Origin of the sequence: Anaerococcus hydrogenalis (assembly GCF_002871895.1) — a bacterium.
In the GTDB taxonomy this organism is placed as follows: Bacteria; Bacillota; Clostridia; order Tissierellales; family Peptoniphilaceae; genus Anaerococcus; species Anaerococcus hydrogenalis.
On the sequence record NZ_PNHP01000002.1, the window covers coordinates 173,015 to 230,685 of the forward strand.

The window sequence follows — 57,671 nt, forward strand, 5'->3', positions numbered from 1 at the left end:
CACCCTTACAACAAACGGTATGCTATTAGATGATGAAAAAATAGAATATTTAAATAAAAATATGAAAAATGTTGTTCTTTCTCTTGATGGAAGAAAAGAAAAACACGATGAATTTAGGAAAACTCATGATGGAAGAGGATCATTTGATAAGATTGTTCCAAAATTCCAAAAATTAGTAAAGGCTCGTGGTGACAAAGAATATTATATGAGAGGAACCTTTACAGCCAATAACTTAGACTTTACTGAAGATATAAAAACATATTTAGATTTAGGCTTCAAAAGAACATCTCTTGAGCCAGTTGTTGGCAATAATGAAGAAGATTATGCCCTAAGAGAAGAACATCTAGATAGGATTTACCAAGAATATGAAAAACTTGCAGATATGATGATTGATGCCATCGATAAGGATGATAAATTTATTTTTTACCATTACATGATTGACCTAAACAACGGTCCTTGTGTTTATAAAAGAATTTCAGGTTGTGGATCAGGATCAGAATATATGGCAGTAACTCCAACAGGAGATTTATATCCTTGCCATCAATTCGTAGGAAATGATGATTTTAAAATAGGAAATGTTTTTGAAGGAATCAAAAAACCTGAAATAATTAAAAATTTCAAAAAAAATAATTTATATAGTCAAGAAAAATGTAAGGATTGCTGGGCACAAATGTATTGCTCAGGAGGATGTGCAGCAAATAATTACAATGCTGGTGGAGATATAAATAAAATTTATGATTATGGATGTAAGGTCTTTAAAAAAAGAATAGAGATGGCTCTAGCTGTAAAAATTCACGAATTTTTAAAAGAAAGCGAAAAAGAAGAAGCATAAAAATAAGGTGCATATGCACCTTACAGGCTGTTGTCAAAGTATATAAACCCTCATGCTAAGAATATCATACGAAAAAAAATGATTTGATTTCAAATTTGAAAATTCGTCAAAAATCGCACTGTTCGAGCGCTAGCGAGTTTGCGATTTTAGAATTTCAAATTTAGAAATCAACAATTTTTGAAATCAGATATTCGTGCTTGAGGGTTTGTCTACGTTCTATAAGGTGCAATCGCACCTTATTTTTTTACCCTATGACTTGAAGCAAGGGCTAATATTTCAATATTTTTTGGATTTGCCTTTTCAATAGTTCTTATAATTTCCTTTATAGTGTTTGAACTTGTAATAATATCATCAAAAATTAAAATATTTTTCCCGGTCAAATCCCCATGGAAAACAAAAGAATTTCTCAAATTTTTGGCCCTTTCCTCCCTTGATAATTGGTGTTGGGCCTTGGTATTTTTAATTTTTTTAAAATTTTTAAGATAAGTCATATGGGTATTTTTTATAAAAAAATCGCAAATAAGCCTAACATGGTCAAAACCCCTATTATTAACTACAGATTTTGATGAAGGGGTTGTAAGAATATAATCGAAATTATCCATAGATTTTTCTTTAATAAAAGAAAAGACCATCTGACCAAAAACTTTATAAAGGGAAGTGTTCCTATTAAACTTATAATCCCCAATAAGACTTGCCATAAAAGGATTATAAAAATATAAAACCCTTGCCCTATGACCTAAAATTTCAAATTCATTATCAACATAATCTAATTTATTCAAACAAGACTGGCATAAGGAAAAATTTTCCTTAACTTCCTCCTTACAAAATAAACACAAATCATCATCCAAAAATAAAAAATCCCATATCATTTTAAGGCCTCTGATAATTCTTTAATCCAAAAGCTCAAATTAGTTAGCCTTTGGGAAGTCTTATTATTTCTTACCATTTGTTTTAAAATTCTTTTTTCACCAATTAAAATCACCAATTTTTTGGCCCTAGTTATGGCAGTATATAATAAATTTCTATTTAAAAGCATAAATGAAGTTGGCATCATAGGAATTACAACACAATCAAATTCAGATCCTTGAGACTTATGAATAGTAATAGCATAAGATAAGTCCAAATCTTTAATATCTTCTTTTTTATATGAAACAATATTTCCATCATAAAATTCTATTTTTAAAGATTCCCTTTCTTCATCAAGTTCAATGATTCTACCAATATCTCCATTATATACCCCATCATCAAAATTACTTGGATCTAAACTTTCAAGGTCATAATTATTTCTAACCTGCATCACCTTATCTTTTAATTTAAAAATTCTATTATTAATTTTAAAAGATTTAGGGTTTTTGTTTAAATTTTCTTGTAAAATATTATTTAAATTAAGGACACCCCAAGAAGATTTTTTGCTTGGAGCAAGAATTTGAATGTCATTTATAGGATCAAGCTTATAATAATTTGGCAGCCTATTTTTAATTAAATCTAAAATATCTTTTTGAAAATTATTAGCATTTGAATCAATAAAGAAAAAATCCTTATTTTTTTGATTTAAAATTGGATACAAACCATCATTTATCCTGTGAGCATTAACTACAATATTACTTTCTTGGGCCTGCCTAAATATTTTGTTTAATCTAACCGATTTAATGTCGGTATCCAAAATATCTTTCAAAACATTACCAGGTCCAACACTTGGAAGTTGGTTATGGTCTCCTACCAAAATAAGGGCCGTATTTGATGATAGGGCCTTTAATAATTTATCCATCAATTTAATATCAACCATTGAAACTTCATCAACTATTACATAATCACATTCTAGTGGATTTTCTTCATTATATTCTGGAATTGGACTTTCAGGTTTTATACCGATTAATCTATGTATGGTTAAGGCAGAATTTTCTGTAGATTCTTGCATCCTTTTTGCAGCCCTACCAGTTGGTGCTGCTAAATTGAATTTTAAATTATTATCATCCAAAATATTACAAATAGCCTTTATTATAGTAGTTTTTCCGGTTCCGGGTCCACCAGTAATTACCAAAAGCATATTATTAAAAGCTTCATTAATAGCAACTTGCTGCTGTTTAGAAAAAACATCCAGGTCTTCATTAATCTCTAGATCAAAAATATATTTTTCATTTTTTAACCTTGAAAGATTAATAGCTGTAGATTTTTCCGCCTTATAAATATCCTTATCATATACAAATTCTTCATTTCCAATTTTCATAATTTGGATTTTTGAATTTATTAAATCTTCATTTATTTGATCTTTAATTTTATTTCTATCAACTTTTATCAAGGAAAAAGTCTTATCAATTAAATCATCAAGTCTAATAGTACAAGAGCCTGTCATTTCTGCATCATTTTTTAAAACATAGGAAATGGCAGCAGAAATCCTAAATTTAGAATCACTTTTCATCTGCATATTAATAGCTATATTATCAGCCATAATGAAACCAATTCCGGAAATATCTTCAGACAATTTGTAAGGATTTGTTTTTACAATAGAAATTGTATTATCTCCATAAGCCTTGTAAATTTTATTTGCAAGATTAAAAGAAATATTTAATCCTTGAAGATATAGTAAAGCTTCCCTACTATCTCTAGCATCAAGAGTAGATTCTTTAATTTTTTCAAGTTTTTTCTTTCCTATGCCAGGAATTGTCAATAGTTTTTCACTTTGGTTGAAAACTACATCGATAGAATCATCCTTAAATTTTTCATAAATTAATTGGGCTGTTTTTTTACCAATTGATTCAATATTTCCACTTGATAAATACGAAATTATAGCTTTTTTACCAGAAGGTTTCTTTAAACTGGCACTTTCTACCTGAATTTGTTCTCCATACTTATCATGATAAATTAATTCTCCCTCAACAATAATTTGATCATTTTCATTAAGAAAAGGCATAATACCAGTACAAGTTATAGGAGAATCGGAAGTTTCTAAGGATAAAACTGTGTATCCATTTTCTTCATTTCTATAAATTATACTTTTTATTATGCCTTCAAATTTCATTATTTATTTACCTGTTTTCTTTCAATAAGAGCACCAAGTTTTGTAAACTTTTCAATCAAGTCGCTATATCCTCTATCTATATGATAAATATCAGATATTTTTGTCTCACCATCAGCTATAAGACCAGCAAGAATTAAAGCAGCTCCTGCTCTTAAATCTGTCGCCTTAACTTCTGCTCCATGAAGTTTATCAACACCAACAATTACAGCCCTATTTCCTTCTGTAATTATTGCAGCTCCCATTTTTTTAAGCTCATCTACATGCATAAACCTATTTTCAAATACAGTTTCTACAACAGATGATTCACCTTTACAAACTGTCATCAAAGCCATAAATTGTGATTGAGCATCTGTTGGAAAACCTGGATATGGTAGAGTTTTAATATTTGTTGGTTTTAATTTTTTTGAAGCCTTAACTCTAATTATATCTTCATCTTCAACTTCATCAATTTCAACACCTATTTCAATTAATTTTGCTATAATCGGTCTAATATGCGATCCCAAAACATTTTTTACTGTTATATCTCCACCAGTAATTGCAGCTGCAAGCATATATGTTGCAGCCTCAATCCTATCTGGGACTATAGTATGTCTTGTCCCTCTTAATTTTTCAACACCTTTTATAATAATATTAGATGTTCCAGCCCCTGTGATTTTTGCACCCATTTTGGATAAAAATGATGCTAAATCTACAATCTCTGGTTCCTTAGCAGCATTTTCTATTACGGTTTCACCTTCTGCAAGTGTAGCTGCCATCATAATATTTTCAGTTGCTCCAACTGACGGAAAATCTAAATATATTACCTCACCTTTTAAACCATCTTTTGCTTTTGAAGATATTTCTTCATGGTTCATTGTTGTCTTTGCACCTAAAGCCTCAAAACCTTTTAAGTGTAAATCTATTGGCCTTTTTCCAATATTACATCCACCTGGAGCCTTAGTTACAGCATGACCAAATTTTGATAAGAGTGGTCCCATCACTATAAAAGAAGCTCTCATTTTATCCATTAACTCAAATGGTGTTTCAAACTTATTAACATTTGAAGAATCAATTTTAAGAGTAGTTTCTGTAAGATAGTCAACCTTGGCATTTAAACTTCTTAAAATTTCTACCATTACTTCTATATCTTTTAATTTTGGAACCTCATCTAAGATTACTTCTTCACTTGCAAGAAGACTTGCTGCAAGAATTGGAAGAGCAGAGTTTTTTGCTCCAGAAATATAAACTTCACCATGTAAAGGTCCATTTTTTCTAACTACTAAAATTTCTTCATTATTCATAATTTCCCCTTACTTGGTTCCAAATAATCTATCTCCGGCATCTCCTAGTCCTGGTACTATATAGCAATCATCATTTAATTTTTCATCAAGTTGAGCTATATAAATATCTACATCTGGGTGTTCTTCTTGTACTTTTTTAATTCCTTCAGGTGCTGCTATAATATTTAATAATTTTAAAGATGTACATCCTTTTTCTTTTAATCTTTGAATAGCATCACAAGCTGATCCTCCTGTTGCAAGCATAGGATCTACTACCAACATATCTCTTTTATTAGAATCTTTAGGAATTTTTAAATAGTATTCTACAGGTTTCATAGTTTCTTCATCCCTGTACATTCCTATATGACCAACTCTTGCTGCTGGGAAAACTTCTATAAGTCCATCAACCATTCCAAGACCTGCTCTTAGAATTGGAATTATACCTAATTTTTTTCCAGAAAGTCTATAGCCAGTTGTTTTACAAATTGGAGTTTCTATTTCATATTCTTCTAAAGTAAAATCTTTACTAGCTTCGTATGCTAAAAGAATTGTGATTTCTCTAATTATTGATCTAAATTCATTAGAACCTGTATTTTTATCTCTTAAAATTGAAATTTTATGTTTGATCACTGGATGATCTAATACTGTTACTTTACCCATCGTCTCTCCTTTATAAATTATAAATATTTCCTGATGCTGACTTTTTCATCCTATTCATTATACTCTTTCCAAGTCCGATTTCCTCAACACCTTGTGCAAGTATTATATCTACACCTTTTCTATCAAGGTCTCTTAAGGCTTCAAAGAGTACATGACTCATTTCTATTAAATTTTCTTTATCTCCCAAAGAAAGTGTAATATATGATGAAAATTTTTCTGTATACTTGTTAAAAACTAAAATTCCTACTTTTTTACCTTCATTTTTATATTTTAAAGCCAAATCATTTATCTTTTCTACACTTTTTTCACCAACAAAAACTTTCATCTGAGCTTTTGGTGCATAGTGTTTGTATTTTTGTCCTGGGGATCTTGGAACTTTTGTATCATCAACCAAAGAATCATCCAGGCAAACATTAGGAATAAATTTTTTTATATACTCATAAGTATAGTATCCCGGCCTTAAAATACATGGATTTTCTAAGCTCATATCTATTACTGTAGATTCAATCCCGATATCAGAACTTCCCCCGTCAATAATAAGAGGAATCCTTCCATCCATATCATAGAAAACATCCTTTGCATTTGTTGGAGATGGCCTTCCTGAAATATTGGCAGAAGGTGCTGCTATCGGCCTGTTACAAAACTTAATAAATTCTCTTGCAAGCTTATCTTTTGGCCTTCTTACAGCAACTGTATCTCCACCACCAGTTATTATATCTGGAATTTTTGAACTTTTTTTGAGTATAACTGTAAGAGGACCTGGCCAAAGATTTTTTATTAAAAATTTTGTTCTCTCATCAACTTTTTCAACTAATTCATCTAATTTATAATCCTCATCAATATGTAGAATTAAAGGATTATCTTCCGGCCTATTTTTTGCCTTAAAGATTTTTCTAGAAGCCTCAGGATTTAGACCATCAGCCCCCAGTCCATATACAGTTTCTGTTGGAAATGCTACAAGATCTCCGTTTTGTATTATTTTAGCTGCATGCTTTAAGATATTTTCATCAACATTTTCTCTATCTATTTTCAATATCTCTGTTTCCATTTTTCACTGACTTTCTTAATTTTTCAATATTTTTTTTGTTTTCTTCGTTTTCTATCAAACAATAAGTTGGGTCCATGTGTATGGTTATAGAAATATTTAACTCATTTTTAAGTCTAAGTTCAATATTTGTTACAGCCTGATGCATTATACCTACGCTTATATTTGACGGTACTTCAACATCGCAACTTCCTACAAGTTTTCCTCTTCCATATTCATGTATATATAAATCATGGTAGCCATGAACAAAATCTCCATCCAAAATTATCTTTTCAATTTTTTGGTGAAGATCTTTTCCTATTCCTTTTCCAAGAAGCTTATCAATAGTATCTAAAAATAAATCCAAACCTGGTTTAAATACAATAATTGATAAAATCATTCCTAAAAGTGAATCAATATTAAAGTTTATATATTTTTGTAAAATAACTGCAATTATGATTGATATTGTTGAAAGAATATCATTTCTTGCATCAATCATTACTGCAAAATTTAATTTTGAATCGAGTTTTTTGTCTAAATTTTTATTTAGAAAATAAATATAAAACTTAAATCCTAGAGAAAATATCAAAATTATTATACTTAATCTGGAAAGTTTTGGTAAATTTCCCTTATAAAAGCTTTCAATTGAGCTTGTAAAGAGAAAAAATCCCACAAACATTATTAGGATTGAAACCAAAAAACTTGCTATATATTCACTTCTACCATGCCCATAGGGATGTTTTTTATCAGCAGGCTTACTACTTGCCTTAGCTCCAATTAGGGTTATAAGGCTTGTCAAAGCATCTGACATGTTATTAAAGGCATCACCCAAAATTGCTGAAGATGATGCAATTAGGCCTATACTTATTTTAATTAAAAACAAAAATGCATTGATTAAAATCCCTACAAATCCTGAAAGAGAAATCAATTTTAATCTTACACTTTCATTTTCTATAGATTTGTAGTCTTCTACAAATCTTTTTGCAAGAAAATCAAACAATTAGTCTTCTCCCATTGTTTTTAATTTTCTAGTTTGGTCTTCTGTTATCAAAGAATCTATCATTTCTTCAATATTTCCATCTAAAAAATCATCTAATTGATAAATAGTTTTATTTATCCTATGGTCTGTTATTCTTCCTTGTGGATAATTGTAAGTTCTAATTCTTTCTGACCTATCTCCAGTACCTACTTGAGATTTTCTATTATCAGAAATTTCTTTTTGTCTCTTTTCTTCTTCCATCTCATATAATCTTGCCCTTAAAACTCTCATTGCCTTATCTTTATTTTTAATTTGAGATTTTTCATCTTGGCAAGTTACTACAAGTCCTGTTGGAATATGGGTAAGTCTTACGGCAGAATCTGTTGTGTTTACACTTTGTCCACCATTTCCACTTGACCTATATACATCAGTTCTTATATCATTTGGATCGATTTTTATATCAACTTCATCAGCTTCTGGCAAAACGGCAACAGTGGCTGTTGATGTGTGAATTCTTCCACCGGATTCTGTTTCTGGAACTCTTTGTACCCTATGAACCCCAGATTCATATTTTAATTTAGAATAGGCACCTTCACCTCTAACTATAAAGGTAGCTTCTTTCATTCCACCTATTCCCTGACTTGATACATCAATATCTTCTGTCTTATAATTTTGCTTATCAGCATACATGTGATACATTCTGTAAAGATTTCCAGCAAAAAGACCTGCCTCTTCTCCACCAGCTCCAGCTCTAATTTCTACAATTACATCCTTATGATCGTTAGGATCTTGTGGAATAAGAAGAATTTTCAAATCTTCATTATATTTTTCTAGATTTTTTTTATTTTCATCTATCTCAGCTTTTAAAAGATCTATCATTTCCTTATCTTCAGCTTCTTTTAAAAGCTCTGTATTTTCTTCAATCATATCTTCAGCCGCTCTTATCTCATTATATTTTTCGACAATTGGCTTTAATTGATTGTATTCTCTTGAAACTTTTTTAAACTTATCGGTATCAGATAAAACTTCTGGATCTGCTAGTTTTTTTTCTAACTCTTTGAAGTTTTCTCTCATATGTTCTAAATTTTCTAACATATATCCTCCTTAGATACAAGCTATTATAATTCTATCAAAATCATTAAAATCCTTGTAAGCTCTTATATCCTTATATCCTTCTTCTTTTAATAGGTTAATTATAGGATTTTTTTGATCATAACCTATCTCTAAATATATTTTACCATTTTTATTAAGAAATTTTTTTGCATTTAAAATTATTTTTCTATAAAAAAATAGGCCATCATCTCCACCCAAAAGGGCATTTTGTGGTTCATAAGATAATTTTTTATCTAGGTTTTCGAAATCTTCCTTATTTATATAAGGTGGATTTGATACAATAATATCAAATTTCCCTTCTACATTTGAAAAAATATCACTTTCTTTAAATTCAACATTTTTTATAGATAAGTTTTTTTTATTTTCCTTAGAAAGATTAATAGCATCCTTAGAAATATCAATTCCAAGAACCTTTGAGTTTTTCAAATTATAAGAAAGCGCCAAAGAAATAGCCCCTGATCCTGAACCTATATCTAAAATCTTATCTTTTTTTACCTTATCATTGATAATCATATCTACAAGAATTTCTGTTTCATATCTTGGTATTAGAGCTCTTTTATCAACTAATAAATCTAGACCATAAAAATTCCACTTGCCAATTGCATATTGGAGTGGATATCCTTTACTAATCTTATCTTGTATCTTTAAAAGCTTTTCTTCTATATCCTTTTCTAATTTTTCTTCTTTTTTTAGATATAAAAGATTTTTATTTGTATTTAATAAATATGTAAGAGCAATGATCAAATCATCATTTTCTTTTTCTAAAATATCTTTAATTTTCATAAATACATATAAAAAATAAGGTTAGAAACCTAACCTTATTTATTTCTTCCATATTTTTTATTGAACTTCTCTACATTACCACCACGGTCAGAAAATCTTTGTTTTCCTGTATAGAATGGATGGCATTGTGAACATACTTCAACTTTGATTTCTTCTTCTGTTGAACCAACAGTGAATTCATTACCACATGATGTACAAACAACTTTTGCTTGGTGGTATTCTGGATGTAGTTCTTTTTTCATATAAACACCTCTTCTTGTCTCTTTCAATAAGCAATAATGATTATACCATACAGATATTTATCTTTCAAGCAAAACTTTTAAATATTGTTTTAATTCCCAAAACAAGTCCCATTGAATATAAAAATATTGATGGTGGTTTACAAAATAGGATAATTTTTACAAAAGTTTTAAATTCCATATCAGTAAGTCCTGAAAAATAACATAAAAAATCATCAGGAGCAACAGGCAATAAAATTGCCCAAGCAAAAAATTTATTATATTTTTCATGCCTTAACCATTTATGATATTTTTGAAAATTTTCTTTTCCAAATATAGCAAGGACCACTTCTTTACCAAAAAATCTAGAAATAAAAAAAACTATAACAGATCCTAGGCAAATAGAAATATAATTATAAATAAATCCCCACAAAGGTCCAAACATCACAACCCCAAAAGCAGTTGTAAGACCACCAGGAATTACGGGTATAATTATTTGGATTATTTGCAAAATCATAAAAATAATGGGAGACCATACACCGTACTGGTTTAAAAATTTTCTAAGGCTTGATACAGAGGTGAAAATTCCCATTTTGTACCCCTTATAGCCTAAATAAATTGAAATTAATAAAACAAGTACGCTTATTAGGTCTATAATATTTTTTGTTCTAACTTTCATAAAAAATCCTAACTTAAATTAAAATATCTTTTCTTTATTTACATTTTACCTTTAAATTTTGTAGGTTTTATTAATAATATCAACAAATTCTTCGTTAGATTGGCATTTACCCATTAAATTTATGAGCTCTTTAGTAAATTCAGACTTATCTTTCATAGATGAATTTCTAATTTTATAAACTGCATCTATTTCTTTTTCTGATAATAATAAATTATCTTTTCTAGTTGAAGATTTTTCTATATCGATTGCGGGAAAAATCCTTTTTTGTGAAAGATTTCTATCAAGGTGTAATTCCATATTACCTGTTCCCTTAAATTCTTCATAAACCATATCATCCATCCTTGAACCTGTATCTACAAGGGCTGTAGCTATAATTGTAAGTGATCCCCCACCTTCAATGTTTCTTGCTGCTCCAAAAAATTTCTTCGGGCCTACAAGAGCTAAAGGATCAAGACCTCCTGAAAGAGTCCTACCTGATTGTGGAGTCATAATATTATAAGCTCTTGCAAGTCTAGTAATAGAATCTAGTAAAATTACAACATCCTTATTATCTTCAACCAATCTTTTTGCCCTTTCAAGAACCATCTCTTGCATATAAATATGGTTTTGAGGAGCCTTATCAAAAGTTGAAGCTGCAACTTCTGTCCTTGTAAGCTCATTATCCTTATCCCTATATTGGTTTACAAATCTTTTAAAATCTGTAACTTCTTCTGGTCTTTCATCAATTAATAAAACCAAAATTTTTAGATCATCAAAGTTTTTTTCCAAGGCATATTCAATATCTTTAATTAAGGTAGTTTTTCCAGCTTTAGGTTGGGATACTATAAGTCCTCTTTGTCCTCTTCCAATTGGAGCGATTATATCTATAATTTTTTGAGAAATGTTATCCTTACTTGTTTCAAGTTTTAATCTTTGGTTTGGGTAAATTGGAGTGAGTGATTCAAAATTTGACCTATTAAAAGCATCAGCTGCCTTTAGGCCATTAACATCAGATACAAAAATTAAGGGAGAAAATTTATCTTTATCTTTTTTTACTCTTGCGATTCCTTTTATAAAATCGCCTGTTTTTAGTCTAAACATTTTTACTTGTTTAGGAGACACATATATATCATCATTGCTTGATTCGTAAAGCTCTGTTCTTAAAAATCCAAATCCATCTTCATGCAAATCTAAAAGACCTTCACAATTAAATTTTTCGCCTAAGTCAAAATTATCATTTTGATCATATCCTTCATCTGAGTGATTTTTATCATATAAAGATTCTTTTTCATATGTATCCTTAATTATTTCAATCAAATCATTTTTCCTATAAGATGAAACAGATTTTATAGAAAGCTCTTTGCCTATTTCTCTTAACTCATCAAGCTTTAATCCTTCTAATTTATTTATATCTATATCCATATTTTTCCTTTTTATAAAAATATACGGAGCCTTTAGGCTCCGTATTTATTTTTTATTTTGCTGAATTTTCACATTCGAAAAATTCTATTTTTTCTCTTACTTTATCTTTTATAGCTTCAAATCCTGGTTTTAATACTTTTCTAGGGTCAAATCCCTTAGCTTCTTTGTCTTTATTTTCTTCGAAATATTTTCTTGTAGCTTCTGTAAATACTATTTGACATTCAGTATTAATATTGATTTTTGAAACTCCTCTTTCGATAGCTTTTTTAACTTGTTCTTCAGGAATTCCTGTACCACCATGAAGAACTAGAGGAAGTTTTCCAACTGCATCTTTAATTTCTTCAAGTCTTTCAAAGTTAAGTCCTTGCCAATTTTCTGGATATACACCGTGGATATTACCAATTCCTGCTGCTAAGAAATCTACTCCAAGAGAAGCTACTTTTTTGCATTCTTCAGGATCAGCTAACTCTCCTGTAGAAACAACTCCGTCTTCTTCTCCACCGATACCACCAACTTCTGCTTCTACAGATACATTTTTAGCATGGCATAGTTCAACTATTTCTTTAGTTTTTTCAACATTTTCATCAATTGGAAGACTTGAACCATCAAACATTATTGAAGTAAATCCAGCTTCTAGAGCTTTTTTTGCACCTTCATATGAACCATGGTCTAAGTGAAGAGCAACTGGAACTGTGATATTTAAATCTTTATCAAGTCCTTGAACCATTTTTGCTACTACATTAAATCCACCCATATATTTTGCAGCACCTTCAGAAACTCCCAATATTACTGATGAATTTTTTTCTTGGCAAGTTTCAAGGATTGCCTTTGTCCACTCAAGGTTATTTATATTGAAATGACCAATACCATATCCGTTTTCATAAGCTTTGTCTAACATTTCTTTTGCATTAACTAACATATTCGCTCCTTAAATATTTTTTAGTAAATTTATATTAAAATCATTACCGTTTTTTCTATCCTTAGTTATTGAAACTAAAGATGGTATTTGATTAATACCCATTTTTTTTAATAAGTCTCTATTTTTGTCTATATCTATTATAATTTTTCTTATATTTTTGTATGAGTCCTCTTCTTCTTTTAAAAAATCTTCTTTAACCTTAATTGAAAAATTAGACCAATTTGCATGAAATAGAGCTATTATTTTTGAATTATCAACTAATAATTCTCTTATATATTTTGGTGATATTTTATGATCAATTATTTGCATAAATCTTCTTTTATAGATGTAACTATTTTTTCAATAGCCTCGTCTGATGACATTTTCAAATTTTCCATATCAGATCTTTTAGAAAATTCTACTATATCATCGCTAGCATCTTTTCCTACAGTAATTCTATAAGGACAGCCTACAAGATCTCTGTCGTTAAATTTAACTCCAGCTCTTTCTTTTCTGTCATCAAGCATTACTTCTATTCCTTGGTCTAATAAAGATTCATAAATTTTTTCAGCCAATTGTTTTTGATCTTCCTTGTTTTTGTTAACAAGGGTTATCCAAGCCTCAAAAGGTGCAACCTTTGTTGGCCATATAATTCCATTATCATCATAATTTTGCTCAATTATAGCTGAAATAGACCTTGTAATTCCTATTCCATAAGATCCCATTATAAATGGTTTTTGCTTACCATTTTCATCTAAGAAATATGCTTCAAGACTTTCAGAATATTTTGTTCCTAATTGAAAAATATTTCCTACTTCTATACCACGAGCAATTTTAAGCTCTTCTTTTCCATCTAAAGAAAGGTCCCCTTCTTTTGCTGTTAAAAGATCATCGGCAATTTCACCATCAAAATCTCTTTTAAAGTTTGCATTTATAAAGTGATGGTCAGTTTTATTTGCTCCAATTACTAAATTTCTATATCTAGTAATGGACTTATCAACGATTAATCTAACATCTTCTTTTAAATCTTTCGGACCTGTAAATCCTGGTTCTGCTCCAGTAATTTTTCTTATTGTTTCATCATCCATCATTTCGATTTCATGTTCTGGAACTTGCAAATAAGAAATTAATTTTGCCATATTTAATTCCCTATCTCCTGGAACAAGAACAAGAACTGGATTTCCTTGGACTAATAAGTCAACTGCTTTTGCACATTTGTTTTGGTCTATTTTTAGAAAATTGGAAACTTCTTCTATAGTTTTAGTATCCTTAGTTTGGACTAATTCTATTTCTTTTTCCTCTTCATTTTCATCTATATCTAGGAAAAATTTAGCTGATTCATCTGTAGCTGCATAATCAGAATTTTCTGTATAGAAGATTTCTCCTTCTCCAGTTTCGGCAAGAGCCATAAATTCATGACTTGTATTTCCACCCATAGCTCCAGAATCGCCTTCTACGATTTTATAATCAAGTCCTAAGGCATCAAATACTTCTACATATGCATCCCACATTTTTTGGTAAGATTTTTCCAATCCTTCCATATCAACATCAAATGAATAAGCATCTTTCATTATAAAATCTCTTGACCTATTTATTCCAAATCTTGGTCTTTTTTCATCCCTAAATTTAGATACAATTTGGTAGAGATTTAGGGGTAATTGCTTGTATGAATTTAATTCATCTTTTATAAGTGAAGTAAATTGTTCTTCTGCTGTAGGTCCTAGGCAATATTCTCTGTCATGTCTATCTTTTATTTTAAACATTTCTGGTCCAAAATTTTGCCATCTACCAGATTTTTCCCAAATATCTTTGCTTTGTAATACTGATGTTGAAACTTCTATGGAATCATATTTTTCCATTGATTTTCTTACAATATTTTCTATTTTATTTATTACTCTCATGCCAAGTGGTAGGTAGGAGTAAACTCCAGATGAAGTTTTTCTTATAAAAGCTCCCCTTACCAACAATTTATGGCTTTGAGTTTCTGCATCTTGAGGATCATCTCTTAATGTAGGCATATAATATTTCGATAATCTCATTTATCCTCCAATTTTTTATAATTTATCCACCTAAAAATATTATCACAGACAAATTATTTTATCAATTATTCAACAATTGTAACTGTTTGAACTTCATCTCCACAATTTGCATCAAAGTTTATTTCTGATAAGGTATTTGCTTCAAGATTTGCTACAATACAAGGTGTTATTAATGAAGGAACCTTATCTTTTATTTTTTCAATATCTACTGATAAAACTTTATCTCCCTTATTAACCCTATCTCCAACTTTTACGTGAGGAGTAAACCCATCACCTTTTAATTCTACAGTTTCAAGTCCAAAGTGAACCAAAACTTCAATTCCTTCATCTGTTTTTATTCCTATAGCATGATATCCATCTGGTTGAAGGGTAACTTCTCCACTTACTGGTGCAAAAACTTCCCCATCAGATGGGATTACTGCAAAGCCATCTCCTACCATTTTTTCAGCAAAAACTGGATCTGGAACTTCTTCTAATTTTACTACTTTTCCATTAACAGGGCTTGCTATCGAAACTTTTTTCTCATCATTTTTTTTCTTTTTAAAAAAATTAAACATATTTTACTCCTTAATATTTTTCATCGATAAACCTATTCTTTCTCTTTTTTTATCGATTTCAATTACTTTTACCTTTATTATATCAGAATTTGTAACAATCTCATTAGGATCTTTAATAAATTTATCGCTCATATTTGAAATATGGACAAGCCCATCGATTCCAACCCCTATATCTACAAAGCAACCAAATTCTGTAATATTTCTAACAGTACCTTCTAATATATCGCCTTCATTTAAATCATCGATCGATAAAACTTCACTTTTTGTTATTACTTCTGGAAGTTCATCCCTAGGATCACGTCCTGGTTTTTTTAGCTCATCTATTATATCCTCTAATGTTAATACCCCAACATCAAGATCTGTCGCACATTTTTCCAAGTCAATATTTTCTAAATCATAATCGACAAGCTTTTTAGCTATTTTATAACTTTCTGGATGGACAGCAGTATTATCTAAAAAATTTGGGGAATCAGGAAATCTCAAAAATCCAGCTGCCATTTTATAAGTTTTATCTCCAAGACCTTTAACTTTTTTTAAATCTTTTCTTTCTACTATTTCTCCATTTTTAAAATCTTCTTCTATTCTTTTGGCAAGATTTAAATTTAAGCCTGAAACATAGGATAGTAATTTGTAAGAGGCATTATTAATATTTACTCCAACTTCATTTACACTATCTTCAACAACTTTTGAAAGTTCTTCATCCAATTTTTTTTGATTTATGTCATGTTGATATTGACCAACTCCCAAATGTTTTGGATCTATTTTTACAAGCTCTGCCATAGGATCTTGAAGCCTTCTTGCCATTGAGATTGCTCCTCTTATTGTAACATCTAAGTCTGGAAATTCTTCTTCTCCAAGCTTTGATGCTGAATATACTGAAGCACCAGCTTCATTTACAATTGCATAGGAAACTCCATCAACCTCTTTTAATAATTTATTTACTACAGCTTCAGTTTCCCTACTTGCAGTTGCATTTCCTAAGGCAATTATATCAACATGGTATTTTTTTATAAAATTTTTCAAAAGATCTATGGCTTCTCTTTCTTTTGAGTGAGGTTTTACTGGATAAATCACAGCTTGGTCTAAATATTTTCCATGCTTATCAATTACTGCAACCTTACAACCTGTCCTATATCCTGGGTCAAGGCCAATTATATTTTTATCCTTAATTGGTCTTTGCAAAATATATGGTTTTAGGTTTTTTGAAAAAACTTTTATTGACTCTTCTTCTGCTTTTTCAGTTAACTTATTTTTTATTTCAGTTGTTATAGTTGGAATTAAAAGTCTCTTATAAGAATCTTCTATAGCTTTTTTTATCAAGGATTCTGTATAGTCATTATTAGATTTATAAAGATTTTTAATTAAAGTTAGGTTATAATTATCTGTAAATTCTAACTTTACAGTCAAATCGTTATTTTTTTCTGCCCTATTTAATGCCAAAATTTGAAAAGGCTTTAGATTCTTGATCTTTTCATTAAAATCATAATAATTTTCATAGGTTAAATCTTCATCTTCCTTTTTTTCTGCCAAAATTCTTGCCCTAACCAGTCCATCTCTTCTTATAATATTTTTTGCCTCAATATTGTTTGCCACATCTTCCGCCAAAATATCCAAGGACTTATTTATAGCATCATCCTCATCATCAATGCCTTCTTTTATGTATTTTTTAGCAAAGGAAAGTGCCTCTTCTTCACTTTGAGCCTTCATTAATATATCATCCAAAAGTTCCATTAGTCCAAGTTCTTTTGCCTTATCAGCCCTTGTTTTTCTTTTTTTCTTAAAAGGAGCATAGATATCTTCAAGCTCTGTCAAAGTTTTAGCTTGGTCTATTTGCTCTTTTAATTTTTCATCAAGTTTTTCTTGATTTTCTAAAGATGTAAGAATTTCTTCTTTTCTTTTTTGAAAATTTCTAAGTCTTGTTAGTCCGCTTTCTATATCTCTAATTTCTGTATCTTTTAGACCACCAGTTTTTTCTTTTCTATATCTCGCAATAAAAGCAACTGTTGAGCCTTCATCTAATAATTTGATTACCTCATCAATGCTTTTTTCCTTAATAGATAATTCTTCTGAAAGAATTTTTGATATTTCCATTACTACCTCACTAATTTATCTTAAATTACAAAAATATAGGAAATTTCCTATATTTAAAAATCAAAATATTTTTTTACATACAAAAATATTATACTCTTTTTTTAATAAAATTAAAAAGCTCCTTAAATCACATAGATTTAAGGAGTAGAATTAATTTTCTGTTATATAATTTATCTTATATTTTGGGAAATTCATAGAAATTGTCCTACCTTGAAATTTATCCCCAAATTCTCTATCAAGCTCATACAAGTTTGATGGGTCATAAAAAACAACCTTAGAATTTTTTGCTTTTTGTGGAATTAAATCAAGTTGAAACTTATATTTTCCCCTATTTTTTGAATAATCTAATAATAAGTCAATAAACCTTCCATAATCATAGTCGTTGAAATTTTCAAATTCTAAATCAACCTTAAATTCATTATCTTGCCTAATATCTGCAATACACTTATTAGACTTGTAGGATTTCTTCACCCCATCGGATAAATTTGTAAGGGAAATCATAGTTATAAGTTTATTATTTTTATCATTTATTAGGTTTATCAAATCATTTTGGTCCATATTATTCTTAAAATCATCTAGGTTAATATGGTCAAATTTTTCCTTGTTTAATTCATCTTCAATATCATTAAGATTCAACCTTCTTGTTTGAGTCTTATCTAAATCTTCCTCTTTTTCTATATTATTATGACTATCATTTTCTTTTTTCAAAACCTTCCTATCGTTATTTTTGCTTATGTTAGGAGATTTTTTCTTAAAAGGAATATTTAGATCATCAAACCTCATTCTTCCCTTATTTTCCTTCATAGTATCTACCCTTTTGTAGGTATTACACAAGGTTGTAAAAACCATAAATAAAAATGAAAGGCTTGTTAGTAAATTTAAAATATTTTTATAAATCCCATCTCCAGGAGCAAAAATATTTAAAATAAGCATCAATAAAAATGGAAGAGATCCAGTATAAGAAAAGAATTTTTTAATTGGATTGTCCTTGGATTTTTCTTTTTCTACTGGTTTTTTATCCTTAAAAAGTTCCTTTTTCTTTTTATTTTTCATAAGTCTTTTTATATTTTTATAGGCAAAAATAAAAAATCCTATACCATACATAACCCAAATAATAAGTTTCGTAGTTGGAAAATTTGCATAAATATCAAAGGGTATAAGCCTAATTACCATATCAAATATAAAGGTAAAGACTAACAAAAACATTCCTAATTTAAGTAGGACTTTTGATATTAAAAACAAAATAACCAATCCAACTAAGACGGCTACTATAACTAAGGGTATGTTAATTTCATTTAAAATAGCATATATTCTATCATAATTTAAATTATCCATATTACCACCTTTTAGACAATTATACCAAAAATTATCATAAATTAGAAATCTATATTTATTGATTATAAGGATATTTTTCGTATAATAAAATTATAGGCTGGAATAGCTCAATCGGTAGAGCAATTGTATCGTAAACAAAAGGTTGCGGGTTCAAGTCCTGTTTCCAGCTCCAAAATAAAATCGTCAATAGATGGTTTCAAGCTGTTGACAAACTAAAAATTTACCCATTTCGACCGAGTGCAACGAGCGGAGAAATCTCATGAGATCTCTCCATGCGTTCGTTTCACTCACACTAAAACATATTTGCTACGCAAACTTATTCGTGCTTTCGCACTTAGCTTTAGGGATAAATATTCCAAATCAAGGCATATTTATCTAGTCGATATGGGTTATAGCACAATTTTATTTTTGAATTATTAATATATTATTAAACTGACTTTGTCTACGCTCTAAAACCGTCAATAGACGGTTTTTTTTATTTATTAAAAAAGACCAGCAAGGCTGATCTTTTAATGAATTAATCTAATATAATATTTTTTATTTCGTTTCTTCTTTTATTCGCATTTTTTACAATAAATACACCATATAAAACTGCAATTATTGCGCCCAATGCATAGGCAATTTTTAAATCAAGACCAAAACCAATCTTTTTTGCACTTATTATGAAGGTAAATACAATAAATGTGTAAAAAATTCCTGGTATCAAGGTCATCAAATATTTCTTATTATTTATAATCAAGTATGTCGTTGCAACAGCAAGGGCAAATATAGCCACAAATTGATTGGTAAATCCAAAATATCTCCATAAAATATTAAATCCATTAGGATTAGATTTAGCAAAAACAAGAATAATTACTGCAGGTACAAATAAAACAGCTGCAACTATTGCTCTTTTAAAACCTGATCTTTGGTCAATATTTAATTCTTCTGAAACAATTAATCTTAAGGACCTAAAAGCTGTATCACCACTTGTAATTGGAAGTGCTATTACACCAATTATTGCTAAATATCCACCAACTGAACCCATGAAATTTCTAGAAATTTGTCCAACCATTAAGGTACCAGCTGTATCTAGAGCTGATTTTCCTGATGAAAATAAAACTAAGGCACCTGCTGCCCAAACCATGGCTATAAAACCTTCTGTAATCATTGTAGAATAAAAAGTTCCCATAGCTTCTTTTTCTTTAGCGACTGTTCTTGATACAAGAGTTACTTGAGATCCATGAAATCCTGAAAGGATACCACAAGCTACAGTTATAAAAAATGAAGGTATAAATTTTTGACCATCAGGGTGATCATAAAACAATCCATAGCCCTCAAATTGTAAATGAGAAAGCCCTTTCATAAGAATCCCTATAAATACTCCAAGTGATGAAATCAACAAGAAAGCACCAAAGATTGGATAAATTCTTCCAATTAATTTATCAATTGGTAAAACCGTTGAAAGAATATAATAAATAAAAATAATTCCATATATAATCCAGATAATATTTGAATTAGGACTAAGCCCCATAATATCATGTGCAATCAAATCTCCTGGAGTATAAACAAAAACTGTTCCAGTTAGAAGTAATAAAATTGCTATAACAACATTATAAAATCGTTTGACATTTGTTCCTAAATATTTACCAACTAACTTTGGAACCTGACTTCCACCATTTCTCATAGAAATCATTCCTGTTGCATAATCATGAACAGCTCCTGCAAAAACGCATCCTAATGGAATTGCTAAAAAAGCAATCGGCCCAAATAAAATACCTTGGATAGGACCTAGAATTGGCCCAGTTCCAGCAATATTTAATAAATTTATCAACCAATTTTTCTTTTTACTCATAGTAACATAATCAACACCGTCTGCTTTTCTTACAGCTGGGGTTTCTCTATCATCTGGTTGAAATTGACTTTCAACAACTTTTGAATAGAGTATAGCTCCAAAAATAAGGATGGCAAGACCAATAAAAAATAATATCATATATCCTCCTTATTAAAAATTAATTCTCTTAAATTATAAATCAAACTAAAATAAAATTCAAAATCTTTCATATCAAAGAATTTTTTTAAAAAACAAATAAAAAAAGCCAGCATAGCTGACTTAAGAAATTATTTGACCAATCAAATAATCATCAATTCTTTGGGTGATTTTTATATCTTTAATTTCATTTATTTCAACATCATCTTTTGTGTGAACCCTTAAATAATTTGTAGAATATCCTGACTTATATCCATCAAGTTCTGTTTTTGTTTCAAACAAAACTGATAAAGTTTTTCCAATCTGCTTATCCAAAAATTCATGAGAATTTTTCTTTTCTATTACTGAAAGCTCTTTCGACCTTCTTTTTTTAGTATTACCATCGACTTGATCTTTCATACTAGCGGCCTTTGTTCCATCTCTTTTAGAATATTTAAAAAGATGAGTCTTAGAAAATTTAATATCTCTTACAAAATCCTTTGTTTGCTCATGATTTTTTTCACTTTCATTTGGAAAACCTACAATAATATCAGTAGTTAATCCAGCATTTGGGAAATATTCCCTAATCAAGTCAACTTTTTCCTTGAAAATTTTTGTATCATATTTTCTGTTCATTAGTTTTAGTACATCATCTGAACCTGATTGAAGGGATAGATGAAAATGGTCACATGCTTTTTTTGTATCTTTCATTCTTTGTAAAAATTCCCTATCAATATGTCTTGGCTCCATTGATGAAAGTCTAATTCTTTCAATTCCATCAATTTTAGCAATATGTTCAATTACATCTATCAAGGAAATATTTAAATCCAAATCTTTTCCATAACTTGCAACATGAATTCCAGTAAGGACAATTTCTTTAAAGCCATTGTCTCTTAATCTTTTTGCCTCGTCAATAATTGATACCAAATCTCTTGATGCAATATTTCCCCTTGCATAAGGAATCAAACAATAAGAACAATACATATTACAACCATCTTGAATTTTTATATAGGCACGGGTCATATCAGCTTGGTTAGAAATTTCTAAGTCTTCAATAGCCTCACCTATTTTAAATTCTTCCACATCTTTAGTTTTAACATGGTCATTTATAAAGTTTTCACAAAGATCTACAACTTCTTCCTTATTTCTTGATCCTAAAACAATATCAACGCCTTCAATCTCTTTTACTTCATCTCCCTTAACTTGGGAATAACAACCAATAACTGCAATAATTGCATCCTTATTTTCTTTTCTAGCTTTTGATATTGTCTGTCTAGATTTTCTATCGCTCATATTTGTTACGGTACAAGTATTTATAACATAAATATCAGCATTGTCTTCTTTTTTTTCAAAACCTCTTTTTTTGAATAACTCTTCAATGGCTTCAGATTCATATTGGTTAACCTTACAGCCTAGGGTTTTTATATTAAATGTTTTACTCATTAATCAAACAAATCCTTTAATTTTTCAAAAAAGTTCTTATCTTCTTTTACCACATCACCAGAAATTTCTGAAAACTCTTTTAATTTTTCTTTTTGAGCCTTGGATAATTTTGTTGGGGTAATAACTTTTACATAGAAATAAAGATCACCTTGTCTTTTAAACCTATCAGATTTTATTCCTTCATTTTTTATCCTAAATTTAGTCCCAGTTTGGGTTCCTGCTGGTATATGATATTCTTTGGTAGTAGTTAGGGTTGGAATATCTATATTTCCACCAAGGGCTGCTGTTGTAAATGAAATTGGCATTTCATAGTAAATATCAAGTCCATCTCTTTTGAAGATTTCATGTTCTTCAACCTTTAGGATTATATACAAATCTCCATAAGATCCGCCATTTTCTCCAGCATTTCCCTTTCCAACAACTCTCATTACAGAATCATTTTCTACACCAGATGGTATATCGACTTTTATTTTTTCATTTTTGATTTTTTTACCACTTCCATTACAATCTGGACATTTTTCTTCAATTATTTCACCTGTTCCATGGCAGTGGTCACAAGTAGTTTGACGAGAAACTGTACCAAATGGAGTTTGACTTACGTTATTTATAACGCCCGTTCCATTACACTTAGGGCAAGTTTTTATTTTACTTTCATCTTTTGCACCTTTTCCGTGGCAAGTTTCACATTCAACTTCTCTTCTTACTTGAATTTCTTTAGAAATTCCAAAAGCAGATTCTTTGAAAGTTAATTTTACAACTTGTTGGATGTCAGATCCTTTTCTGGCCCTTCTTCTTTGTTGGCTTCTTCCTTGTGAGAAGATATCTCCAAAAATATCTCCAAATATATCATCAAAGCCACCAAAACCACCAGAAAATCCACCAGCACCACCGCCATTTTCAAAGGCTGCAGCTCCATAAGTGTCGTATTGACGTTTTTTTTGTGGATCAGATAAGATTTCGTAAGCTTCTGAAATTTCTTTAAATTTTTCTTGAGCCTCATCGTCATCTGGATTTAAATCTGGGTGATATTTTTTTGCAAGTTTCCTATATTTTCTTTTTAATTCAGAATCAGTGACATTTCTGTCAACTTCTAACAATTCATATGGGTCTTTCATTTATCCTCCAATATAAAAAAAATAAATTATTGCTAATTTATTTGTCCTAATCTTAATTTATAATTTTATACTTTTATCTAAGCCCAAATATTATACCACTTTGATAAAAAAATTAAATTATATTTTAAAATTTAAAATAAAAATAAAGAATAAGAAGCAAGGCCTCCTATTCTTTAAATTTTATTTATTTTTTATTCTTCGTCATCATCTACAACTTCATAGTCAGCATCTACTACATCGTCATCAGATTTTCCAGCATCTTGTCCTTCTTGACCTGCTTGAGCGTTTTTGTACATTGCTTCACTCATTGAGTAGATTTCTTGTTGTAGGGCTTCTGTTTTTGCTTTGATATCTTCAGTATTATCAGCTTTTATGCTAGCTTCAAGATCTTTGATTTTTTCTTCAATCTTATCTTTTTCGCTTCCTTCAACTTTTGCATCTTCTAAAGTTTTTCTTGCTTGGTAAACTAAAGATTCTGCATTGTTTTTAACTTCAATACCTTCTTTTTTCTTTTTGTCATCATCAGCAAATTTTTCAGCTTCTTTTACTTTTTTATCTATTTCTTCTTCTGTTAAGTTTGTTGATGAAGTAATAGTAATTTTTTGTTCTTTTCCACTACCTTGGTCTTTTGCTGATACATTTACAATACCATTTGCATCTATATCAAAGGTAACTTCGATTTGTGGAACTCCACGTCTTGCTGCAGGAATACCTGTTAATTGGAATCTACCAAGTGTAGTATTGTCTGCTGCCATTTCTCTTTCACCTTGTACAACGTGAATGTCAACGTCAGTTTGTCCATCTGCAGCTGTTGTAAAGATTTGAGATTTTTTAGTTGGAATTGTTGTATTTCTTTCAATTAATTTTGTAGCAACTCCACCGAGAGTTTCAATTCCTAAAGAAAGTGGTGTAACGTCAAGAAGTAATAAGTCTTTAACTTCTCCTGTTAAAACTCCACCTTGAATTGCAGCACCAAGTGCAACACATTCGTCTGGGTTTATATCTCTTTGTGGTTCTTTTCCAATTATATTTTTAACTAAGTCTTGAACTGCAGGAATTCTTGATGATCCACCTACAAGTAATACTTTTTCTATATCGCTTGATGATAAAGAAGCATCTTTTAGGGCATCTTCAACAGGTTTTCTTGTAGCTTCTACAAGATCATGAGTTAATTCATCAAATTTTGCTCTTGTAACTGTAATATCTAAGTGAACTGGTTGTCCATCAACAGCTGTAATAAATGGTAGGTTTACATTAGTTGTTTTTGTTGATGATAATTCTTTTTTAGCCTTTTCTGCAGCATCTTTTAATCTTTGCATAGCTGTAAGATCTTTTGTTAAATCAACGCCTGTTTCTTTTTTAAATTCAGCTGCTAAATAATCAACTAATCTATTATCAAAGTCGTCCCCACCTAGTTTATTATTTCCTCTTGTAGATAAAACTTCAAATACCCCATCGCCTACTTCTAGAATTGAAACATCGAATGTACCACCACCAAGGTCATAAACCATAATTTTTGCTTGGTCAGTTTCTTTATCCATTCCATAAGCAAGAGCTGCTGCTGTTGGTTCGTTTATAATTCTTTTTACATTTAAACCTGCAATTTTTCCAGCATCTTTTGTAGCTTGTCTTTGAGCATCTGTAAAGTAAGCAGGGACTGTGATTACTGCATCAGTAACTGTATCATTTAAATATCCTTCTGCATCTGATTTTAATTTTTGTAAAATCATAGCTGAAACTTCTTCTGGTGTGTAAGAATTTCCATCAATTTCACCAGTTTTATAATCAGTTCCCATCTCTCTTTTAATTGATGAGATTGTTCTATCAGGATTTGTTATTGCTTGTCTTTTTGCTGTTTCTCCAACAAGTCTTTCTCCATCTTTTGTGAAAGCTACAACTGATGGTGTTGTTCTATTTCCTTCAGTATTTGGGATTATTGTTGAATCCCCACCTTCCATAACGGCAACTGCTGAGTTTGTTGTTCCTAAGTCAATTCCTATAATTTTTGCCATAATATTCTCCTCCTATTTTGCAACTTTAACCATGCTTGGTCTAATTACTCTATCATTTAGTTTGTATCCTTTTTGATAGGTTTCTATAATATAATTTGATTTAAAATCTTCGTTTTCTTCAGTTTGAAAAGCGTGGTGGAAGTTTGGATCAAATTCTACACCATCAGATTCAATTTCTTCAAGTCCTTCTTTTTCCAAAACTTTCCATAAAGAATCCCTTGTCATTATTATTCCTTGAACAAAAGAATCTTCTTTGTCTTGATCTTTTAGTGCCCTATCAAAATTATCTAAAACTGGTAATAGTTCTTCGATTAAATTTGATGAAGCAAACTTTTTAAAATCAGACCTTGCTTTTTCTTCTCTTTTTTTGAAATTTGTAAAATCTGCCAATAGTCTTTGGTATTTTTCTTTGTATTCACTATCATCATTATTTGATAAATCTTCTTCTACATTACCGTCTTCATCAACTATTTCAGCATCAATTTCTTCTAATTCTTCGTCTATATTTTCTATATTTTCAACATTTTCATCATGCTTTTTTTCATTGTCCACCTTTAACACCTACCTTATTATTTGCTAAGTAAATCTGATATTAGCTTGATGTCAGAAATAACTTCCTTATAATCAATCCTTGTAAGTCCTATTATTCCAATTTGGCCTACAATGTCTTTGTCATAATTAAAATGTGAAGTTATAATTGTGTTATCTTTCAATTCATTTATCTCATTTTCATCACCAATAGTAATTTTTAAATCACTTTCGGAATTTTCAATCAATTCCCAGATTCTTTCCTTACTATCGAATATCTTAATAAACTCTTTAGCCTTTATCGGATCTTCAAATTCTTTGAAATTAAAGATATTGCCTAGTCCCTTTATAATTACTTCTTTTGTTAAATCACTTAAAGAATCATTATTTATTTTTTTCTCCAAAATATCTAACAAATTCTCATATTTCTTAAAACCATTTTTCTTAAGTCTATCAAATATTTTAGAAATATCCTTTAAACTCTCACCTTCTATACTTTCTTTTAATGTTGTAGAAATATTTGCTAGCTCATCATCATTAATTTCATCAACCATGTAAATTCTATCGCTTATTAAGCTTCCATTATCATAAACAACAATAAATAAAAGTACATTAGGATCAATTTTTAAAATTTCTAAATTTATTACCTTAGTGATATTATTTCTAATAGTATAAGAAACGGCTGTAAGATTTGTCATCTTTGCCAGAAGCAGTGTTGCAGTCTCCACAATTTTTGAAACATTACCATATCTTTTATCAAGAATTCTTTCCAAATCTTCATCTTCTCTAATATTTAATGAACTTTCTAATAAATTATCAACATAAAGTCTGTAACCCTTGTCTGATGGGTACCTTCCTCCAGATGTGTGGGCCTTTTCCAAAAGTCCCATTTTTTCAAGAGTGCTCATCTCATTTCTAATTGTTGCAGACGAAATATCTAGTGAATATTCATTAAGTAATGATTTAGAACCAATAGGCTCTCCAAGATTAACGTATGAGTTTATAATGGAAAAGAGTATCATCTTTTTTCTCTCGTTCATTATTTTCACCTCATTTAGCACTCCAATTATCTGACTGCTAATTATAGTATACTAGCTAATTTTCTTTTTGCAAGTTATATTATTTCAATATAAAATTCATTTGATAAATCAAAGCCCTTATGGGTAAATTTTAAGCTTTGATCAATTTCAAAAAATCCTTCTTTATAAAATTTTTCAATCATTTTACTATATTTTTCTAAGAGAGAATGGCCAAAAATATTTTCGAATTCTTCTAAATCAATTCCCTCAACTTCTCTTAATTTAAAAATTATATATTCTTTTTCTCTTTCATCATTTGAGATAAATTCTCTAAACTCTATTGGGAATTTCCCCTCATTAATTAAATTTTCATATTTCACAAAATTTTTCACATTATTATATCTAACATTTGACAAAAATCCTGATGCCCCAAGACCAAAGGCAAGGTATCCTCCTTCTGACCAATATTTTTTATTATGGTAGGATTCAAAGCCTTTTTTTGAAAAATTAGAAATTTCATACCTATTTAGTCCAATATCTTTTAAGTAAACTTCAATATAGGAAAAAATATCTCTTTCCAAATCATCATCCATAAGTTTAAGTTTATCTTTTTTATAAAGACTATAAAAATGAGATCCTTTTTCAAGTATTAAGGAATAGTAGGATAAATGTTCTGGATTTATTTTTTTTATTATCTCCAAATCATTTTTTATAGAATAAAAATTTCCACCAGGAAGGTTTAAAATCATATCCAAAGAAAGATTATCAAAACCTGCCTTTCTAATATTTTCTATATCTTTTATGACAATTTCCTTGTTATGGTCTCTGCCAATTTTCTTTAAAACTTCATCATCAAAGGATTGAACGCCAAGAGAAATCCTATTTATACCTAAACTTTTATATGCCTTTAATTTTTCTAAGCTTAAAGAGTTTGGGTTAGCTTCGATTGTAAATTCTTTAACCTGACTTAGGTCAAATTTATTAAGTATATCTACAAGCTCTTTAATATATTTGAAATCAACGTAGGTTGGGGTTCCACCGCCAATATAAATAGAATCGACTTCAACATCCATATTTTTTTGGTATAAGATTATTTCTTTTTTTAAATTTTCAAAATAAGGCTTTATCCAAGATTCTAAATTTGGAAATGCTGTAAAATCACAATAAAAACATTTTTTCTTACAAAAAGGTATGTGAACATAGATTCCAATTTTTTCCATATTTTCTCCTTAAATTTTTCAAAAAAAAGTTAGGATTTATCTTCACTTCAATTATTAAAAGTATTCAAAGCCTCATGCTAAGAATAGCATACGGAAAAAATTGATTTGATTTCAAATTTAAAAATCCCTTAAAAATCGCACCGTTCGAGTGCAAGCGAGTTTGCGATTTTAGAATTTTTAAATTTAGAAATCTTCAATTTTTGAAATCCGATATTCGTGCTTGAAGCTTTGTTACTAACTGAAGTTAAGATTTATCCTAACTTTTATTCATCATCATATTTCAATACAGCAAGGAAGGCATCTTGTGGAATTTGTACGCTTCCTAATTGTCTCATTCTCTTCTTTCCTTCTTTTTGTTTTTCTAGAAGTTTTTTCTTTCTTGATATATCTCCACCGTAACATTTTGCAATAACGTCTTTTCTCAAAGCCTTTACTGTTTCTCTTGCTATAACTTTTGAATCAATTGTAGCCTGGATTGGAATTGCAAATTGTTGTCTTGGGATTTGGTCTTTTAATTTTTCAACTATTGATCTTCCCCTAGCATAGGCAAAATCTTTGTGAACAATTGTTGATAAGGCATCAACCCTCTCTTCATTAATTTTTATATCAAGTTTGATTAGATTACTTTCTTCGTAATCTACAACTTCATAATCAAGGGATGCATATCCTTTTGATCTTGATTTTAAAGAATCAAAAAAGTTATAAATTACTTCATTTAAAGGAATTTTGTATTTAATTAAAACCCTATTTTCATCAATATAGGACATATCAATAAGCTCTCCACGTCTTGATTGGGCAAGTTCCATTACAGGTCCTATATAATCCTTTGGTGTCATTATTTCAGATATTGTTATAGGTTCTTTTACATAGTCTATTTCTGATGGGGCTGGAAAATCATTTGGATTTTCTAATCTTTTTTCTTCGTGCCCTTTTGTTTTTACCCTATAGATTACTGAAGGTGCAGTTGCTATTATGTCAAGATCATATTCTCTTTCAAGTCTTTCAGTAATAATATCCATGTGTAATAGACCCAAAAATCCACATCTTAGTCCTACTCCCAAAGCTTGTGAATTTTCTTGCTCAAAAACTAAGGCTGCATCATTAACTTGAAGTTTTTCCAAAGAATCCTTTAATTTGTTGTAAGATTCTCCTTCTGCAGGATAAATTCCAGAATATACCATTGGTAAAACTTCCTTATATCCTGATAGAGCAGAATCAGTAGGATTATTTTTTAAAGTTATGGTATCACCAACCCTAGCATTTCTTATATCTTTAATGCTTGCTTCAATAAATCCTACATCTCCACTTTTTAAATCCTTGGTTTCAATCCTATTTTTCATAGTATATCCAACGCCTGTTACTTCGTAAGATTTGCCACTTGCCATCATCAAAATTTCATCTCCTGCCTTTACGCTTCCTTCAAAAATTCTAACATAGCAAATTACTCCCCTATAAGAATCATAATATGAATCAAAAATTAAAGCTTTTAGGGGTTTATCATCATGATCTTCTGGTGCTGGAACATTTTCAATTATATCTTCCAAAACATCGTCAATATTAAGGCCGGTTTTGGCAGAAACTAAGGGAATATTTTCTGTATCCAAACCAATTTGATTTTCTATTTCTTCTTTTGTCTCATCAATTCTTGCACTTGGCAAATCAACCTTATTTAAAACTGGTAAAATTTCCAAATCTTGTTCGAGGGCAAGATAAGTATTTGCCAAAGTTTGTGCCTCAACTCCTTGGGAAGCGTCAACAACTAAAATTGCTCCCTCGCACGCCTTCAAGGATCTTGAAACTTCATAAGTAAAGTCCACATGGCCTGGTGTATCTATTAAGTTTAAATCATAAACTTTTCCGTCATTAGCCTTGTATTTTAACTTTACAGATTTTAATTTTATTGTTATTCCTCTTTCTTGCTCAAGTTCCATGCTATCTAACATTTGATCATTTATTTCACGCTTTGCAACAGACTGAGTTTTTTCTATAAGCCTATCTGCAAGGGTAGATTTACCATGGTCTATGTGGGCAATTATTGAGAAATTTCTTATATTTTCTTTTTTCCTCATTATCTATTTTCCTTATCTACAAATCCTATATCATATATTGGGAAAAATCTTAAAAATGCATGTCCTACAATTTTTTGATCAGAAATTGGTCCAAAATTTCTAGAATCGTTACTAGCATTTGGCAATCTATTATCTCCCATTACAAAATACTCTCCATCTTTTACTTGCCATGAAGAATTTTCATTTGTTGTGAGAGTTTCATCATTGTTTATATAATTTTCTTCATAGACTTCCCCATTTACATAAACATCTCCATCATTTATTTCTATATTGTCTCCAGGCATACCAACTATTCTTTTTATATATAAAGTATCAGCTTGGTCGGGAGCATCTATTATTACTATATCTCCTCTTTCATATCCTTTAAAATGTTTTGAAACCTTATCAACAAATAGCATATCGCCGCTATGTAAAGTATTTAGCATAGAATTTCCTTCTACCTTAGTTGCATCCATCACAAATATTTTTATAAAAAAAGCAATAACTAAGGCTAATAAAATTGTTTTTATCCAATCAAGAAATTCTAAATCATTAGATTTTTCTGTCATATTACACCTCTCTCATTTTTTAATTATAAACGAATATGGCAAAAGTTCCAAATATTTTGATTTTAAAAAAAGATAAAGATTTGTAATAATGTAATTTTTATGGTAAAATAAATCAGTCGATATAAATTGGGGGTGAAAAAATGGCAAACATTAAATCAGCAATAAAAAGAATTGATGTAACAAGAAAACAAACTGCTAGAAATAAATCAGTAAAATCTGAAATAAAAACTTATGTTAAAAAATTTGAACAAGCTATAGAAAATAAAGATAGCGAAAAAGCTAATGAACTTTTCAAAACTGTTGATAAAAAAGTAAAAAAAGCAGCAGCTAAAAACATAATTCACAAAAATCAAGCTAGTAGAACATCATCAAGATTAGCTAAAAAATTAAATTCATTAAATGCTTAATTTTTAATCGGTTCATTCAAAACTTGCGACTTAGACAAGTCGCCAAGATTAGAATGAGTCGATTTTTTTATTTAGAAAATTTTTCAATCAAGATTAACATGTTTAAATTCATATCAAAATCTTGACTTTTTTGTTTTAGATCACACTTATATAAAAATTCTTGAATATCAAATAAGTCATCAAGACTAAAATTTCTTATAAATCCCTTGTCTTTTCTTAATTCAAAGCTTGAAATTCCCAAAGATTTTTGTATAAAGGCATCATTATATGAAGCCTTTGTTAATACTTTTATACCAATCAAATTTCTTATATGTCTTACTATCATGTGAAAAATTTTAAAAATTTCATCCATATCCTTTGCCATATATAAATATGTATTCATTGCAGATTTACTATCCCTGACCGATAAGGCGTCTGTTAGGTTAAAAATATTTAAGTCTAATATTTTATCTAGTTGATCTTGGACATCTTCAATAGAAACTTCAATTTTATCGGAATTTGCAATAATCTTATCAACAGTATTTATAACCTCATAAAGATCAATTTGGGAATTTTTATTTAAATAAGAAAACCTATCTATGATTTCATTTATATAGGATTTTTTAATTTTCTTTTTATTTTTTACAAATCTTTTACCAATAAAAGATACCAATTCATTATTATTTAACCTATCAATTTCAACTATATTTCCATATTCTTTTATAGTTTTATAAAATTTCCCCTTAAAGACATTATCTTCAGCAATTACTATAAGGGTTAAAAATTCCGGAATATTTTTAGCATCATCAATCAAAAGCTTACATATGTCATCATATTCTTTTATAGAATTTTTTGATAAGTCAATATTTCTCCAAATAAGAACCTTTTTATCTTCCATTATAGGATAGGTATCCATGGCAGTTTTAATCTCTTCTAGGCTCTTTTTCCCCTTTATTTCAGTATAATTAAAGTCCGGAAAGGATATCAAATCCTTGGCTTGGTCTATTATTGTCTCTTTCAAATATTCTTCTTTAGAATCAATTAGATAAATTCCGCTTGTATTTTTTTTAAATAAATCAGTCATAAATTCCTTATAATTCATCTAAAAAATCCTCCTTTTACATATTTTTTTACCTTAAATGAATTTTTGTAAAAATCAATTTGGCAATATCCATCCCTTTGACTATTACAAATTTCAATATTTTTTAAATTTTCTAAAACTTCCTTTGAGGGATGGCCATAGGTATTTTTTCTTCCTGCAGAAATTAGGGCAAGTCTTGGACTTGTAATTTCTACAAATTTTTTTGATGTCGAAAATCTTGATCCATGGTGGGAAACTTTTAAAATATCTATATCCCTTGCAATAATTTCTTCCTTATCCCCGGGCAAATCTCCCATATCTAAAATCTTAAAATTATTAATCTCAATTAAAAGAGGCATAGAATTCTCATTTTCCCTTCCATCAAAATTTCTCAAACACCTTACTTTAAAAGTTTTCCCCTCATACACATCTACCTCTTTCATTTCTTTAAAAGAGTGAATTTTTCCTAAGTTTCTATTATACTTATTTGAAATAATTGGGCCAAGCTTAAAATTATTTTTAAGTTTCTCTATACTTCCCATATGGTCTTTGTCCTCATGAGATACAAAAACAGCCTTGATTTTTTTAACTCCCTTGGCCTTTAACAAAGGTATGGCAATTTTTTCACTTGAAGAATAATTTTTAAAGGAAACTTCCCCACAATCAAATAAATATACATCCTTACCATCTTGCAAAATAAAGAAATCCCCTTGACCAATATCGATCATTTGAAAAGAAATTGGCCTATTCTTATCTTTAATTATAGAAAACATTACAATAAAAATTGATAAGACCAAGAAATTTTTTGCCCTTATTTTTTTATTGGTAAATTTTACCATAATAAATAAAAGTATTAGGTAATAAAAACAAATTAAAATAGATTCTTTTGGAAATTCAAGGCTAAAAATTGAAAATGAATTTAAAAAGCTAACTATATTTAAAATAGACCCTATTAAAAAATCTAAAATATAGAAAAATATTCCCAAAAGTCCTCCTAAAAATGGATATAAGATAATTATTCCAAAAATCATATACATAGATATAGTAAAAATAGGAATAACCAAAAAATTTGCAAAAAAACTTAGCAAATTGAAAAATCCATAGTAATAAATTATATGAAAGGCTAAAGTAACTTGTAAAGTCAAGGTAAAAATTAGACTTTTCTTTATGTATGTATATTTTTTTCCTCTAACAAGGCTTGGATAAATTACATAAATTGCAAATCCTGCCAAAAAAGATAGGAAAAACCCAGAGTTGAAAATGGCAAATGGATTAAAAAATAAAATCAATAACATTGAAAGTATAAGATTTTTATACATATCCCTTCCTTTTTTTAACAAAAATGCTAAGTAAGAAAAAGAATACATTAAAAGTACCCTAATTACCGAAAAGGGAAAAGAAATTAAATATCCATAGAACAAACAAAAGCCTAGAGAAATTGGATAGGAATATTTATAAGAAATCCCAGATTTTATAAGCAAAAATAACAATAAAGTAAGGATTAAGTCTATATGGAGTCCAGAAATTGCCAAAATATGTGAAAGACCTAACTTATTCAAAGCTTCCCTATCATCAAATCTTTCAGATAAAATAACAGATTTTATAAACAAAAAAGATTTTTTTGATAAATTTTCCCCAAAACTTTTCTCAATATATATCCTAAAAGACCTCTTAATTTTTAAAAAAACAGAAGATGAATAGCCTAAATTTTTATAAGATTTTATATCAAGTTTTGACTTAATATTTTTAGAAAGTAAAAATTTCCTATAAGAAAATAAATAAGGGTTAGTGTTAGTCTTATGCCAAGAAATTTTACAATTTGCCCTTAGTCTTTGTCCAATTTGGAAATTTTTATGGCTAATAAAAGAAGATTTTTCATTGATTTTTTCCTTTTTATTTGTTGCTTTCACATAATATGTATAAAAATCTTCATTTTTTGCCTTATCAACTACAATAAGGTTTAAATCTAAATCATTATACCTATCAAGTTTATAAGAAGAAAAAGAAAAAACTCCAAGAAAAAGTCCCAAAGAAAAACCTAAACAAAGATACGAAAAGAAAGATTTTCTAATAAAAAGAAAAACTGCCCATACAAATAAGCCTATAATTAAATAAGAAAAATTATAAGCCTCATACAAAGTAAAAATTCCAATCCCTGCCAACAAAGAAATAAGTAAAAAAAACAAATTTTTTCTCATAAGATTCTCCTGAATTTATTATAACATATGATATAATAAATTAGAGGTAATTTTATGAATGATTTGTTATACATTAGTCATCCACAATTAAATAAAATTGATTCCAAAATTATTAAGACCAAAAGTGAAGGAAAAAATACAAAGATAATTTTGGATAGGAGTATTTTTATGCCAACTTCTCCATTTCTTTTAGATGAAAATCCAAGAATTTCAGGAAATGAAGTTAGCCATATTAGATTTATTAATGGAAATTTGATACATACAATAAATAATAAAATAAAATCATCTTCTGTTAAGCTTAGTTTTGATAAGGACATAAGACTTAAAAATATGGATTATAACACAGCTTTTTTTATTTTTAAATCTTTATTTTTAAAATATTATAACAACAAAGACCTTACTTTAAGAATAAAAGACAATTATTCTCAAATTAAGGTTTCAAATTTTTATGAGAATTTTTCAATAGATGATTTTTTAAGATTATTTAATAAATTGATAGATTTGGGATTAAAAATTAATAAAGATAGAGATTTTGTTGAAATCAAAGGTTTTGACAAAGACTTTAATTCTGGAGTCTACCATAATAATACAAAGTATTTACAAGGTATTTTTGTTCTTTCAGTTGAAAAAATAGATGAAACTCTCTTAATTGATTTTATTACAGGTTCTGACTATAAAAATTTTACAAAAAATAATATAAAAGTGATTAGTGAAATTAAAAATATTTCTTTTTCTGAAATTAATACATCGGATAAGCTTAGAAAAATAATTTCAACAATCCAAAAATCGACATATATTTAAAAGGCCCTTGCATTTGCAAGAGCCTTATTTTTATTTTACAAGTAAATTTAATATTTTTCCTGGTACATAGATTACCTTAAATATATTTTTACCGTCTATATATTTTTGAATATTTTGATCATTTTCTGCACTTGTTACTGCATCTTCTTGATCTGCATCCTTTGAAATTTTTATTGTAGCCCTAACTTTTCCATTTACTTGAATAGGAAGTTCTATAGAATCAAATTCAAGTTTGCTTTCATCGTATTCAGGCCATGATGTTTGGTTTAATTGACCTTCAAAACCAATTTCTTCCCACAATTCTTCAGTTAAATGAGGAGAAACTGGATTTAATAAGATTAGATAAGTTTTATAATCTTTTTTAGTGATTTTTCCAATATTTCTCATCTCATTTAATAAACTCATTAGAGCAGCAATTGCCGTATTATATTTTAGTGATTCATAGTCTTCAGAAACTTTTTTAATAGTTTGATTAATTAAAATTTCAATTTCTTTAGTATATTCATCCCCATCTTCTACTAAGTCATAAAGATTAAATACTCTTTCCAAATATTTTCTACAACCCTTAACGCCTTCGTCTGACCAAGGAGCTGTTGACCTAAAATCACCAATAAACATTTCATAAGCTCTAAGGGTATCTGCCCCATAATCTCTTACAATATCGTCAGGATTTACAACATTTCCTCTTGATTTTGACATTTTTTGATGGTCTTCTCCCAAAATCATTCCGTGAGAAGTTCTTTTCTTGTATGGTTCTTTTGTAGGAACTTTTCCTAAATCATACAAAAATTTATGCCAAAATCTTGAATAAAGTAAGTGAAGTGTAGTATGTTCCATTCCCCCATTGTACCAATCAACAGGTGTGTAATAATCTAATTTTTCTTTACTAGCTAAGTCTTCATTATTATTTGGATCAATATATCTTAAATAATACCAAGAAGATCCTGCCCATTGAGGCATGGTGTCAGTTTCTCTTTTTGCAGGCTTTCCACAAATTGGACAAGTAGTATTTACAAATTCATCTATTTTTGAAAGTGGACTTTCCCCATCATCAGTAACTTCATAAGAATCAACATCTGGTAATTTTATTGGTAAATTTTCTTCCTTTTCAGCAACCCATCCATGTTCTTCACAATAAATCATTGGGATTGGTTCACCCCAATATCTTTGTCTAGAAAATACCCAATCACGAAGTTTATAGTTTACCTTAGCTGAACCTAGATTTTTTTCTTCAACAAATTCAATTATTTTCTTTTTAGCATCTGCTACAGTAAGTCCATTTAGAAAATCTGAATTAATCAAAAGTCCCTTATCAATTGAAGTTGTTGGTAAATCTTCATCCCCCGTATCTATTACAGGAATAATTGGCATTTCAAATTTTTGTGCAAATTCAAAGTCTCTTTCATCATGAGCAGGAACTGCCATAATAGCACCTGTTCCGTAAGAAATTAAAACATAATCAGAAATCCAAATTGGAATTTCTTTTCCGTTTACAGGATTTATAGCAGAAATTCCATCAAGTTTTACACCGGTTTTTTCCTTTGTAAGCTCACTTCTTTCAAAGTCAGATTTTTTCTTAGCAAAATCTTGGTATTCTTTAACCTCATCTAAGTTTTTAATCTCATCTTTAAATTCTTCAAGCATTGGATGTTCTGGTGCAATTACCATATAGGTTGCCCCAAAAATTGTATCAGGTCTTGTTGTGTAGACATTTAATTTATAGTCTTTATCTTTTAAAGAAAAATTAATTTCTGCACCGTGACTTCTACCTATCCAATTTTTTTGTTGAGTCTTTATTTTTTCTTCATAATCAACTTCATCTAAATCATCAATAAGCCTATCAGCATATTCTGTAATCTTTAACATCCATTGATTTTTAACCTTGTGAGTTACCTCTGACCCACATCTTTCACATTTTCCATCAACAACTTCTTCATTTGCAAGACCAACTTTACATGATGGACACCAGTTAACTGGCATTTCTTTTTTATAGGCAAGGCCATGTTTGTATAATTGAATGAAAATCCATTGAGTCCATTTGTAATAATTTGTATCTGTAGTGTTTATTTCTTTGGACCAATCAAAAGAAAATCCTATTGATTTCATTTGAGCCTTAAAATTTTTTATATTATCTCTAGTTACTATAGCTGGGTGAATATGATTTTTTATAGCATAATTTTCTGTTGGAAGGCCAAAAGCATCCCATCCCATTGGATAAATTACATTTTCTCCTTCAAGTCTTCTTTTCCTAGCTACTATATCTAAAGCTGTATATGGTCTTGGGTGACCTACATGAAGACCTTGACCAGATGGGTAAGGAAATTCTACCAAAGGATAGAATTTTTTCTTATCTGTATCAAGTTCTGATTTAAAGGTTTCTTCTTCATCCCATATTTTTTGCCATTTTTTTTCAATGGCATTTGGATTATATTCCCTCATATTTTCTCCTTAATTTTTTGATGCAAAAGAATTAACTGTTCTTGGGTAAGGTATAACGTCACGGATATTTTTCATTCCTGTAAGATACATTACAGCCCTTTCAAAGCCAAGTCCATATCCTGAATGAACAACTGTTCCATATTTTCTTAAATCTAGGTAATTTTGATATTCATCAATTTTCAATCCATTATCTTCCATAGATTTTACAAGCTCGTCATATCTTTCTTCCCTTTGACTTCCACCTATAAGCTCACCCACTGCAGGAACAAGCATATCAAAGGCAGCTACAGTTTTTCCGTCATTATTTCTTCTCATATAAAACGCCTTAATATCTTTTGGATAATCTGTTACAAAAACAGGACCATCAACTATTTTTTCTGATAAATATCTTTCATGTTCAGTTTGAAGGTCAATTCCCCATTCTACTGGATATTCAAAATCAACATCAGCATTTTTTAATTTTTCAATTGCATCTGTATAGGTAATTCTTGCAAATTTAGCATTTTTAACCTTTGTAAGTCTTTCGATCAAAGTATCATCTATTCTTTCATTGAAAAATTCAATCTCATCCTTACAATTTTCTAAAACATATTCAATCATATATTTCATCATTTCTTCAGCCACATCCATACATACATTATAATCTGCAAAGGCAAGTTCAGGTTCAAGCATCCAAAATTCTGCAGCATGTCTTGGTGTATTTGATTCTTCAGCCCTAAATGTTGGACCAAAAGTATAGATATTTGAAAGAGCAAGAGCATAATCTTCAGCTTCAAGTTGTCCTGATACAGTTAGATATGATTTTTTTCCAAAGAAATCTTTTGAATAATCAACCTTACCATCCTTATCAAGATTTGGTTTTTCTAAATTTTGAGTTGTAACTTGGAACATTTCCCCAGCACCTTCAGTATCTGAAGCTGTAATTAAAGGTGCATTTAAGTAAATAAATTCTCTTTCTTGGAAGAATTTATGAAGGGCATAAGCAAGTTTTGATCTTAATCTAAAAACAGCCCTATAAGTATTAGTTCTAACTCTTAAATGAGGAATAGTTCTCATATATTCAAGAGATTGTTTTTGTTTTTGTATTGGGAAATTCTCATCACTATGACCCAAAACTTCTACTTTATTTGCTTGAAGCTCATAGGCTTGCTTTGCATTATTAGTTTTAACAAGCTTACCAATAACCTTTAAAGAAGCTGACAAGTGTTCTTTTTGTATGCTTTCAAAGTTTTCCAAGTCTTTTCCTACAACAACTTGTAAATTTTTAAAAATTGTTCCATCATTTAATTCTATAAAACCAACATTTTTTGTAAATCTAGCTTGTCTTATCCAGCCTTGAGCTGTAATTTCTTGGTCAATGTATTTTTCAACATCTTTTTTAATCTCTGATAATTTCATCCTCATTTCCTCTCTTTATTTTTTCTAAATTTTTACTAAGTATTTTTTCATAACCTATATCTTTTGACTCATAAAATTTTTCTTTTACAAATCCATCTGGAAGGTAATCTTGTTTTACATAACCATTATAATCATGTGGGTATAAATAAGTATCTTTTACAAGATTTTTACTCCCCTTATAATGTGTGTCTTTTAGTTTATTAGGAACTTCCAGATCTTTTTCATTTTTCACAAAATCCATAGCCTTATTTATAGCAAGGTAGGTAGAATTATTTTTCTTTGCCAAAGATAGATAAATACAAGTTTGAGCTAAAATAATTCTAGCTTCCGGCATGCCAACAGTATTTATTGCTGTAAAGGTATTAGTAGCAAGGCTTAAAGCATAAGGATCTGCCAGGGAAATATCCTCTGATGCAAAAATAATCATCCTTCTTGCTATAAATTTTATATCCTCTCCACTATTTAACATTTTTGCTAAATAGAAAATTGCAGCATCAGGATCAGACCCTCTCATAGATTTTATAAAGGCAGATATAGTATCATAATGTCTATCCCCATTTCTATCATATATAGAAATCTTTTTTTGGATAGAATTAAGTATACTTTGTCGATCAACTTCTATTATACCTTCTTTATCCTCTTGTGAAAATATAGCAATTTCTAAGGCATTTAATAAAGCCCTACAATCGCCATTCGAAAATTTTACTAAGGTATTTCTTGCATCCTTATCAATTTTTATATTTTTATTTTTTAAAACTTTATCCTTAGTCAAGGCCATATCAATTAATTTATGCAAATCCTCATTAGTATGAGCTTTTAATTCAAAAACATACATTCTTGAAATTAGAGCCTTATTTACCTCAAAATATGGATTTTCTGTTGTAGCCCCTATCAAAATAATAGTAGAATCTTCAACAAAAGGAAGAAGATAATCTTGTTGACTTTTATTAAACCTATGAATCTCGTCTATAAACAAAATTGTTTTTTTATTTTCAAATTTTAGATTATCTTTTGCTATTTCAATTTTTTTCTTTAGATCACTTATTCCACTAGCTACGGCAGAAATTTTTTCAAAAGCCATATTTGTAGATTTTGAAATAATTTTTGCAAGGGTAGTTTTTCCAACTCCTGGCGGGCCATAAAAAATAGATGAATAAATTCTATCTGATTTTATCATCCTTCTAATAATTTTACCCTCTCCCAACAAATGGTCTTGTCCCAAAAAATCTTCAATATTTTCAGGTCTCATCCTATCTGCCAAGGGAGCTGATTTTTCTAATTGTCTTTGTCTATTTAGTTCGAATAAATCCATTTTAAACTTCTTTCAAAAAAAGGACCATTGCATAACGAATAAGTTAATCTTTAAAGTCTAAACAAAAATTATTTAAATTTTTATTTGACTTATATTAAAGTTAGACTTAATTCATATTTGCAAAAGCCCTAAATTATCTAATCATTTTCTAAATTTTTAATTTCTTTATAAAAAGACTCAACATCTTTAAATTCTCTATATACTGATGCAAATCTTACATAAGCAACAGGATCTAATTTTTTTAGATGGTCCATGACAAATTTACCAATACTTGATGATGGTATTTCTTTTTTACCAATATGATTAATAGAAATTTCTATCTCATTTGCAATTTTTTCTATTTGATCCATACTTACTGGTCTTTTTTCACACGATTTTACTATTCCACTGATAAGTTTTGCCCTATCAAAAGATTCTCTTGTGTTATCTTTTTTTACAACCATTAGAGTTTGATCTTCATATCTTTCATAAGTTGAAAATCTCTTATTGCAAGTCTGGCAAAGTCTTCTTCTTCTAATAGCGTGATTATCTTCTGTGGCTCTAGAGTCTATGACTTTTGTATCATTTGAGTCGCAATATGGACATTTCATTTTATTTTAAGAAATCTGGTAAATCTATATCATCAAATGGATTTGAAGATTTTTGACTTCTTTGTGCAGGTCTTTGTCCTGTACTTTGACTTGGTCTTCTAGTCTCAATTGTTTCTCTTCTTTTTTGACTATCTTGGTCAAATCCTGTAGCAATTACAGTAATCTTAATATCATCGCCTAGTGATTCATCGCTACCTACACCAAAAATGATATTTGCATCTGAATCGATGTGATCTCTGATTAATTCTGCTGCTTCATTTGCTTCCATTAGACCAACTTCTGCTGCTGTTACATTTAATAATACAGCATTAGCACCTTCAATAGATGTTTCAAGAAGTGGAGAGTTAACTGCTGCTTTTGCTGCATCTACAGCTCTATTTTCACCACTTGCTCTACCAATTCCCATGTGAGCTATTCCTTGATCAGACATGATTGATTTAACATCAGCAAAGTCAAGGTTAATTACGTTTGGTATAGCTATAAGTTCTGAAATACCACTTACAGCATCCATAAGTACTTGGTCTGCCATTTTGAAGGCCTCTACCATTGATGTTCTTTTTTCAACTATTTGTAATAGTCTATCATTTGGTATGGTGATTAATGTATCAACGCTTTCTTTTAAAGCTTCAATTCCACCTTCTGCAGATGTTTGTCTTTTTCTTCCTTCGAAAGTGAAAGGACGAGTTACAACACCTACTGTAAGTATTCCTTGTTCTTTTGCTTTTCTAGCTACAACAGGGGCTGCTCCAGTACCAGTTCCACCACCCATTCCGGCAGTTATAAATACCATGTCTGCTCCCTTTAGTGATTCATCAATTTCTGATTCACTTTCTTCAGCAGCTTTTTCACCAATTTCAGGATTAGCTCCTGCTCCAAGTCCTCTTGTAAGCTTTGCACCAATTTGTAATTTTATATCGGCATTTGCTTCATTTAAAGTTTGTAGGTCTGTATTTAATGCAATAAATTCTACACCAGAAAGGCCACCCTCTCTCATTCTACTTATTGCATTATTTCCACCTCCACCTACTCCAATAACTTTTATTTTGGCTAAGGCGTTATTTTCTACTTCCATATTGATATTTGCCATCTTCCTCCCCCGTTTCATTAAGAATAATATTTTTTAATTATCTTCATCTTTTTCGTCAAGACTTTTTTCTTCAACTTCCACTACTGGATTCTTTCCTTTATCAAGACTAATAGAATATGCTTTTAGTTTTTTATTATCTATATCTTTTAAAACCGAATCAAGTAATTTCAATTTATACTTATAATTTTTTAAATCTCCGAAATTAATCTGAATATCTTTTATTATTATACCAATATCATTATAGTTTTCCAAGTCTATTTCTTTTATGTCCTTACTATATTTTAGCTTTTGCAATAAAGATATAAATTCTAAAATATTTTTATCATCAGTAAATTTTTTACCTATTTGTGGTTTCTTTTTTGGAAGTTTTATTTTTATTAAACTTTTATTATTTAATTTAATCGTCCTATCTAAAACTTTTCCGTTATTAGTAATAATGTATTTATCTTTTTTATATGTCGTGTACATATATGGATATTCTTCTTTAACTTTAACCACAATTTTATCTGGCATTTCTTTATCTATAGAGATTTTTTTAATTATTTGATCCTTTTTTAATTTTTCTATACTTTCTTTTTCGTCATATAGGACAATATTTTTGCCTACTGGATTATTTAATTTTTTCAGTATCTGATCATCTGATAAAACTTTATTTCCTTCTATAAATACTTGAGATATTTTAAAGTATTCATGGTTGAAAAAATTGTATATTAAAATTCCAAGGCTAAGAATTACTAAAAATATAATAAAAATCGGAGTAAATATTTTTTCTTTTCTTTTTATTTTTCTTCTTTTTCTGTTTTTATTACTCATTTTAATTTTCCATTAAATTTTTTATTAATTTATATATTTCATCAGCAGCGTCTGGATTTTGTAAAGATTTTGCCATTTGACCCATCTTTTTTAGTTTTTCTTTATCATCAATTATATCAACTATGTTTTTATATAAGACTTCACCTGTTAAATCTTTTTCAAGAATCATAGAACTTGCACCTTTGTCAAGATAGGTTCTAGCATTATATTCTTGGTGGTTTTCTGTTGTATAAGCTTTAGGTATTAATATTGAAGCTTTTTCTAAGCTTGAAATCTCGCTAAGGCTCATGGCTCCTGATGAGGATATTACAAGATCGCTTACTCCATAGAAAAGATCTATATTATCTATGTATGAAAATGCTTTAATAAATTCATTTTCTTTTGTATTTTTTAGAAAATCATCATAAAAAATAGATCCTGTTTGATGGAGGAGATAAAATTTACCGTCCATCAAGTTACTCATTTCTTGTACGGCATTATTTAAGGCTTTTGACCCGTTTGATCCTCCAAAAGAGAAAACTACCGGCCTATCTTTTTTTATGCCTAATTTTTCTAAATCTTCTTTTGTATAATTAGTATTAAAATTTCCTCTTACAGGATTACCTGTTATATGGATATTTTTTTGATTTTTTATGTGTTTTTTCGCTTCTTCAAAAGAAATGCATACTAAGTCAACTTTATTGGATAGAAATCTTGTGGTAATTCCTGGGAATGAATTTGACTCGTGAATAAGAGTTTTGATATTTTTCTTGCTTGCTTGATAAAGTATTGGTGCACAAACATAGCCACCAGTTCCAATTACAAGATCAGGTTTGAATTCTTTTATTATTTTTTTAGCCTCTTTAAATCCTTTAAAATTTGTTATTAATGATTTAAAAAGTCTTTTGGAAATTTTTCTAGGAAGACCCATAGCTTCAATTGGTCTAAATTTATAGCCATATTTTTTTACTATTCTTTCTTCTGGCTTTCCTTTTATTCCAACATATAAAATTTCTATATCATTTATTTCTTTTTCTAATTTTTGGCACATTGCAATGGCAGGATATATATGTCCACCTGTGCCTCCTCCAGATACTATTACTCTCATTTAAACTTCCTTTTCTAAAACTCTTTTTTTAAAGTCATCTCCTCTTTGCATGTAATTATTATACATTCCCCAACTTGCACTTGCAGGCGATAATAAAACTGTATCAGAATCTTTCATGATTTCAAAAGACTTGTCAACAGCCATTTGCATATCATCTACAAGGTAATATTCTATTTTATATTTTTTGCATAAATCTTCTAAAATATATTTTGTTTGACCTAATAAAATCATGGCCTTTATTTTTCCATTTTCTTTTTCAAACATTGGTGAGTAATCAATTTTTTTATCATAGCCACCTGCAAGTAAAATTATGTTTTTGTCAAAAGAATCTATGGCCTTTATTGTGCTATCAACGTTGGTTGCTTTTGAGTCGTTATAAAATGAAACATTGTTTACTTTTTTGACAAATTCCAACCTGTGTTCAATTGCCTTAAAGGTTTTTGTATATTTTTTTATTTTTTCTAAGTCTATTCCATATAAGTATAAGCAAAGCATAGCACAGGCTGCATTTGCTAGGTTGTGATTTCCTACTATCTTTAAATCTTTTTTATTTAATAAAAATATATCTTTTTGATCTTTTAAATACAAACTATCATCTTTTAAATATATTCCTCTTTCTACTTTTTCTTTCATAGAAAATTCATATATTTTCGCCTTAAATTTATTTTTATTTTCTAACAATATTTTGTCATCATGGTTAATAACTAAAAAATTATCTTCATCTTGGTTAACTGCAAGTTTTAACTTATCATTGGCGTAATTTTCAAATGATCCATGCCAATCTATATGGTCTGGACTAATATTTAAAATCGCTCCAATATGTGGTTTGAATGTTTTTGTATCATGTAGTTGAAAGGATGAAACTTCTTCAACAAATACAGCATCCTTATTGTACATTTGCCACAAAATCCCCTCACCTATATTTCCTACACTAATTGCCTTTTGCCCTGCTTGATTTAAAACATATGTAATTAGAGATGTAGTTGTGGTTTTACCATTTGTTCCTGTGACTGAAATTATTTTTTTATCTTTAAAAATCCTATATGATAGTTCTATATCTGAAATAATTTGATTATTTTTTTCTAATTTTTGTACAATCTTATCATCAGGCCTAATTCCTGGTGATTTTACTACAAAATCATACTTTTCATTAATTTTTAAATCAGAAATAGGGCTATAATTATAGCCCTCTAATCTTTCGTCTTTATTTTTATTTTTATCATAAGTAAAAACTTCATATCCTAATTTATCTAAAGTTTTTACTGTAGATATTCCTGTTATTCCTAAACCGTAAACTAAAACTTTTTTCATAGTACTGCTAATAAAGTAATCAAAGATAAAATTACTGATACTATTGTAAAACCAGTAACTATTTTTGGTTCTTTGTATCCTTTCAATTCATAATGGTGGTGGATTGGTGTCATTAAAAATATTCTCTTTTTATTTCTAAGTTTGTATGATGCAACCTGGATTATTACACTTAGTGCTTCAGCTACATATACTCCTCCAAGTATTACCAAAAACAAAGTCATCCCCATATTTATAGCAAGAGCAACTACAGCCCCACCTATAGCCATAGATCCTGTATCCCCCATAAATACGCTTGCTGGATTTGAATTAAAAAATAAAAATCCTAAAACTGCTCCAAGCATGATGCTTGCAAATAATTCATCTTCTATATTTTTAGCTAAAATTATAAAAGTAATAAAAACTGGAATTGAAACTTGGGTAGATAAACCATCAAGCCCATCAGTTAAATTTACAGCATTCGATGTTCCTATCATTATAAACATCATTATTGGAATTCCTAAAATAGAAACATTTAATCTAATATCTGTAAATGGAATCCATAATTTTGTGATTGTATCATTTTGAAAGATAAAACATAAAATTGCAATAGCAAATGATAATCCAACTTGAAGGATTATTTTTTGCATAGCAGTTAGTCCCAGAGATCTTTTCAAAACTAGTTTTCTAAAATCATCAATAAAACCAATAGCCCCAAAACCAAATGTTGCTAATAATAATATAAAAGTTTTCATAGAAAAAGGAACAAATATCAATGTTAAAACAAGAGCTGAAATTAAAAATATAATACCACCCATAGTTGGTGTTCCTGCTTTATCATAATGACTTTTTGGTCCTTCTTGTCTAATATTCTGTCCAATATGACTAGACTTTAAAATTGGAATAATAATTTTTCCTAAAATTAAAGTTAGTATTAAACTTATTAAAATAATTAAAATAATATTTTTCATCTCTCCTACCTATCAATATTAAGATAAACAGTGTTGTCCTTGTTTTCATAAATCATGCCAAGATTTTCCATTGCATATCTTTGGATTTCTTTTAAATCAACTGAATCTTCAAGGTCTTTATTCAACCTATCCCTTGTCAATTGATAAGATGTATATTGACTTTGTAAATTATTATACTCGTTTCTCATATTATTCAATTTCATATAATTATGTAAAGAAAAAATCCCCATAAAAATAAAGGATAAAATTAATAAAGCTAAGACATTTCTCTTAAACTTCTTATCCTTCTTTTTAAGCCTATTATAGCTAAACTTAGTGTCGTAAGAAGTTTGATTATGTAAACTTAGCTTTTTTCTTTTATTTAAATTTTTATTAACTTTTCTTTTTTTCAAAGCAGCTGACATTTTAAACCCTTTCGCAAACCCTTAGCTTGGCACTATGAGATCTTCTATTTGTTTTAAGTTCATCTTTAGATGGCAAAATAGGTTTTTTACTTATTATCTTTACCTTTTTTTCGTGATTGCAAACACAAACAGGAAATTCAGGTGGGCATATACATTTTTTGCTCATCTCTTTAAATTTATTTTTAACTATCCTATCTTCTAAAGAATGAAAAGTTATTACACACAACCTTCCTCCCTTATTAAGACGGTCTACTATTTTTTCTAAAGTATTTTCCAAAACTTCAAGCTCTCTGTTAACTTCTATTCTTAAAGCTTGGAATACTCTTTTTTCAGGATGAGCTTCATTAGTAACTACAGATTTCATAACAATATTTCGGAGTTGTAAAGTTGTATTAATTTCGTGCAATTTTCTGTAATCTACTATAGCTTTCGCAATGGTTTTAGAATATCTTTCTTCACCATATTTGGAAAAAATTTCCCAAAGCTCATCCAAAGAGTAATCATTGACAATTTGTTTTGCTGTTAACTCATTATCTTTGTTCATTCTCATATCCAAAGGTCCGTCTTTCATATAAGAAAAACCTCTATCTCCATTGTCAATTTGATATGAACTTACGCCAATGTCCATCAAAGCGCCATCTATCATTTTTAAGCTAGCCTTATCAAGAACATCTGAAATTTTTTCAAAGTTCTCATTAAAAAATAAAACATTTGAGAAATCTTTCAAATTTTCTCTAGCTGCTTTGATAGCATCCTTATCTTGGTCTAAGCCAATTAAAAGACCTTCAGGTGATAAGTTTTTTAAAATTTCCTTAGAATGGCCTCCCTTACCCAAAGTTAGGTCAGCATATATACCATCTTCTTTAATATTTAAATTTTTTATAGTTTCATTTAATAAAACTGATTTGTGAGAAAATTCCATATTACTGATCCATAATTTCTGATAAGTTCACTTCTACATCACCAATATAATCATTCCAATTATCCAAATCCCATATTTCTATGTTGGTATTATTTCCGATTATAATAGCCTCTTTATTTAAATTGGCATACTCGCGCAATTGCTTATTTAATAAAACTCGCCCTTGTTTATCTAAATAAGCTTTGATAGTGGAAGAGAAAAACAATCTTTTCATCGCCCTATTGTTTTTATTTTGGTAGGATAATTCTTCAAATTTTTTGGCACGTTTTTCGAATTCATCAATAGTATATAAAACTAAAGAACGCTCTGGTCCCTTTGTTACATAAAATTCACTACCGAGATCATCTCTAAATTCACTTGGCATCATTATTCTATTTTTAGAATCTAATTTATGAATGAATTCTCCTAAAAACATGACCCACCTTCTACCACATATTTCCACTTCATAATTATTTTATACCAAATCCTTTAAATTGTAAAGGATTATAAAATTATTTTAATGGTCAAATTTATATATTTTAAGAGTATTTTTTATTTTTTTAAAAGTAAGGTGGTTTAATTTCCCAAAATAAAAATTTGCAAAGAAAAAAAACAGCCTAAGCTGTTAATTTTTCTTATATGGTTTTAAATTTATATTTTTGTATTTTACAAATAAAAATATTCCGATTATTAAATATGCAACACTTGTTATTTGTGCCATCCTAAAAGGTCCTATCATCAAAGAATCGGTTCTAAGTCCTTCCACAAAAAATCTTAAAACTCCATAAGCCATAAAATAAACTGATGTTTGTATTCCTTTTTTTGGATTTTTTTTCCTATATATTAGTAAAAATAAAAATATCAAAAAATCTCCAAGTGATTCATACAAAAAAGTTGGGTGAACTTTTACTCCATCAACAATTATAGCCCAAGGTAAATTTGTAGCACTTCCATGGGCTTCTCCATTTACAAAATTACCCCACCTACCAATAGCTTGGCCCAAAGCAAGGGAAGGGACCATAATGTCTAAAATATCAATTAGGGGTAGGTTTTTTTTCTTTGTATAAAAGTATATTGCAATTATCGCAAACAAAATACCACCGTGAATGGCAAGTCCACCTGCCCTAAAATTTAAAATTTGTATTGGATCATTCTTATAAAAATCCCATTCAAATATTACATACCAAATCCTAGCTCCAATTATTGCAAAAGGAAGGGTTACAAAAAGTAAATCATAAATGAAATCTTCAGAAAATCCTCTTTTTACAAATTCTTTTTGTGCAATTTTTGCCCCAATTAAAACTCCTGAAATTATTAATATGGCATACCAATATATATCAATTCCAAATAAGGAAAAAGCAACCCTATCTATATTAAAATTCAACATATTAATCTTCTATGCTATCTGGCACATTCCAATTTGTATAAACTTCTTGAACATCGTCATTATCTTCAAGAGCATCGATTAATTTCATTATTTGTTTGTTATTTGATTCTTGTGCATCAATTAAATTATCAGCAATGTATGAAATGTCTGCCTTTGTAAGTTTATAGTCTGATTTTTTAATTCCATCTACTATGCTTTGAAAATCTTCGACACTTGTTATAATTTGATAAGTATCGCCCTCATCTGTCACATCCTCTGCTCCAAGATCAATCACTTCTAACATTAAATCATCAAAATCAATTCCAGCTTTTTCAATTTCGATTAGTCCTTTTCTGTTAAACATGAACATTACTGATCCATCAGTTCCAAGATTTCCACCATTTTTATCAAAAATATGTCTAATATCTGGAGCTGTTCTATTTTTATTGTCTGTTAGGCAATCAACAATTACAGCTACTCCATCTTTAGCATATCCTTCATAGATAATTCTTTCAAAATTTGCCCCATCCATATCGCCGCTTGCTTTTTTGATTGCTCTTTCGATATTATCATTTGGCATATTTTCAGCCTTAGCCTTATCAATTGCAGCTTTTAGTGCTGGATTATATTCTGGATTATCTCCACCTTCTCTTACAGCAACTGAAATATTTCTACCAAGTTTTGTAAAAATTTTTCCACGTCTTGCATCTTCACTACCCTTTTTATTTTTAATTTTGCTCCATTTATTATGTCCTGACATATTTCCTCCTTTTATTTATCATATAACATGATCTTATCAAGTTTTTCTATTTCTATATTTGATGAGGTCATGTCTATAAGTCTTTTTTTGAAATTTTCAAAATTACTTTCTTCTACATATAAATCTATACTTACATTTTGAAGAAAGTTCTTTTCTATAATAATATAATTTTCTTCATTTAGAAAGTTTTCTATTATTCCAAGTAAATTATAATCAAAAGTTATTTTACTTTCTATAAAAACTTTTCTATAAGTAATTTTTCCTTCCAAACAATCAGAAACGCCTTTTGTATAGGCTCTTACCAAACCGCCCTTGCCAAGTTTTTTTCCACCAAAATATCTTGTAACGACTGCTACAAGATTAAAAAGTTCTTCTTTTTCCAAAACTGAAAGCATAGGAAGACCAGCAGATCCTTGTGGCTCTCCATCATCTGAATATCTTTTTATTTCTGGTTTTTCATTAATAATATAGGCTGAACAATTGTGATTTGCATCCTTATAATTATCTTTTATTTTTTCGATAAAAGCTATGGCATCTTCTTCATTTTCAACATATTTTATGTTTGTTATAAAGACTGATTTTTCTATTTCAAATTCATCTTGTATTTGCCCTTCAATAGTTTTATAATTTGGGCTAATTTTTCTCGATATATCTCTCATATTTATTATAATCTTTCTTTGAAATATCAAATTCTAATATAGAAGAATTTTCATCATAATCTTTTTTATCTATATCGTAATTTGTCATAATATAATCTAAAACTTTCCCATCTTCATAAGGTATTTTCATTATAACTCTTACATAGTCATTTTTTATAACATCGACTATCTTATCTTTTAGTCTTATAATATCAGCTTCGTCTCTTGCTGATATATAAATTTTTTCTTCTTTATTTTTATATCCTAAAAGAATAATTTCATCTTCAATTTTATCAATCTTATTGAAAACATAAAGAATCTTTTTTTCTCCAATATCTATGTCATCAAGGGCCTTATCGATTGTATCCAGCTGAGTTTGTATGTCATAAGATGAGTCTATTACAACTAAAAGCATATCAGAAAATTTAATTTCTTCCAAAGTTGTAAGAAATGAATCATTTAATTCTTTTGATAAATTATCAATAAAACCTACTGTATCCGTTAGGGTGACTTTGGTGTTTGAAAAATCTAGCCTTCTAGTCGAAGTATCTAGGGTTGCAAATAAAAGATCATCAGAATAAACAAACTTATCTTTACCAAATATTTTTAACATATTATTTAAAATAGTAGATTTTCCAGCGTTGGTATATCCTAAAAGTGAGATATTCAAAATCTTTTCTCTAGATTTTCTATTAACTACCTTTGTTTTTTCCAAATCTTTTAATTTTTCTTCAAGACTTCTTATATCACGTACTATTGCTCTTTTATCTGTTTCAAGCATGGTTTCACCTGGTCCTCTTGTACCAATTCCACCTGATTGACGAGAAAGATAAGCAAACCACTTATTTATTCTTGGAAGTTGATATTTTAATTGGGCAAGTTTTATTTTTAATTTAGCCTCTTTTGTATTTGCTCTTTGGGCAAAAATATCCAAAATTAAAGTTGTCCAATCTACAACGTGAAGTTTCATTCTCTCTTCAAGATTTCTTAATTGAGATGCTGAAAGTTCTACATCAAAAACAACTGTATTTACATTTAATTTTTTTGCTATATCTTCAATTTCAGAAACTTTTCCAGATCCAATATAGTAAGCAGGATTTACTTTTGATACAACCTGACTAATTTTCGCAACAGACTTTCCACCTGCAGTATTAATTAAAGATTCAAGTTCAAAATCCTTATTTGGGTTTTCTTTATTTTCAAAAACATTTACTTGTATAACTTCTTGCATAAACATCCTTTCTATAAGAGATTATACATTTTTTTATTATAAATTAAAGATTTATAATAAATACAAATATTTATTAGCTTGATAGATTAAATTTTAAAAAAATGATAAAATAAGAATAAGATTTAAATTTAAGAATTTTTAAAATTTAATATAGATTTAAACAGGAGGTCAAAATGAATAAAAAAATTTCCTCTATAGTTTTGAAAATTTTGCTTATAGCCTTACTCGCTTTTGGAATTATAGGGACTATTTTTGCCGGATTAATTGGAGGCGGAATAGTTGAGGTTATGAAAAAATCTCCAAAAGTTAATCCAGAAAATATAAAATACGAGATGAGCGAAAATTCAACTATAGTTGATAAAAATGGAAAAGAAATTGATTCGATAAGAACTAGTGAGAACAGGGAAATTGTAGATATTGAAAAAGTACCTGATTATTTGAAAAATGCTTTTGTGGCAGCTGAGGATAGAAGATTTTATAAGCACAGCGGAATAGATCCTCTTTCAATAGTCGGTTCTGCCCTACAAAATTTAAAAAGTGGTTCTATTGTAAGAGGTGGATCTACCCTAACTCAACAACTCGCAAGAAATACTTACCTTTCCAATGACCAAACATACGAAAGAAAAATCAAAGAAATATTTTTAGCCTTAGACATAGAAAAATCATTAAGCAAAGATGAAATACTTGAAGCTTATATGAATAGGGTTTTTCTTGGACAAAATGTTTTTGGAGTCCAAGCTGCAGCCCAAACTTATTTTTCAAAAGATGTAAGCGAACTATCTCTTGCCGAATGTGCAACAATAGCAGGAATAGTCCAATCACCAACAGAATTTGCCTTATTTAAAACAATACCAACCTCAGAGGTTACAAATGAAAAAGTTCTTGGTGAATTTACAATTGATGGACAAAAGTATTCTGCAATTTACAATCCAAAACCATATGAAAGAGAAAAATATGTCCTAGAGAAAATGAATGAAGAAGGATATATTTCGGATAAAGAATATAAAGATGCTTTAAATGAAGATGTAGCGAGTTCTATTAACCCACCAGAAGATAGGGAACCTGTAATGGCATCCTACTTTAATACTCTTTTAGAAAAACAAGTTGTAGAAAAACTTCAAGATATTTATAAAATTGATGAAAAAGAAGCTTACAACAAACTTTATTATGGTGGTCTTAAAATCACAACAACTATAGATTCAAAAATACAAGAACAAGTAGAAAATATTTACGAAAATTTCTCAGAATATATATTAGGAAATACTCAAGGTAGAAATACCGCTCCCCTATTAAACTTATCTTATGATGGATATGGAAATATAATCAATGAGAATGGAAATGTAATTTATTTTGCTAAATCAAACATTATAAATGATAACAATGATTTTACTTTATCAAATAATGAAGCATATTTTGACGATTATAATAATTTTGTAATTAATTCATCAAAATTAAAGCTAAATCAAACAAATTTAATACTTAAAAATTTCTACACCTTAGATGAAAAAGATTCAAATCTAAGAACACATAAAACCGGTTATATGGAGTTAAATTCTAATGAAAATGTAAAAGAAGGAAATGATGGGTCAATAATTATTACATCTTCTTATCTAAAAAAACATAAGGATTTAATTATTCAAAATGACTCTGGATCATATTCATTTAATAAAAGTTATTATGATATTGACCTTGAAGGAGTTATTCAACCACAATCTGCAACAATTGTAATTGATCATAAAAACGGAGAAATTAAAGCAGTTGTTGGAGGACGTGATCAAAAAGGTCTTAAAATTTTAAATAGGGCGATTGACCAACCAAGACAACCTGCATCAACAATGAAGCCTCTTGCAACTTACACACCTGCTATAGATAAGGGCTATTCGCTTGCTACAGGAATTGATGATGTTCCTTTTATGAGAAAAGAAAATGGAGAAATTTGGCCAGAAAATATTTATAAATCTTACAAGGGAATTGTTTCTCTTAGAGATTCTATTGTATATTCTATAAATACAAACGCTGTTCGTACTTTAAAAGATGTGGGAATTGCAAATTCAAAAAAATACTTAGAAAAATTTGGACTAATAAAAGAAAATGGCGATGATAATTTCATAACTAAGGATGAAAATCCAAAAAATAATGATGAAAATCTTGCTTCAATGGGGCTTGGAGCTATGACAAACGGAATGACCTTAATTGATATGACAGCAGCTTACGCAGCACTTGCTAACAAGGGTGAATATATAGAACCTTTGGCTTTTTCAAAAATAGAAGATAATCAAGGAAAAATTATTTTTAGTGAAAAAAATAAAAAAAGAAATAAGGTAACAAGCCCTCAAACAGCTTACCAAATTACTTCAGCCCTAAAATCAGCTGCCGAGCATTATCAAACAATCAGCCCTATCGGTATTGATTATGGTACAAAAACAGGTTCTAGTGAATCTAATGTGGATTTCTGGTCAATAGGCTATAGTCCTTACTATACTGTAGGTGTTTGGATGGGAGCTGATGATCAAAATATTTATCAAGATGACTATTCTACAACAAGAGCACAAGTTATTTGGAAAAATATTAATAATCAAATTCTTGAAGGATATGAGACTAAGAAATTTAAAGAACCTAAAGGAATAATCCATGCAAAAGTAGATACAATAAGTGGAAAACTTCCAACTCAAGCTTCTTATTCTGATCCAAGAAATACTGTAAAAGATGAAATATTTACCAAAGATAATCTTCCAAAAAAAGAAGATGATGTTCATGTTTGGATAACTGTAGATACAAGAAATAATTTGCTTGCTTCAAATACTACACCAAAATCTTTACAAGCTAATAGGTCTTTTATAGATAGGAAAAATTCGTATGACCCTAGCAAGTGGGATGGAATTGTTCCTGAAGATTGGAAATATTCTATACCAACTAGATATTCTACTCTAGGTGCAGAATTACCAAAAGCAGATAATAATTCTAATAAAGAAAAAGAAAAGGATGAGAATAAGGATAAAGAAGATACAAAAACTAATACTAATCTAAACGGTAACGAGCAAAATACCAATCCTCAAAACCAAATAAATCCTCAAAATCAGCAAGGAATTAGAAATAATAACTAAAAAAAGAGCCAACCGGCTCTTTTTTTATGCTATAGATTGAAGAAATAAATCTTTTTTATTATCATTATCGATTATTACTATCCTTTTTTCTAGCTTTAATTTATTTAATTTTTCTATTATTTTTTCTCTTTCATTCTTATTAAAATTTAATAACCAAGAAATATATTCCTTATTTAATTTCTCAGTCCTATCTAAGCTTGGATCATCCTCATTATTTTTTTCAGTTAATGATCTTTTTACTGACCTCTTTAAATTTGTGACAGGCGGAAAATCTAAAAATATTATTGTATCACTCGCTTCTAATCTTAGATCCAAAGTATCAGGATAGTAGCCATCAAATATAAAAGATTGATTATTGTCTATAATGTCCTTTTGAATTTTCAAAAATTCTTCATCGCTTATATGTTCTTTATCATTAAGCCACCATATTTTGTTCAAATAAAAAACTTTTATACCAAGTTTTTCGCCTAGCTGTTTGGCAAGAGTTGATTTTCCGGAACCTCCGGATCCAATTATAGTTATTTTTTCCATAATTCCTCCATACCGATTGACTATACTTAAAAATTATTTATTTTCAACAATTATAAGGCTATATCAATGTCATATTTTGTCTTATCAGGATAATAATCTAACAATTTAAAATCATCAATTGTAAAATCTTTAAAATCTTTTATGTCAGGATTTATTTCAAGTCTTGGCCTACTTTTTTCATCTACCTTAACTTCCATGATTTTTTTAACAATCGGTATGTGTTTTTTGTAAATGTGATAATTTTGGATAAAATGAACAAAATCCCCTGCCTTATAGCCTGTTACTTGGGCAATCATTCTTAATAAAACATAATATTGAAAGGCATTTATCCCACCAGGAGCAGCTGCTGCCAAAAAATCACCACTTCTTTGAATTAAGGTTAAATTTAAATAATCTCCACTAACAGTCCACATAGTTAAAAATGCACAAGGTATTAAGGTCATATCAGCCATATCATCCACATCAATTAAATTCATAATTAATCTTCTATTTAAGGGATTATTTTTTATTTGATCAATTAATCTTTCAATTTGATTTGTCATATTTCCTGTTTCAGGTGATTTAAATTTTTTATTTACTTGATAGCCATAGGCTGTTCCCAGATTTCCCTCATCATTTTTCCAGGAATCCCAATAATTTACCTTGTATTTTTCTTTCAGTAAGTTTACATCATTAGACCTATCTTGGTAAATCCATAAAATTTCCTTAATAGCAGATTTCCAAGCTATTTTTCTTAAACTAATTAGAGGTACTTCTCCCTTCTCATATCTTACAATCTCTTGGGGAAGAAATTTCGTATAGGCACTTTCACCATCTTCCCAAACAGCCCTCACCTCATGATTTAGCTTTTCTTCGTCGTATCCGTTTTCTAAAATATTTTTTGCAATTTCTATATATTTTTTATCTGTCTTATTCATATTCCTATTATATCATGAAAAAATTTTTCATAAAAAAAGACTGGCACTTGCCAGTCATAATTATTTCATTATTTATTTTTCTTAGTAATTAAATTATATACATAAATTAAAATTACAGATCCCAAAATTCCTGAAATCAAACTTCCAATAAATCCTGAAGATACACTAATATTTAATAAATTTAGTACCCAAGAACCTACTGCTCCTCCTACTATACCTACAACTATATTTGCTATTGCTCCCATTTGAGCATCTGTTTTCATTATCATGCTTGCGATCCATCCGCATAAAGCACCTATTACTATTGAACTAATCATATTTCCTCCTTCGTTTTTTTTATTTTCGTTTCTTATATATTATTTTTACCCATTAATTCTTTTAATCACCATTTATTTTTAATCTTTTACATAATTATCACGAATTGAAAAGATATATTAGTCTAAAATGGTAAGGTATACTATATAGAGGTGAAAGAAATGAATAAAATAAAAATATTGCTTATTGAAGATGAAAAAGGCATTTCAAAAATTATGAAATCCTATTTAGAAAAAGAAGATTATAAAGTATTTCAAGCCTTTGATGGAAAAGAAGGTTTGGAAATTTTTGAAAGTGAAGATATTGATCTAGTTTTGCTTGATTTAATGATTCCTAAAATTTCTGGTGAAGACCTTATTAAAGAAATTAGAAATAAATCAAATGTTCCTGTAATTATGGTAACTGCAAAAGTTAGTGAGGATGATATTGTTAACGGTCTAAAACTAGGTGCAGATGATTATGTTACAAAGCCATTTTCGCCAAAAGAGCTTATGCAAAGAATCAAAACTGTTCTTAGAAGAATTGAAAAATATAATATACCAAGGGCAGATATTATAAAAACTACCGATGGCCGACTTGAGATGGACCTTGAATATAATAGGTTTTTTAAGGATGGGGAAGAAATTTTTCTTACAAAAAATGAATTCCAAATTATTAAAACCTTATTTTCAAATCCTAACAAAATTTTTACCAGGGAAGAGATTATAGAAATTACTTTTGGATTTGATTATGACGCTTATGATAGGGCTATTGATACTCATATTAAAAATATCAGACAAAAAATTGAAGATAATCCTAAAAAACCATCCTATATAAAAACAATTTACGGCATGGGTTATAAGTCTGGTGGTATTGATGACAACTCTACGAAATAAAATAATTAGAAACTTACTTGCAGGTATTTTTGCCTGCATCTTAGTTTTTTCTCTTGCTATTTCCTATTTGATAAATGTCTATACAAGAAATTTTATCAATACTACCCAAGATAATAGGCCCAGGCAAATTAAAAAACAATTTGAAGACTTGTTAACTGATAAAGACCCCTACCTTATGAAAGAAAGACTTGGAAAAGTTTCTAAAACTTTGAATGTTGATATTTCTATTTTAAATAAAAACAACGAACCTGTAATGAGTTTTAAGGGTAGGGATAAGGATGCGTCAGAACTTACTGAAAGTAAGTCCTATGATATTATAAACCCAAATTTAAATGATTATATGGGTCAGTTGATTATTACTTATGGGACTGATGAGTTTGAGGCAAATGA

The 57,671-nt window shown here is 29.1% G+C and carries 53 protein-coding genes and 1 tRNA gene (2 of these 54 running past the window's edge); 7 read left to right on the forward strand and 47 right to left on the reverse strand.

What is annotated here, in order from left to right; all coding sequences use genetic code 11:
* Positions 1-832, forward strand: the 3' portion of a protein-coding gene (gene scfB, locus CJ192_RS03810; protein WP_102197834.1) for a thioether cross-link-forming SCIFF peptide maturase. It extends 554 nt beyond the left edge of the window; the window shows 832 of its 1,386 coding nt (coding positions 555-1,386); its start codon lies beyond the left edge, outside the window; the stop codon is at positions 830-832.
* 236 nt (positions 833-1,068) lie between these two features.
* Here scfB and CJ192_RS03815 read toward each other — a convergent pair whose 3' ends face one another.
* From CJ192_RS03815 to CJ192_RS03895, 17 genes are all read right to left on the reverse strand, one after another.
* Entirely contained in the window at positions 1,069-1,701 is a 633-nt protein-coding gene (locus CJ192_RS03815; RefSeq protein ID WP_102197835.1) for a ComF family protein, read from the reverse strand.
* Positions 1,698-3,851: an SF1B family DNA helicase RecD2 gene (gene recD2, locus CJ192_RS03820; RefSeq protein WP_102197836.1), complete on the reverse strand. Its 2,154-nt coding sequence runs from the start codon at positions 3,849-3,851 to the stop codon at positions 1,698-1,700. The genes CJ192_RS03815 and recD2 overlap by 4 nt, the downstream gene beginning before the upstream one ends.
* Complete coding sequence (gene murA, locus CJ192_RS03825) at positions 3,851-5,131, reverse strand: UDP-N-acetylglucosamine 1-carboxyvinyltransferase (protein WP_102197837.1); 1,281 nt, start codon at positions 5,129-5,131, stop codon at positions 3,851-3,853. The genes recD2 and murA overlap by 1 nt, the downstream gene beginning before the upstream one ends.
* A 9-nt stretch (positions 5,132-5,140) precedes the next feature.
* Positions 5,141-5,770, reverse strand: coding sequence for a uracil phosphoribosyltransferase (gene upp, locus CJ192_RS03830; protein WP_004815198.1), 630 nt, complete (start codon positions 5,768-5,770; stop codon positions 5,141-5,143).
* Between the two features lie 10 nt (positions 5,771-5,780).
* Entirely contained in the window at positions 5,781-6,818 is a 1,038-nt protein-coding gene (locus CJ192_RS03835; RefSeq protein ID WP_102197838.1) for an L-threonylcarbamoyladenylate synthase, read from the reverse strand.
* Positions 6,790-7,794, reverse strand: a complete 1,005-nt coding sequence (locus CJ192_RS03840; RefSeq protein WP_102197839.1) for a cation diffusion facilitator family transporter — start codon at positions 7,792-7,794, stop codon at positions 6,790-6,792. The genes CJ192_RS03835 and CJ192_RS03840 overlap by 29 nt, the downstream gene beginning before the upstream one ends.
* The gene (prfA, locus tag CJ192_RS03845) at positions 7,795-8,868 is read right to left on the reverse strand and encodes a peptide chain release factor 1 (protein ID WP_004817291.1); all 1,074 of its coding nucleotides are present in this window, start codon (positions 8,866-8,868) and stop codon (positions 7,795-7,797) included.
* Positions 8,869-8,877: 9 nt separating this feature from the next.
* Positions 8,878-9,669 (reverse strand): peptide chain release factor N(5)-glutamine methyltransferase, encoded by a 792-nt coding sequence (gene prmC, locus CJ192_RS03850; RefSeq protein WP_004817397.1) that lies wholly within the window; start codon positions 9,667-9,669, stop codon positions 8,878-8,880.
* Between the two features lie 35 nt (positions 9,670-9,704).
* The gene (gene rpmE / locus CJ192_RS03855; protein WP_004815185.1) at positions 9,705-9,911 is read right to left on the reverse strand and encodes a 50S ribosomal protein L31; all 207 of its coding nucleotides are present in this window, start codon (positions 9,909-9,911) and stop codon (positions 9,705-9,707) included.
* 64 nt (positions 9,912-9,975) lie between these two features.
* A complete protein-coding gene (locus tag CJ192_RS03860) occupies positions 9,976-10,566 on the reverse strand; it encodes a TVP38/TMEM64 family protein (RefSeq protein ID WP_102197840.1) in 591 nt (196 codons plus the stop codon).
* A gap of 51 nt (positions 10,567-10,617) precedes the next feature.
* Positions 10,618-11,967, reverse strand: a complete 1,350-nt coding sequence (gene rho, locus CJ192_RS03865; RefSeq protein ID WP_004817313.1) for a transcription termination factor Rho — start codon at positions 11,965-11,967, stop codon at positions 10,618-10,620.
* A 52-nt stretch (positions 11,968-12,019) separates the two neighbouring features.
* The gene (gene fba, locus CJ192_RS03870; RefSeq protein ID WP_004817287.1) at positions 12,020-12,886 is read right to left on the reverse strand and encodes a class II fructose-1,6-bisphosphate aldolase; all 867 of its coding nucleotides are present in this window, start codon (positions 12,884-12,886) and stop codon (positions 12,020-12,022) included.
* A gap of 9 nt (positions 12,887-12,895) precedes the next feature.
* Complete coding sequence (locus CJ192_RS03875; protein ID WP_102197841.1) at positions 12,896-13,195, reverse strand: thioredoxin; 300 nt, start codon at positions 13,193-13,195, stop codon at positions 12,896-12,898.
* Positions 13,186-14,904, reverse strand: a complete 1,719-nt coding sequence (locus CJ192_RS03880; RefSeq protein WP_102197842.1) for a proline--tRNA ligase — start codon at positions 14,902-14,904, stop codon at positions 13,186-13,188. The genes CJ192_RS03875 and CJ192_RS03880 overlap by 10 nt, the downstream gene beginning before the upstream one ends.
* Before the next feature lie 65 nt (positions 14,905-14,969).
* On the reverse strand, positions 14,970-15,461 hold the full coding sequence (locus CJ192_RS03885) for a PTS sugar transporter subunit IIA (protein ID WP_102197843.1): 492 nt from the start codon (positions 15,459-15,461) through the stop codon (positions 14,970-14,972).
* A gap of 3 nt (positions 15,462-15,464) precedes the next feature.
* Positions 15,465-17,552 (reverse strand): Tex-like N-terminal domain-containing protein, encoded by a 2,088-nt coding sequence (locus tag CJ192_RS03890; RefSeq protein WP_102197844.1) that lies wholly within the window; start codon positions 17,550-17,552, stop codon positions 15,465-15,467.
* Between the two features lie 150 nt (positions 17,553-17,702).
* Entirely contained in the window at positions 17,703-18,887 is a 1,185-nt protein-coding gene (locus tag CJ192_RS03895) for a hypothetical protein (RefSeq protein WP_102197845.1), read from the reverse strand.
* A gap of 96 nt (positions 18,888-18,983) precedes the next feature.
* On the opposite strand from CJ192_RS03895, the gene CJ192_RS03900 reads away from it, so the two are divergent.
* Positions 18,984-19,059 (forward strand) — tRNA-Thr (locus CJ192_RS03900).
* Positions 19,060-19,404: 345 nt separating this feature from the next.
* Here the strand turns inward: CJ192_RS03900 and CJ192_RS03905 are convergent.
* The 9 genes from CJ192_RS03905 to lepB form a co-directional block, all read right to left on the reverse strand.
* The gene (locus CJ192_RS03905) at positions 19,405-20,859 is read right to left on the reverse strand and encodes a carbon starvation CstA family protein (RefSeq protein ID WP_102197846.1); all 1,455 of its coding nucleotides are present in this window, start codon (positions 20,857-20,859) and stop codon (positions 19,405-19,407) included.
* A gap of 120 nt (positions 20,860-20,979) precedes the next feature.
* Positions 20,980-22,278 carry a tRNA (N(6)-L-threonylcarbamoyladenosine(37)-C(2))-methylthiotransferase MtaB gene (gene mtaB / locus CJ192_RS03910; RefSeq protein WP_102197847.1) on the reverse strand — a complete coding sequence of 433 codons (1,299 nt, stop codon included), beginning with the start codon at positions 22,276-22,278 and terminating at the stop codon, positions 20,980-20,982.
* On the reverse strand, positions 22,278-23,393 hold the full coding sequence (dnaJ, locus tag CJ192_RS03915) for a molecular chaperone DnaJ (RefSeq protein WP_004817361.1): 1,116 nt from the start codon (positions 23,391-23,393) through the stop codon (positions 22,278-22,280). The genes mtaB and dnaJ overlap by 1 nt, the downstream gene beginning before the upstream one ends.
* Positions 23,394-23,584: 191 nt before the next feature.
* On the reverse strand, positions 23,585-25,405 hold the full coding sequence (dnaK, locus tag CJ192_RS03920; RefSeq protein ID WP_102197848.1) for a molecular chaperone DnaK: 1,821 nt from the start codon (positions 25,403-25,405) through the stop codon (positions 23,585-23,587).
* A gap of 12 nt (positions 25,406-25,417) precedes the next feature.
* Positions 25,418-25,957, reverse strand: a complete 540-nt coding sequence (gene grpE, locus CJ192_RS03925; protein ID WP_102197849.1) for a nucleotide exchange factor GrpE — start codon at positions 25,955-25,957, stop codon at positions 25,418-25,420.
* A 17-nt stretch (positions 25,958-25,974) separates the two neighbouring features.
* Positions 25,975-26,973, reverse strand: coding sequence for a heat-inducible transcriptional repressor HrcA (gene hrcA, locus CJ192_RS03930; protein ID WP_102197850.1), 999 nt, complete (start codon positions 26,971-26,973; stop codon positions 25,975-25,977).
* 74 nt (positions 26,974-27,047) lie between these two features.
* Complete coding sequence (gene hemW, locus CJ192_RS03935; RefSeq protein ID WP_102197851.1) at positions 27,048-28,172, reverse strand: radical SAM family heme chaperone HemW; 1,125 nt, start codon at positions 28,170-28,172, stop codon at positions 27,048-27,050.
* Positions 28,173-28,435: 263 nt separating this feature from the next.
* Entirely contained in the window at positions 28,436-30,241 is a 1,806-nt protein-coding gene (lepA, locus tag CJ192_RS03940) for a translation elongation factor 4 (RefSeq protein ID WP_102197852.1), read from the reverse strand.
* Positions 30,241-30,789, reverse strand: coding sequence for a signal peptidase I (lepB, locus tag CJ192_RS03945; RefSeq protein WP_102197853.1), 549 nt, complete (start codon positions 30,787-30,789; stop codon positions 30,241-30,243). The genes lepA and lepB overlap by 1 nt, the downstream gene beginning before the upstream one ends.
* A 140-nt stretch (positions 30,790-30,929) precedes the next feature.
* Between lepB and rpsT the strand changes: the two genes are divergently transcribed.
* Positions 30,930-31,196 carry a 30S ribosomal protein S20 gene (gene rpsT / locus CJ192_RS03950; protein WP_004817328.1) on the forward strand — a complete coding sequence of 89 codons (267 nt, stop codon included), beginning with the start codon at positions 30,930-30,932 and terminating at the stop codon, positions 31,194-31,196.
* Between the two features lie 67 nt (positions 31,197-31,263).
* Here the strand turns inward: rpsT and holA are convergent, their stop codons facing one another.
* Together holA and CJ192_RS03960 are read right to left on the reverse strand one after the other, a co-directional pair.
* Positions 31,264-32,277, reverse strand: coding sequence for a DNA polymerase III subunit delta (holA, locus tag CJ192_RS03955; protein ID WP_102197854.1), 1,014 nt, complete (start codon positions 32,275-32,277; stop codon positions 31,264-31,266).
* Positions 32,274-34,454 (reverse strand): DNA internalization-related competence protein ComEC/Rec2, encoded by a 2,181-nt coding sequence (locus CJ192_RS03960; RefSeq protein ID WP_102197855.1) that lies wholly within the window; start codon positions 34,452-34,454, stop codon positions 32,274-32,276. Before CJ192_RS03960 ends, holA begins: the two co-directional genes overlap by 4 nt.
* Positions 34,455-34,508: 54 nt before the next feature.
* On the opposite strand from CJ192_RS03960, the gene CJ192_RS03965 reads away from it, so the two are divergent.
* Positions 34,509-35,255 (forward strand): alanyl-tRNA editing protein, encoded by a 747-nt coding sequence (locus CJ192_RS03965; protein ID WP_102197856.1) that lies wholly within the window; start codon positions 34,509-34,511, stop codon positions 35,253-35,255.
* A 30-nt stretch (positions 35,256-35,285) separates the two neighbouring features.
* On the opposite strand, the gene leuS is transcribed toward CJ192_RS03965, so the two are convergent.
* The 16 genes from leuS to hflX all read right to left on the reverse strand — a co-directional run bounded on the left by leuS (position 35,286) and on the right by hflX (position 51,539).
* Positions 35,286-37,694, reverse strand: a complete 2,409-nt coding sequence (gene leuS, locus CJ192_RS03970) for a leucine--tRNA ligase (RefSeq protein ID WP_102197857.1) — start codon at positions 37,692-37,694, stop codon at positions 35,286-35,288.
* 9 nt (positions 37,695-37,703) lie between these two features.
* Positions 37,704-39,092 carry an asparagine--tRNA ligase gene (gene asnS / locus CJ192_RS03975; RefSeq protein WP_004817351.1) on the reverse strand — a complete coding sequence of 463 codons (1,389 nt, stop codon included), beginning with the start codon at positions 39,090-39,092 and terminating at the stop codon, positions 37,704-37,706.
* Positions 39,073-40,404, reverse strand: a complete 1,332-nt coding sequence (locus CJ192_RS03980) for a replication-associated recombination protein A (protein WP_102197858.1) — start codon at positions 40,402-40,404, stop codon at positions 39,073-39,075. The genes asnS and CJ192_RS03980 overlap by 20 nt, the downstream gene beginning before the upstream one ends.
* Positions 40,405-40,541: 137 nt before the next feature.
* Entirely contained in the window at positions 40,542-40,994 is a 453-nt protein-coding gene (gene nrdR / locus CJ192_RS03985) for a transcriptional regulator NrdR (RefSeq protein ID WP_004815125.1), read from the reverse strand.
* A 1-nt stretch (position 40,995) separates the two neighbouring features.
* Positions 40,996-42,081 (reverse strand): cell division protein FtsZ, encoded by a 1,086-nt coding sequence (gene ftsZ / locus CJ192_RS03990; RefSeq protein WP_004817366.1) that lies wholly within the window; start codon positions 42,079-42,081, stop codon positions 40,996-40,998.
* Positions 42,082-42,114: 33 nt separating this feature from the next.
* On the reverse strand, positions 42,115-42,894 hold the full coding sequence (locus CJ192_RS03995) for a cell division protein FtsQ/DivIB (protein ID WP_102197859.1): 780 nt from the start codon (positions 42,892-42,894) through the stop codon (positions 42,115-42,117).
* Position 42,895: 1 nt separating this feature from the next.
* Positions 42,896-43,981 carry an undecaprenyldiphospho-muramoylpentapeptide beta-N-acetylglucosaminyltransferase gene (murG, locus tag CJ192_RS04000; protein WP_102197860.1) on the reverse strand — a complete coding sequence of 362 codons (1,086 nt, stop codon included), beginning with the start codon at positions 43,979-43,981 and terminating at the stop codon, positions 42,896-42,898.
* On the reverse strand, positions 43,982-45,292 hold the full coding sequence (murD, locus tag CJ192_RS04005) for a UDP-N-acetylmuramoyl-L-alanine--D-glutamate ligase (protein ID WP_102197861.1): 1,311 nt from the start codon (positions 45,290-45,292) through the stop codon (positions 43,982-43,984).
* Positions 45,289-46,239, reverse strand: a complete 951-nt coding sequence (mraY, locus tag CJ192_RS04010; RefSeq protein ID WP_102197862.1) for a phospho-N-acetylmuramoyl-pentapeptide-transferase — start codon at positions 46,237-46,239, stop codon at positions 45,289-45,291. Before mraY ends, murD begins: the two co-directional genes overlap by 4 nt.
* 5 nt (positions 46,240-46,244) lie before the next feature.
* Positions 46,245-46,643 carry a septum formation initiator family protein gene (locus CJ192_RS04015; protein WP_004815109.1) on the reverse strand — a complete coding sequence of 133 codons (399 nt, stop codon included), beginning with the start codon at positions 46,641-46,643 and terminating at the stop codon, positions 46,245-46,247.
* Position 46,644: 1 nt separating this feature from the next.
* Positions 46,645-47,565 (reverse strand): 16S rRNA (cytosine(1402)-N(4))-methyltransferase RsmH, encoded by a 921-nt coding sequence (rsmH, locus tag CJ192_RS04020; protein ID WP_004815107.1) that lies wholly within the window; start codon positions 47,563-47,565, stop codon positions 46,645-46,647.
* A gap of 1 nt (position 47,566) precedes the next feature.
* Positions 47,567-47,980: a division/cell wall cluster transcriptional repressor MraZ gene (gene mraZ / locus CJ192_RS04025; protein WP_004817387.1), complete on the reverse strand. Its 414-nt coding sequence runs from the start codon at positions 47,978-47,980 to the stop codon at positions 47,567-47,569.
* Between the two features lie 189 nt (positions 47,981-48,169).
* Positions 48,170-48,931, reverse strand: a complete 762-nt coding sequence (gene lgt / locus CJ192_RS04030; protein WP_102197863.1) for a prolipoprotein diacylglyceryl transferase — start codon at positions 48,929-48,931, stop codon at positions 48,170-48,172.
* Between the two features lies 1 nt (position 48,932).
* On the reverse strand, positions 48,933-49,670 hold the full coding sequence (locus tag CJ192_RS04035; RefSeq protein ID WP_004815099.1) for a YebC/PmpR family DNA-binding transcriptional regulator: 738 nt from the start codon (positions 49,668-49,670) through the stop codon (positions 48,933-48,935).
* An 11-nt stretch (positions 49,671-49,681) separates the two neighbouring features.
* Positions 49,682-50,329, reverse strand: coding sequence for a YigZ family protein (locus tag CJ192_RS04040; RefSeq protein ID WP_102197864.1), 648 nt, complete (start codon positions 50,327-50,329; stop codon positions 49,682-49,684).
* Positions 50,304-51,539 (reverse strand): GTPase HflX, encoded by a 1,236-nt coding sequence (hflX, locus tag CJ192_RS04045; protein WP_102197865.1) that lies wholly within the window; start codon positions 51,537-51,539, stop codon positions 50,304-50,306. The genes CJ192_RS04040 and hflX overlap by 26 nt, the downstream gene beginning before the upstream one ends.
* A gap of 173 nt (positions 51,540-51,712) precedes the next feature.
* On the opposite strand from hflX, the gene CJ192_RS04050 reads away from it, so the two are divergent.
* Positions 51,713-54,643 (forward strand): transglycosylase domain-containing protein, encoded by a 2,931-nt coding sequence (locus tag CJ192_RS04050; protein ID WP_244897279.1) that lies wholly within the window; start codon positions 51,713-51,715, stop codon positions 54,641-54,643.
* Between the two features lie 24 nt (positions 54,644-54,667).
* On the opposite strand, the gene CJ192_RS04055 is transcribed toward CJ192_RS04050, so the two are convergent.
* The 3 genes from CJ192_RS04055 to CJ192_RS04065 form a co-directional block, all read right to left on the reverse strand.
* The gene (locus CJ192_RS04055) at positions 54,668-55,174 is read right to left on the reverse strand and encodes an AAA family ATPase (protein ID WP_004817413.1); all 507 of its coding nucleotides are present in this window, start codon (positions 55,172-55,174) and stop codon (positions 54,668-54,670) included.
* Positions 55,175-55,224: 50 nt separating this feature from the next.
* A complete protein-coding gene (gene thyA, locus CJ192_RS04060) occupies positions 55,225-56,091 on the reverse strand; it encodes a thymidylate synthase (RefSeq protein WP_102197866.1) in 867 nt (288 codons plus the stop codon).
* Between the two features lie 68 nt (positions 56,092-56,159).
* Positions 56,160-56,408, reverse strand: a complete 249-nt coding sequence (locus CJ192_RS04065; RefSeq protein WP_004815078.1) for a GlsB/YeaQ/YmgE family stress response membrane protein — start codon at positions 56,406-56,408, stop codon at positions 56,160-56,162.
* Between the two features lie 159 nt (positions 56,409-56,567).
* On the opposite strand from CJ192_RS04065, the gene CJ192_RS04070 reads away from it, so the two are divergent.
* Entirely contained in the window at positions 56,568-57,281 is a 714-nt protein-coding gene (locus tag CJ192_RS04070) for a response regulator transcription factor (protein ID WP_039914367.1), read from the forward strand.
* Positions 57,262-57,671, forward strand: the beginning of a protein-coding gene (locus tag CJ192_RS04075) for a sensor histidine kinase (RefSeq protein WP_004815075.1). Its footprint extends 907 nt past the window's final position; the window shows 410 of its 1,317 coding nt (coding positions 1-410); its start codon is at positions 57,262-57,264; the stop codon falls past the right edge of the window. Before CJ192_RS04070 ends, CJ192_RS04075 begins: the two co-directional genes overlap by 20 nt.

Coding starts and splice junctions, on each gene's coding strand:
- CJ192_RS03815 (WP_102197835.1), bottom strand. CDS start 1,701: ATGATATGGGATTTTTTATTTTTGGATGATGATTTGTGTTTATTTTGT.
- recD2 (WP_102197836.1), bottom strand. CDS start 3,851: ATGAAATTTGAAGGCATAATAAAAAGTATAATTTATAGAAATGAAGAA.
- murA (WP_102197837.1), bottom strand. CDS start 5,131: ATGAATAATGAAGAAATTTTAGTAGTTAGAAAAAATGGACCTTTACAT.
- upp (WP_004815198.1), bottom strand. CDS start 5,770: ATGGGTAAAGTAACAGTATTAGATCATCCAGTGATCAAACATAAAATT.
- CJ192_RS03835 (WP_102197838.1), bottom strand. CDS start 6,818: ATGGAAACAGAGATATTGAAAATAGATAGAGAAAATGTTGATGAAAAT.
- prfA (WP_004817291.1), bottom strand. CDS start 8,868: ATGTTAGAAAATTTAGAACATATGAGAGAAAACTTCAAAGAGTTAGAA.
- prmC (WP_004817397.1), bottom strand. CDS start 9,669: ATGAAAATTAAAGATATTTTAGAAAAAGAAAATGATGATTTGATCATT.
- rpmE (WP_004815185.1), bottom strand. CDS start 9,911: ATGAAAAAAGAACTACATCCAGAATACCACCAAGCAAAAGTTGTTTGT.
- CJ192_RS03860 (WP_102197840.1), bottom strand. CDS start 10,566: ATGAAAGTTAGAACAAAAAATATTATAGACCTAATAAGCGTACTTGTT.
- rho (WP_004817313.1), bottom strand. CDS start 11,967: ATGGATATAGATATAAATAAATTAGAAGGATTAAAGCTTGATGAGTTA.
- fba (WP_004817287.1), bottom strand. CDS start 12,886: ATGTTAGTTAATGCAAAAGAAATGTTAGACAAAGCTTATGAAAACGGA.
- CJ192_RS03875 (WP_102197841.1), bottom strand. CDS start 13,195: ATGCAAATAATTGATCATAAAATATCACCAAAATATATAAGAGAATTA.
- CJ192_RS03880 (WP_102197842.1), bottom strand. CDS start 14,904: ATGAGATTATCGAAATATTATATGCCTACATTAAGAGATGATCCTCAA.
- CJ192_RS03885 (WP_102197843.1), bottom strand. CDS start 15,461: ATGTTTAATTTTTTTAAAAAGAAAAAAAATGATGAGAAAAAAGTTTCG.
- CJ192_RS03890 (WP_102197844.1), bottom strand. CDS start 17,552: ATGGAAATATCAAAAATTCTTTCAGAAGAATTATCTATTAAGGAAAAA.
- CJ192_RS03895 (WP_102197845.1), bottom strand. CDS start 18,887: ATGGATAATTTAAATTATGATAGAATATATGCTATTTTAAATGAAATT.
- CJ192_RS03905 (WP_102197846.1), bottom strand. CDS start 20,859: ATGATATTATTTTTTATTGGTCTTGCCATCCTTATTTTTGGAGCTATA.
- mtaB (WP_102197847.1), bottom strand. CDS start 22,278: ATGAGTAAAACATTTAATATAAAAACCCTAGGCTGTAAGGTTAACCAA.
- dnaJ (WP_004817361.1), bottom strand. CDS start 23,393: ATGAAAGACCCATATGAATTGTTAGAAGTTGACAGAAATGTCACTGAT.
- dnaK (WP_102197848.1), bottom strand. CDS start 25,405: ATGGCAAAAATTATAGGAATTGACTTAGGAACAACAAACTCAGCAGTT.
- hrcA (WP_102197850.1), bottom strand. CDS start 26,973: ATGAACGAGAGAAAAAAGATGATACTCTTTTCCATTATAAACTCATAC.
- hemW (WP_102197851.1), bottom strand. CDS start 28,172: ATGGAAAAAATTGGAATCTATGTTCACATACCTTTTTGTAAGAAAAAA.
- lepA (WP_102197852.1), bottom strand. CDS start 30,241: ATGAGGAAAAAAGAAAATATAAGAAATTTCTCAATAATTGCCCACATA.
- lepB (WP_102197853.1), bottom strand. CDS start 30,789: ATGACAGAAAAATCTAATGATTTAGAATTTCTTGATTGGATAAAAACA.
- rpsT (WP_004817328.1), top strand. CDS start 30,930: ATGGCAAACATTAAATCAGCAATAAAAAGAATTGATGTAACAAGAAAA.
- holA (WP_102197854.1), bottom strand. CDS start 32,277: ATGAATTATAAGGAATTTATGACTGATTTATTTAAAAAAAATACAAGC.
- CJ192_RS03960 (WP_102197855.1), bottom strand. CDS start 34,454: ATGAGAAAAAATTTGTTTTTTTTACTTATTTCTTTGTTGGCAGGGATT.
- CJ192_RS03965 (WP_102197856.1), top strand. CDS start 34,509: ATGAATGATTTGTTATACATTAGTCATCCACAATTAAATAAAATTGAT.
- leuS (WP_102197857.1), bottom strand. CDS start 37,694: ATGAGGGAATATAATCCAAATGCCATTGAAAAAAAATGGCAAAAAATA.
- asnS (WP_004817351.1), bottom strand. CDS start 39,092: ATGAAATTATCAGAGATTAAAAAAGATGTTGAAAAATACATTGACCAA.
- CJ192_RS03980 (WP_102197858.1), bottom strand. CDS start 40,404: ATGGATTTATTCGAACTAAATAGACAAAGACAATTAGAAAAATCAGCT.
- nrdR (WP_004815125.1), bottom strand. CDS start 40,994: ATGAAATGTCCATATTGCGACTCAAATGATACAAAAGTCATAGACTCT.
- ftsZ (WP_004817366.1), bottom strand. CDS start 42,081: ATGGCAAATATCAATATGGAAGTAGAAAATAACGCCTTAGCCAAAATA.
- CJ192_RS03995 (WP_102197859.1), bottom strand. CDS start 42,894: ATGAGTAATAAAAACAGAAAAAGAAGAAAAATAAAAAGAAAAGAAAAA.
- murG (WP_102197860.1), bottom strand. CDS start 43,981: ATGAGAGTAATAGTATCTGGAGGAGGCACAGGTGGACATATATATCCT.
- murD (WP_102197861.1), bottom strand. CDS start 45,292: ATGAAAAAAGTTTTAGTTTACGGTTTAGGAATAACAGGAATATCTACA.
- mraY (WP_102197862.1), bottom strand. CDS start 46,239: ATGAAAAATATTATTTTAATTATTTTAATAAGTTTAATACTAACTTTA.
- CJ192_RS04015 (WP_004815109.1), bottom strand. CDS start 46,643: ATGTCAGCTGCTTTGAAAAAAAGAAAAGTTAATAAAAATTTAAATAAA.
- rsmH (WP_004815107.1), bottom strand. CDS start 47,565: ATGGAATTTTCTCACAAATCAGTTTTATTAAATGAAACTATAAAAAAT.
- mraZ (WP_004817387.1), bottom strand. CDS start 47,980: ATGTTTTTAGGAGAATTCATTCATAAATTAGATTCTAAAAATAGAATA.
- lgt (WP_102197863.1), bottom strand. CDS start 48,931: ATGTTGAATTTTAATATAGATAGGGTTGCTTTTTCCTTATTTGGAATT.
- CJ192_RS04035 (WP_004815099.1), bottom strand. CDS start 49,670: ATGTCAGGACATAATAAATGGAGCAAAATTAAAAATAAAAAGGGTAGT.
- CJ192_RS04040 (WP_102197864.1), bottom strand. CDS start 50,329: ATGAGAGATATATCGAGAAAAATTAGCCCAAATTATAAAACTATTGAA.
- hflX (WP_102197865.1), bottom strand. CDS start 51,539: ATGCAAGAAGTTATACAAGTAAATGTTTTTGAAAATAAAGAAAACCCA.
- CJ192_RS04050 (WP_244897279.1), top strand. CDS start 51,713: ATGAATAAAAAAATTTCCTCTATAGTTTTGAAAATTTTGCTTATAGCC.
- CJ192_RS04055 (WP_004817413.1), bottom strand. CDS start 55,174: ATGGAAAAAATAACTATAATTGGATCCGGAGGTTCCGGAAAATCAACT.
- thyA (WP_102197866.1), bottom strand. CDS start 56,091: ATGAATAAGACAGATAAAAAATATATAGAAATTGCAAAAAATATTTTA.
- CJ192_RS04065 (WP_004815078.1), bottom strand. CDS start 56,408: ATGATTAGTTCAATAGTAATAGGTGCTTTATGCGGATGGATCGCAAGC.
- CJ192_RS04070 (WP_039914367.1), top strand. CDS start 56,568: ATGAATAAAATAAAAATATTGCTTATTGAAGATGAAAAAGGCATTTCA.